The organism is Aliirhizobium smilacinae, from assembly GCF_006335145.1.
Classification (GTDB): Bacteria; Pseudomonadota; Alphaproteobacteria; order Rhizobiales; family Rhizobiaceae; genus Neorhizobium; species Neorhizobium smilacinae.
In genome coordinates, this window is the sequence record NZ_VDMN01000001.1 from 567,008 (window position 1) to 623,082 (window position 56,075).

At 56.2% G+C, this 56,075-nt stretch carries 58 protein-coding genes and 1 pseudogene (2 of these 59 running past the window's edge); 41 read left to right on the top strand and 18 right to left on the bottom strand.

Annotation, left to right across the window (positions count from 1 at the left end):
- The 7 genes from arsK to FHP24_RS02850 all read left to right on the top strand — a co-directional run.
- A protein-coding gene (gene arsK, locus FHP24_RS02815) for an arsenite efflux MFS transporter ArsK (protein WP_139672547.1) crosses the window boundary here: on the top strand, positions 1-1,030 show its 3' portion. It extends 158 nt beyond the left edge of the window; 1,030 of the gene's 1,188 nt are visible here — the last part of the coding sequence; its start codon lies beyond the left edge, outside the window; it ends in the stop codon at positions 1,028-1,030.
- Between the two features lie 160 nt (positions 1,031-1,190).
- The gene (locus FHP24_RS02820) at positions 1,191-1,409 is read left to right on the top strand and encodes a hypothetical protein (protein ID WP_139672550.1); all 219 of its coding nucleotides are present in this window, start codon (positions 1,191-1,193) and stop codon (positions 1,407-1,409) included.
- Positions 1,410-2,295: 886 nt separating this feature from the next.
- Positions 2,296-2,682 (top strand): MarR family winged helix-turn-helix transcriptional regulator, encoded by a 387-nt coding sequence (locus FHP24_RS02830; protein WP_210237803.1) that lies wholly within the window; start codon positions 2,296-2,298, stop codon positions 2,680-2,682.
- Positions 2,679-3,494, top strand: a complete 816-nt coding sequence (locus FHP24_RS02835) for an NAD-dependent epimerase/dehydratase family protein (protein ID WP_139672556.1) — start codon at positions 2,679-2,681, stop codon at positions 3,492-3,494. Before FHP24_RS02830 ends, FHP24_RS02835 begins: the two co-directional genes overlap by 4 nt.
- A gap of 438 nt (positions 3,495-3,932) precedes the next feature.
- Complete coding sequence (locus FHP24_RS02840; protein ID WP_139672559.1) at positions 3,933-4,220, top strand: hypothetical protein; 288 nt, start codon at positions 3,933-3,935, stop codon at positions 4,218-4,220.
- On the top strand, positions 4,213-5,097 hold the full coding sequence (locus FHP24_RS02845; RefSeq protein ID WP_139672562.1) for a hypothetical protein: 885 nt from the start codon (positions 4,213-4,215) through the stop codon (positions 5,095-5,097). The genes FHP24_RS02840 and FHP24_RS02845 overlap by 8 nt, the downstream gene beginning before the upstream one ends.
- Positions 5,098-5,264: 167 nt before the next feature.
- Positions 5,265-6,908, top strand: coding sequence for a dihydroxyacetone kinase subunit DhaK (locus FHP24_RS02850; protein ID WP_139672565.1), 1,644 nt, complete (start codon positions 5,265-5,267; stop codon positions 6,906-6,908).
- A gap of 212 nt (positions 6,909-7,120) precedes the next feature.
- Here the strand turns inward: FHP24_RS02850 and FHP24_RS02855 are convergent, their stop codons facing one another.
- Together FHP24_RS02855 and FHP24_RS02860 are read right to left on the bottom strand one after the other, a co-directional pair.
- Positions 7,121-7,426 carry a hypothetical protein gene (locus FHP24_RS02855; protein ID WP_139672568.1) on the bottom strand — a complete coding sequence of 102 codons (306 nt, stop codon included), beginning with the start codon at positions 7,424-7,426 and terminating at the stop codon, positions 7,121-7,123.
- Between the two features lie 354 nt (positions 7,427-7,780).
- Positions 7,781-8,434: a hypothetical protein gene (locus FHP24_RS02860; RefSeq protein ID WP_139672570.1), complete on the bottom strand. Its 654-nt coding sequence runs from the start codon at positions 8,432-8,434 to the stop codon at positions 7,781-7,783.
- 330 nt (positions 8,435-8,764) lie between these two features.
- Here FHP24_RS02860 and FHP24_RS02865 point away from each other — a divergent pair, with 330 nt between their 5' ends.
- From FHP24_RS02865 to FHP24_RS02875, 3 genes are all read left to right on the top strand, one after another.
- Complete coding sequence (locus tag FHP24_RS02865) at positions 8,765-9,583, top strand: DUF1206 domain-containing protein (RefSeq protein WP_139672572.1); 819 nt, start codon at positions 8,765-8,767, stop codon at positions 9,581-9,583.
- A gap of 52 nt (positions 9,584-9,635) precedes the next feature.
- Positions 9,636-9,887 carry a hypothetical protein gene (locus FHP24_RS02870; protein WP_139672575.1) on the top strand — a complete coding sequence of 84 codons (252 nt, stop codon included), beginning with the start codon at positions 9,636-9,638 and terminating at the stop codon, positions 9,885-9,887.
- Positions 9,888-10,400: 513 nt separating this feature from the next.
- Positions 10,401-10,634, top strand: coding sequence for a hypothetical protein (locus tag FHP24_RS02875; RefSeq protein WP_139672578.1), 234 nt, complete (start codon positions 10,401-10,403; stop codon positions 10,632-10,634).
- 631 nt (positions 10,635-11,265) lie between these two features.
- Here FHP24_RS02875 and FHP24_RS29320 read toward each other — a convergent pair.
- Positions 11,266-11,397, bottom strand: coding sequence for a hypothetical protein (locus tag FHP24_RS29320; protein ID WP_342782281.1), 132 nt, complete (start codon positions 11,395-11,397; stop codon positions 11,266-11,268).
- A gap of 182 nt (positions 11,398-11,579) precedes the next feature.
- Between FHP24_RS29320 and FHP24_RS02885 the strand changes: the two genes are divergently transcribed.
- On the top strand, positions 11,580-12,368 hold the full coding sequence (locus tag FHP24_RS02885) for an alpha/beta fold hydrolase (protein WP_139672581.1): 789 nt from the start codon (positions 11,580-11,582) through the stop codon (positions 12,366-12,368).
- Positions 12,369-12,374: 6 nt separating this feature from the next.
- Positions 12,375-13,496, top strand: coding sequence for a PAS domain-containing sensor histidine kinase (locus FHP24_RS02890; protein ID WP_139672584.1), 1,122 nt, complete (start codon positions 12,375-12,377; stop codon positions 13,494-13,496).
- A 5-nt stretch (positions 13,497-13,501) separates the two neighbouring features.
- Here FHP24_RS02890 and FHP24_RS02895 read toward each other — a convergent pair whose 3' ends face one another.
- Together FHP24_RS02895 and FHP24_RS02900 are read right to left on the bottom strand one after the other, a co-directional pair.
- Positions 13,502-14,932 carry a sensor histidine kinase gene (locus tag FHP24_RS02895; protein WP_139672588.1) on the bottom strand — a complete coding sequence of 477 codons (1,431 nt, stop codon included), beginning with the start codon at positions 14,930-14,932 and terminating at the stop codon, positions 13,502-13,504.
- Between the two features lie 337 nt (positions 14,933-15,269).
- Complete coding sequence (locus FHP24_RS02900) at positions 15,270-15,695, bottom strand: GNAT family N-acetyltransferase (RefSeq protein WP_139672591.1); 426 nt, start codon at positions 15,693-15,695, stop codon at positions 15,270-15,272.
- Between the two features lie 246 nt (positions 15,696-15,941).
- Here FHP24_RS02900 and FHP24_RS02905 point away from each other — a divergent pair, with 246 nt between their 5' ends.
- The 3 genes from FHP24_RS02905 to FHP24_RS02915 are packed head-to-tail and all read left to right on the top strand — an operon-like array spanning position 15,942 to position 17,647.
- Positions 15,942-16,571 carry a hypothetical protein gene (locus FHP24_RS02905; protein WP_139672593.1) on the top strand — a complete coding sequence of 210 codons (630 nt, stop codon included), beginning with the start codon at positions 15,942-15,944 and terminating at the stop codon, positions 16,569-16,571.
- 52 nt (positions 16,572-16,623) lie between these two features.
- Positions 16,624-17,358 carry an SDR family NAD(P)-dependent oxidoreductase gene (locus tag FHP24_RS02910; RefSeq protein WP_246091575.1) on the top strand — a complete coding sequence of 245 codons (735 nt, stop codon included), beginning with the start codon at positions 16,624-16,626 and terminating at the stop codon, positions 17,356-17,358.
- 7 nt (positions 17,359-17,365) lie between these two features.
- Positions 17,366-17,647, top strand: a complete 282-nt coding sequence (locus FHP24_RS02915) for a hypothetical protein (RefSeq protein ID WP_139672596.1) — start codon at positions 17,366-17,368, stop codon at positions 17,645-17,647.
- 207 nt (positions 17,648-17,854) lie between these two features.
- Here the strand turns inward: FHP24_RS02915 and FHP24_RS02920 are convergent, their stop codons facing one another.
- Complete coding sequence (locus FHP24_RS02920; protein WP_139672599.1) at positions 17,855-18,544, bottom strand: hypothetical protein; 690 nt, start codon at positions 18,542-18,544, stop codon at positions 17,855-17,857.
- Between the two features lie 52 nt (positions 18,545-18,596).
- Here FHP24_RS02920 and FHP24_RS02925 point away from each other — a divergent pair, with 52 nt between their 5' ends.
- The 11 genes from FHP24_RS02925 (at position 18,597) to FHP24_RS02970 (ending at position 32,547) form a co-directional block, all read left to right on the top strand.
- The gene (locus tag FHP24_RS02925) at positions 18,597-18,914 is read left to right on the top strand and encodes an ArsR/SmtB family transcription factor (protein WP_139672602.1); all 318 of its coding nucleotides are present in this window, start codon (positions 18,597-18,599) and stop codon (positions 18,912-18,914) included.
- A 77-nt stretch (positions 18,915-18,991) separates the two neighbouring features.
- Positions 18,992-22,342 carry a chemotaxis protein CheB gene (locus FHP24_RS02930; RefSeq protein ID WP_246091576.1) on the top strand — a complete coding sequence of 1,117 codons (3,351 nt, stop codon included), beginning with the start codon at positions 18,992-18,994 and terminating at the stop codon, positions 22,340-22,342.
- 292 nt (positions 22,343-22,634) lie between these two features.
- Complete coding sequence (locus FHP24_RS02935) at positions 22,635-22,904, top strand: DUF1488 family protein (RefSeq protein ID WP_246091577.1); 270 nt, start codon at positions 22,635-22,637, stop codon at positions 22,902-22,904.
- Positions 22,905-23,084: 180 nt separating this feature from the next.
- A complete protein-coding gene (locus FHP24_RS02940) occupies positions 23,085-24,038 on the top strand; it encodes a class I mannose-6-phosphate isomerase (RefSeq protein ID WP_139672605.1) in 954 nt (317 codons plus the stop codon).
- The gene (locus FHP24_RS02945) at positions 24,035-26,314 is read left to right on the top strand and encodes a glycosyltransferase family 4 protein (protein WP_139672608.1); all 2,280 of its coding nucleotides are present in this window, start codon (positions 24,035-24,037) and stop codon (positions 26,312-26,314) included. The genes FHP24_RS02940 and FHP24_RS02945 overlap by 4 nt, the downstream gene beginning before the upstream one ends.
- Before the next feature lie 34 nt (positions 26,315-26,348).
- Entirely contained in the window at positions 26,349-27,647 is a 1,299-nt protein-coding gene (locus tag FHP24_RS02950) for a glycoside hydrolase family 130 protein (protein ID WP_139672611.1), read from the top strand.
- Positions 27,648-28,290: 643 nt separating this feature from the next.
- Positions 28,291-28,458: a hypothetical protein gene (locus FHP24_RS28615; protein ID WP_180355861.1), complete on the top strand. Its 168-nt coding sequence runs from the start codon at positions 28,291-28,293 to the stop codon at positions 28,456-28,458.
- Positions 28,459-28,461: 3 nt separating this feature from the next.
- The gene (gene kaiC / locus FHP24_RS02955; RefSeq protein ID WP_139672615.1) at positions 28,462-30,171 is read left to right on the top strand and encodes a circadian clock protein KaiC; all 1,710 of its coding nucleotides are present in this window, start codon (positions 28,462-28,464) and stop codon (positions 30,169-30,171) included.
- Entirely contained in the window at positions 30,168-30,515 is a 348-nt protein-coding gene (locus FHP24_RS02960; RefSeq protein WP_139672618.1) for a circadian clock KaiB family protein, read from the top strand. Before kaiC ends, FHP24_RS02960 begins: the two co-directional genes overlap by 4 nt.
- Before the next feature lie 5 nt (positions 30,516-30,520).
- Positions 30,521-30,865, top strand: a complete 345-nt coding sequence (locus FHP24_RS02965; protein ID WP_139672621.1) for a circadian clock KaiB family protein — start codon at positions 30,521-30,523, stop codon at positions 30,863-30,865.
- Positions 30,862-32,547: a PAS domain-containing hybrid sensor histidine kinase/response regulator gene (locus tag FHP24_RS02970; RefSeq protein ID WP_139672624.1), complete on the top strand. Its 1,686-nt coding sequence runs from the start codon at positions 30,862-30,864 to the stop codon at positions 32,545-32,547. The genes FHP24_RS02965 and FHP24_RS02970 overlap by 4 nt, the downstream gene beginning before the upstream one ends.
- A gap of 511 nt (positions 32,548-33,058) precedes the next feature.
- Here FHP24_RS02970 and FHP24_RS02975 read toward each other — a convergent pair.
- Positions 33,059-33,259 carry a hypothetical protein gene (locus FHP24_RS02975; protein WP_139672627.1) on the bottom strand — a complete coding sequence of 67 codons (201 nt, stop codon included), beginning with the start codon at positions 33,257-33,259 and terminating at the stop codon, positions 33,059-33,061.
- An 86-nt stretch (positions 33,260-33,345) separates the two neighbouring features.
- On the opposite strand from FHP24_RS02975, the gene FHP24_RS02980 reads away from it, so the two are divergent.
- From FHP24_RS02980 to FHP24_RS03000, 3 genes are all read left to right on the top strand, one after another.
- On the top strand, positions 33,346-33,645 hold the full coding sequence (locus FHP24_RS02980) for a hypothetical protein (protein ID WP_139672633.1): 300 nt from the start codon (positions 33,346-33,348) through the stop codon (positions 33,643-33,645).
- A gap of 848 nt (positions 33,646-34,493) precedes the next feature.
- Positions 34,494-34,766 (top strand): BON domain-containing protein, encoded by a 273-nt coding sequence (locus FHP24_RS02990; protein WP_139672640.1) that lies wholly within the window; start codon positions 34,494-34,496, stop codon positions 34,764-34,766.
- A 790-nt stretch (positions 34,767-35,556) separates the two neighbouring features.
- Positions 35,557-35,826 (top strand): hypothetical protein, encoded by a 270-nt coding sequence (locus tag FHP24_RS03000; protein ID WP_180355862.1) that lies wholly within the window; start codon positions 35,557-35,559, stop codon positions 35,824-35,826.
- Positions 35,827-36,542: 716 nt separating this feature from the next.
- On the opposite strand, the gene FHP24_RS03005 is transcribed toward FHP24_RS03000, so the two are convergent.
- The 3 genes from FHP24_RS03005 to msrA all read right to left on the bottom strand — a co-directional run bounded on the left by FHP24_RS03005 (position 36,543) and on the right by msrA (position 38,467).
- A complete protein-coding gene (locus tag FHP24_RS03005) occupies positions 36,543-36,794 on the bottom strand; it encodes a hypothetical protein (RefSeq protein WP_139672646.1) in 252 nt (83 codons plus the stop codon).
- 238 nt (positions 36,795-37,032) lie between these two features.
- Positions 37,033-37,248 (bottom strand): hypothetical protein, encoded by a 216-nt coding sequence (locus FHP24_RS03010; RefSeq protein WP_139672649.1) that lies wholly within the window; start codon positions 37,246-37,248, stop codon positions 37,033-37,035.
- A 703-nt stretch (positions 37,249-37,951) separates the two neighbouring features.
- A complete protein-coding gene (gene msrA, locus FHP24_RS03015) occupies positions 37,952-38,467 on the bottom strand; it encodes a peptide-methionine (S)-S-oxide reductase MsrA (RefSeq protein ID WP_139676089.1) in 516 nt (171 codons plus the stop codon).
- 145 nt (positions 38,468-38,612) lie between these two features.
- On the opposite strand from msrA, the gene FHP24_RS03020 reads away from it, so the two are divergent.
- Positions 38,613-38,909: a PRC-barrel domain-containing protein gene (locus FHP24_RS03020; protein WP_139672652.1), complete on the top strand. Its 297-nt coding sequence runs from the start codon at positions 38,613-38,615 to the stop codon at positions 38,907-38,909.
- A gap of 236 nt (positions 38,910-39,145) precedes the next feature.
- On the opposite strand, the gene FHP24_RS03025 is transcribed toward FHP24_RS03020, so the two are convergent.
- Positions 39,146-40,804, bottom strand: a complete 1,659-nt coding sequence (locus tag FHP24_RS03025) for an OFA family MFS transporter (protein ID WP_139672655.1) — start codon at positions 40,802-40,804, stop codon at positions 39,146-39,148.
- A 656-nt stretch (positions 40,805-41,460) separates the two neighbouring features.
- On the opposite strand from FHP24_RS03025, the gene FHP24_RS03030 reads away from it, so the two are divergent.
- Positions 41,461-41,907, top strand: coding sequence for a hypothetical protein (locus tag FHP24_RS03030; RefSeq protein ID WP_139672659.1), 447 nt, complete (start codon positions 41,461-41,463; stop codon positions 41,905-41,907).
- A gap of 389 nt (positions 41,908-42,296) precedes the next feature.
- The gene (locus tag FHP24_RS03035; protein WP_139672662.1) at positions 42,297-43,190 is read left to right on the top strand and encodes a helix-turn-helix domain-containing protein; all 894 of its coding nucleotides are present in this window, start codon (positions 42,297-42,299) and stop codon (positions 43,188-43,190) included.
- A 97-nt stretch (positions 43,191-43,287) separates the two neighbouring features.
- Here the strand turns inward: FHP24_RS03035 and FHP24_RS03040 are convergent, their stop codons facing one another.
- Positions 43,288-45,402 carry a TonB-dependent siderophore receptor gene (locus FHP24_RS03040; protein WP_139672666.1) on the bottom strand — a complete coding sequence of 705 codons (2,115 nt, stop codon included), beginning with the start codon at positions 45,400-45,402 and terminating at the stop codon, positions 43,288-43,290.
- 315 nt (positions 45,403-45,717) lie between these two features.
- Here FHP24_RS03040 and FHP24_RS03045 point away from each other — a divergent pair, with 315 nt between their 5' ends.
- A complete protein-coding gene (locus FHP24_RS03045) occupies positions 45,718-47,523 on the top strand; it encodes a hypothetical protein (protein ID WP_139672669.1) in 1,806 nt (601 codons plus the stop codon).
- A 306-nt stretch (positions 47,524-47,829) separates the two neighbouring features.
- Here FHP24_RS03045 and FHP24_RS29375 read toward each other — a convergent pair whose 3' ends face one another.
- Together FHP24_RS29375 and FHP24_RS28620 are read right to left on the bottom strand one after the other, a co-directional pair.
- Positions 47,830-48,099: a DUF982 domain-containing protein gene (locus tag FHP24_RS29375; protein ID WP_139672672.1), complete on the bottom strand. Its 270-nt coding sequence runs from the start codon at positions 48,097-48,099 to the stop codon at positions 47,830-47,832.
- A gap of 470 nt (positions 48,100-48,569) precedes the next feature.
- Positions 48,570-48,707 (bottom strand): hypothetical protein, encoded by a 138-nt coding sequence (locus FHP24_RS28620; protein WP_180355863.1) that lies wholly within the window; start codon positions 48,705-48,707, stop codon positions 48,570-48,572.
- Positions 48,708-48,974: 267 nt separating this feature from the next.
- Here FHP24_RS28620 and FHP24_RS03055 point away from each other — a divergent pair, with 267 nt between their 5' ends.
- Together FHP24_RS03055 and FHP24_RS28965 are read left to right on the top strand one after the other, a co-directional pair.
- Positions 48,975-49,412 (top strand): GFA family protein, encoded by a 438-nt coding sequence (locus tag FHP24_RS03055; RefSeq protein ID WP_139672675.1) that lies wholly within the window; start codon positions 48,975-48,977, stop codon positions 49,410-49,412.
- Between the two features lie 51 nt (positions 49,413-49,463).
- Positions 49,464-49,733 (top strand): annotated as a pseudogene (locus tag FHP24_RS28965) (IS5/IS1182 family transposase); the annotation flags it as partial.
- Positions 49,734-50,008: 275 nt separating this feature from the next.
- On the opposite strand, the gene FHP24_RS03065 reads toward FHP24_RS28965, so the two are convergent.
- The gene (locus FHP24_RS03065; RefSeq protein WP_139672680.1) at positions 50,009-50,572 is read right to left on the bottom strand and encodes a TetR/AcrR family transcriptional regulator; all 564 of its coding nucleotides are present in this window, start codon (positions 50,570-50,572) and stop codon (positions 50,009-50,011) included.
- 133 nt (positions 50,573-50,705) lie between these two features.
- Between FHP24_RS03065 and FHP24_RS03070 the strand changes: the two genes are divergently transcribed.
- A complete protein-coding gene (locus FHP24_RS03070) occupies positions 50,706-51,053 on the top strand; it encodes a DoxX family protein (protein ID WP_139672683.1) in 348 nt (115 codons plus the stop codon).
- A gap of 102 nt (positions 51,054-51,155) precedes the next feature.
- Entirely contained in the window at positions 51,156-51,731 is a 576-nt protein-coding gene (locus FHP24_RS03075; protein ID WP_139672686.1) for a flavodoxin family protein, read from the top strand.
- Positions 51,732-51,863: 132 nt separating this feature from the next.
- Here the strand turns inward: FHP24_RS03075 and FHP24_RS03080 are convergent, their stop codons facing one another.
- On the bottom strand, positions 51,864-52,133 hold the full coding sequence (locus tag FHP24_RS03080; protein WP_139672689.1) for a hypothetical protein: 270 nt from the start codon (positions 52,131-52,133) through the stop codon (positions 51,864-51,866).
- A gap of 1,297 nt (positions 52,134-53,430) precedes the next feature.
- Here FHP24_RS03080 and FHP24_RS03085 point away from each other — a divergent pair.
- Positions 53,431-53,652, top strand: coding sequence for a hypothetical protein (locus FHP24_RS03085; protein WP_180355864.1), 222 nt, complete (start codon positions 53,431-53,433; stop codon positions 53,650-53,652).
- Between the two features lie 512 nt (positions 53,653-54,164).
- The gene (locus tag FHP24_RS03090; protein WP_139672695.1) at positions 54,165-54,704 is read left to right on the top strand and encodes a hypothetical protein; all 540 of its coding nucleotides are present in this window, start codon (positions 54,165-54,167) and stop codon (positions 54,702-54,704) included.
- A 182-nt stretch (positions 54,705-54,886) separates the two neighbouring features.
- Here FHP24_RS03090 and FHP24_RS03095 read toward each other — a convergent pair whose 3' ends face one another.
- Both FHP24_RS03095 and FHP24_RS03100 read right to left on the bottom strand, forming a co-directional pair.
- The gene (locus FHP24_RS03095; protein ID WP_139672698.1) at positions 54,887-55,213 is read right to left on the bottom strand and encodes a hypothetical protein; all 327 of its coding nucleotides are present in this window, start codon (positions 55,211-55,213) and stop codon (positions 54,887-54,889) included.
- A gap of 26 nt (positions 55,214-55,239) precedes the next feature.
- Positions 55,240-55,446 carry a hypothetical protein gene (locus FHP24_RS03100; RefSeq protein WP_139672700.1) on the bottom strand — a complete coding sequence of 69 codons (207 nt, stop codon included), beginning with the start codon at positions 55,444-55,446 and terminating at the stop codon, positions 55,240-55,242.
- Between the two features lie 27 nt (positions 55,447-55,473).
- Here FHP24_RS03100 and FHP24_RS03105 point away from each other — a divergent pair, with 27 nt between their 5' ends.
- Positions 55,474-55,854 carry a hypothetical protein gene (locus FHP24_RS03105; protein WP_139672703.1) on the top strand — a complete coding sequence of 127 codons (381 nt, stop codon included), beginning with the start codon at positions 55,474-55,476 and terminating at the stop codon, positions 55,852-55,854.
- Between the two features lie 86 nt (positions 55,855-55,940).
- On the top strand, positions 55,941-56,075 hold the 5' portion of the coding sequence (locus FHP24_RS03110) for a sensor domain-containing protein (protein ID WP_180355865.1). 2,991 nt of this gene lie beyond the right edge of the window; the window shows 135 of its 3,126 coding nt (coding positions 1-135); the start codon lies at positions 55,941-55,943; its stop codon lies off the right edge, out of view.

The following is a 56,075-nucleotide window of genomic DNA, read 5'->3' on the forward strand; positions in this document are numbered from 1 at the left end:
GGCGCTCCTGATCGGCGGCCTTGTATCGCCGTCGCTGGGACAATGGATTGACCAGATAGGCGCAGGTCGGGTCATGACGGTCGGGTCGCTCGTATCGGCGATGGCGCTCGTCGCCTGCGCCCTATCGCCCAACAGGCCTTCGTTCGTTGTGTCGCTGATCGTTGTCGAGGTGGCCGCCAACTTCGTTCAGTATGGCGCTGCCTTCGCGCTTCTTGTCCAGATAGCGGCGAATGTCGCCCAACGAAGCATAACCTACCTGACTCTGATCGCCGGCTTTGCCTCGACGATCTTCTGGCCCTTTACGACGGCACTCCATGGCTGGCTCTCATGGCAGCAGGTCTTTCTCGTATTCGCGGCGATGAATGCGCTCGTCTGCATGCCAATCCATCTTTGCCTTGCTATTTCGATGAGGCAGCCGTTGATCGCCACAGTCAGTTCGGTGGCGAAGGCGGTCGCCGGGTCGATTCCTCCGGAACGCAGACGGCTCGGCTTCGCGCTCATGGTCTTCGGTTTTTCCCTTCAAGCGCTTGTCGGTTCGGCTGTTCTTGTTCACATGGTGCCGTTGCTATCTGCGCTCGGGTTAGGCGCGGCAGCGGCGCTGGTCGGAACATTTTTCGGTCCTGCGCAGGTCGGCGGCCGTCTTGTCAATATGCTCCTCGGCCGCGACATGCCGCCACCGATGCTGGCTCTGATCTCCGCTGGCCTTATGACCATGTCGGTCGTCGTCCTTGCCACAAGTGCGCCATCGATGATCGGAGCCATGACATTTGCCGTGTTGTTCGGATGCGGAAACGGCCTGTTCAGTATCGTCTCAGGGACACTGCCACTCTTTCTGTTCGGTAGCGACGGATACGGACGCCTGCAAGGCAAGGTGATGGCGACACGGCTGATCGTGTCCGCTATCGCGCCGGTCGCGTTTGCGCTGGCAATGGGTAGCGTCGGCGCGGAAGTTTCATTGATGCTGATCGCCACATGCGGCGGTTTCGGTGTGGTGATGTTTTGCACTGTCATAAGCGTCGGACGACGATAGAGAAGGCAGACACGGCGGTGAAGGTTCATCGCACACGCCGAAAGCGACTTACAGCGTAGCTGTGAACGCGGCCCGCGCGCAATGGTCGACGATGTCAGTGCGGAGAGGAACCGAATCCTGTCGTCAGCGTTGTGGAGCCGCAAATCAAAAGGGTACCTGCATGAAAAATCTACTTATCGCATCCGCTTTGGCCGTGGCTTCTATTCTGCCGTTCACGTCTCAATCACAGGCTGCTTCGGTTACGGTCACCACCACCGAACGGACTGCCCCACGCCATCATGTCCGTGAACGGGACCATCGTTCGCACTGCACCGTCAAGAAAGTAAAAACCCGTCATCACGGCAAGGTTGTCATTGAAACAACCCGCGTCTGCCGCTGATAGAAGAAAGGCGGCAAGAGACTGCCGCCTTTTATTTTTATGCAAACATCGCCCGGGGCGTCAAATTGATGCCAGGGCGGAGGATGCGGAAATGGCGAATTCGAAATCGCTCAATCCAGCATTTCCGCACAGCTAGACATGCCCTAGGTTCGAGAGCGAAAGGCATGCAGCCTGGAGCAATCGACCGCGCAAGGATGCGAATGCCTTTCCCCGAATGCCTTCCCCCGAACTTCGGGCCAGTGGGGGCGTATGCTGGATTGCATGTCAGGCCCGGGTGCTCCGGAGGCAGAGAAACCGTTGTATTCTAGGCATCGACGTTTTCGGATATTGGCATAATGGCGGATGATCAATCGCAACTCTGAGCGCGCCATCCTCGTGTCTTTGTCCGTCGGACAACCATCCATTCAAGTATGCTCTTGCGGACAAGCCCCCTACCCGCCCTATGTGGCCCGAACGGTTGCGCATTTCAGCACTCAACGATGATCTGTGTGCAGCGCTGGAATTCGGGGCTACCGAACGAGCCGCCCCTCAAAGGGGGACACGGCTGCACCAAGCGACTTAAATACCCCTCTTAAAATTCGCCAAATTTATTCGCCGACACGCAGTTGCTCGTCGGTAGGAGCTTGCGCTTCATCTTTCATAGAGTGTGCATAGATGATGGCCTGGTCGTCCATTTTCGGCCCAAACCGTTCATTCGACGATAGCATTTTCAGGCTTGCCAGCCTTTCTGTATCGACGGTGTTGCGATTGAAAAAATTCACCGCTTGACATATAGTTCGCTACCGAACATATTTGGTTCGGTAGCGAACTATATAGGGGCTACATGAGCGATAACCATAACTCTGCGGGAGCTTGGGCAAAAAAATATCATTTGGCCAGCCGGACTATGATCGAGCGCATCCTGCGCCCGTATGATCTCGGCTCGACCCAATGGTACGTTCTTTATCAGCTGGCACATCAGGGACCGACGCCGCAACGGGACTTCCTCGCTCTGCTGCAGATCGAGAAGCCGACGTTGAGCGATGTGGTCAGCGCTCTTGTACGGAAGGGATTTGTCGAGCAAACGCCTGACCCTAAGGATCAGCGCCAGCGCATTCTTGCACTGACCGAAACAGGGCGAGGCTTGTGGGAGACATTGCCCGATCCGATTGCCCTCATTCTATCCATCGCATTCGATGGCGTCGACAGCGATACGCTCGATCTCGTCGCCACCGTGCTCCGGAACGCTACCGAACGCCTCAACAACTATGCTCCGGAAGGAAATGAAACATGACTATTCTTGTCACGGGTGGAACCGGCCTCGTCGGCACCCGGCTTCTCAAACGAATGGTGGCCGCGGGCCTTGATTGCCGAGCGATTGTGCGCGCCGGCAAGGAGCTTGCAGCCGGCGTTGCTGCGGTCGAGGCTGACCTGAACGACCCGGCCTCGCTCGAAGGGGCCGTGCAAGGCGTTTCCGCTGTTGTCCACCTTGCCGCCGTTCTTCGCACGCAAAACGAGGCGGACATCTGGAAAGCCAATGTCGATGGAACGCGGAACCTGGTCGAGGCCGTGAAATCCCATGCTCCCAATGCGCGATTCATCATGGCAAGCACGGGCCTCGTCTACAATTCCGACAGCCCCTACCCCGCCAGGGAAGATGATGCTGTTGCACCGAACATGGCTTATCCGGCGAGCAAGGTGGCAGCTGAGCAAGTTTTGCGGCAGAGCGGCCTTATCTGGTCAATCCTGCGCCTTGGCTTTGTGTATGGTGATGATGACGGCCACCTACAAATGCTTCCGAAGCTGGTCGATATGTTCAAATGGCACCCCGCCACAAAGCTGAGCCTGGTCCATCATCGTGACATCGAGACGGCGGTGAACCTGGCGCTTACAGGGGCTGCGGATAGCCGTATCCTCAACATCGTCGACGAGGCCCCGACCTCGCTCTACGAGCTGACATCCCTCGTTGGCACGCCAATTGCGCCGTCCGCGGAACCCTTGACGAACCCCTGGTTCGGCCAAATCGACGGTGCGCTTGCAGCGTCGCTGGGGTTTGTCGCCAAGGTCCCAACCGTCCTCCAGTCTCGCCGCGATCGATCCCTGTAAGAACGGGGAGCCTTGGGCGCTGAAACCGCCCAAGGCAGCCGACTGTCCGGGCGATCGCGGCACGGTGATCGGGAATTGCCGGAGAAATCACTGGATCTGACCTTGCTCTCACATGTGATTTATTGGCGTTTAAGCGGGTACGCCGGAAATGAAGGTCAACCGGTCCGGTGGATGAGCGTGGGTGTAAATCTCGCAGGGGATGAGAAGAAGCTCGCCACCAGCTGCAAGGTTTGCAGATCGCAGGCACCGGAAGGGGCTGGTTTTTGAGCAATCGTCAGCAAGAGCGATCTGCGCTCGACAACCTGTTGATCGACGCTCGGACCTCGACGATCTGGGTCACGCGAGCTCTCAACGCCTATAGTGAAGGCGTTGGAGCGATGATCTTAGCTGTTTTGAAACCGGCTATTGCCTAGTTTGGTGCAATAACGGGAGAAAAACATGGCCGACATTATCGCCGAGGTAAAAAGTGTCACCGCTGCAAATGGATGGTTTTTTGGAAAGAGTTATCTAAGGACCGAGCCGTTATCTGCCTATGATGCGGTGGTTGTCTTTGCGCAGGTCATCGTTTTCGACGACCAGTATCCCACCCTTGGCACCAAGCAGCGTCTGGTACCGCTCAATGCCGAGAACTATTCCAATCTCGGCGATATTGTCGGCAACACGGTGACCGACGAAGAAACCGAAATCTTCTACGTGACGCAGTTCCTGCCGCCTGAAGATGACTGAGGTCGCCATCGGGCCAAAGTCCCGGTTCTTTGTTTCCAGTCGCTTCCCTGATGGCGTCGACAGATTGATCGAAGGGATCGAGACCGAATTCGGCGGCTCGACCATCGGCAATATTTGGCGGACCGCCGAGGTTATCGTACGCTCTGGCATCGACTGGACAGGCTGGGTCAACTACCATGACGGCCTGCGAAGCGCCTATTTGTCGGCACTCGGTGACATGCCTGAATATCGGCACGGCACCTGGGGATCGGATAAAGAGCGCAAAGCCGATATGTGGTCGCATAACCAACTGGCTTTTTCTCTCAAGCAAAGGCTGTACGTACCCGACGACGTCCCGATGCCGACATTTTTGGAAGGCAAGGCCGCCAAGCCTTCGGTCTTGCGCTCGATGTCCGAGTGCCGCGGTGTCTCTATGGACGTCATCCATGAGTATTTCCTCAAGTCATTCGACAGTCAGCAATTTCTGCAAGGCCATGACGGCTACGAAGTCCAGGCCTGGCAGTCACTGATTGATGTCGGGATGATCGTCAGTGGTGACGACATTCCCGTTGCCGCAGCGATAACAGACTTATCGATGGCTGAAGCGCGTTCGGCACTCAGGGCATTATCCGAAAAACCAGAGCGGTCGCTGTCGTCGAACCTTTCCCTGATCAAGACATGCCACGCAGCAGACGAAGGCCGGGTCCAAGATGCGCTGGCATCCGTGAGGGACTGGACCACCACCTACTACGTCTTGCCGCCACCGGCGATGACCTGGTCGGATTTCCAGAGCATGCGGCAACAGGTGAAGGGAATGGCAGTCGCGCTTGGCGATCTTTACGTCGATGTCATCCGACGAAAATATCCTTTGGATCATATGACGCTGACCAGTCCATAGCGGCGACCTCGGACGGGGCGATGTTCAGGCCTAAACTGGGCTGGCTTAGCCTTGCGCCCCACGACCGGTCTGTATGAAAGTGCGGGCGTGGATCGCCGCATCAGACTTTTTACATCGGGAAACAGGCCCTGCGGCCGCCAGCCATGGATACATTCAGGGAGGATGATATGAACCATTTTATCACCGAAAAATCAAAGCTTGTCGAAGCGGCATTGCTGGGCGTTGTTGCGACTGCCAAAGGCCGAAACCTGGCGCTTCTGGACGGCTATCCCGATATCAAAGTGGTCGTTGACAGGGATGCTGACAAAGGCAGGGTGGCAGTTATTTCGGGCGGAGGATCCGGGCATGAGCCTGCCCATGCGGGTTTTGTCGGCAAGGGGCTTTTGACCGCGGCGGTGTGTGGCGAAGTGTTTGCCTCGCCGAGTGTCGATGCCGTGCTCAGTGCAATCCTTGCCGTCACGGGTTCGGCTGGATGTCTTTTGATTGTCAAAAACTACACCGGCGACCGCCTCAACTTTGGCCTGGCTGCAGAAAAGGCGCGGGCTCTCGGTTACGCGGTCGAGACGGTGGTTGTCTCGGACGATGTCGCCATCCCCGACACGAACCAGCCGCGCGGACTGGCTGGAACACTTTTCGTCCATAAGGTCGCCGGACATCTGGCTGCCCGTGGTGCGTCTCTGGCAGAGGTTACAGCGGGTGCCCGCAAAGCGGCCTCAAGGCTTGGCACGCTTGGCCTTGCCGTCGACACCTGCACCCTCCCCGGCTCGGAGAAAACCAGTCGTATCGCCGATGGGCATGCTGAGCTCGGACTTGGCATTCACGGCGAACCGGGTATCGAGCTGGTAGAAAATCGTCCGATTGCAGACCTTGTCGAACTCGTTGCCAGCCATCTGGCAAGACAGCTGCCGGCAGAAGGTCGTATCGCGCTGTTGATCAACAATCTCGGGGGCATGACAGAACTTGAAATGGCCTCTGTTGCCAATGCCCTGTCCTCCACGACACTGTATCGACGGGCAGATTATCTCGTCGGCCCCAAGACGCTGATGACATCTCTCGACATGAAAGGTTTTTCGCTTACCTTTCTTGTGCTCGATACGGACCTGGAAGACGCACTTACATCAGACGTTGAGCCTTTGGCCTGGCAGGCTGTGGTGCGTCCGTCGCAACCGGAATTTGTGCGGATCAAGTCAGGCGATGAGGTGCGAACGTTCGCTGCGTCCGAAAATGCCACAGCAAGGCGTATCGTTACCTCTGCGACGACTGTCTTTGTCGAAAAGGAAGCCTATCTCAACGAACTCGACAGCCGGGTCGGAGATGGTGATACCGGCTCCACATTCGCCACAGCTGCCCGCTCCATATCTGAGGAACTTGACCGACTTCCCTACAATGTCGGTTCGGACCTTCTTGCTCGTCTGAGCGACATACTTTCACGTAAGATGGGTGGATCGAGCGGAATTCTGCTCGCCATCTTCTTTGCCGCGGCCTCGGATGTTTATGGGCGCTCAGCTGACTGGCCTGAAGCGCTGAAGGCAGGTCTCGACAAAATGAAATCCTACGGCGGGGCGGACATTGGCGATCGAACGATGATCGATGCGCTGCAGCCAGCGATTGAAAGTCTTTTGAAAGGTGGCTCGCTCAAGGATGCGGCAGGCATGGCGCGAGCGGGCGCGAATGCGACCGGCCAGATGCAATCCGCCAAGGCCGGGCGATCCGCCCACGTGGCTGCGAGAAACCTCGACGGCAATATTGATCCGGGCGCAGAAGCCGTCGCACTTCTCTTCGAACAGCTTGCGCTTGCAGATCGTCCCTGACAGACGATCTTGAAATTTTGCTCGCCGGCCTTGTGACCTGAGGCCACCACCAGAGAACGATGTCGCATGCAAACGGCGATGTCTACTTGTGGTGCGTTCCAGAGGAGGTGTGGCGGCTGCGAGTGCTAAAAAAACGGCCAGCGCTCTGACCGGTGCGGCAGAGCGTCCCCGCGCCGGAAGGAAGCGCATGACGCACCAATGTTTCTGACCGATTAAATTCCCGACCCGCCAAGTTCGCCATCGTCTTCCCCCTCCCAGGCGGAAGGCATCGTCATGCGATCGAAATCAGCGGCCGGCATAGGCATCCAGCACTTCAGTTCCGGCTCGGCATATTGGATAATCAAACCCGGCGTCGAGTCCGACGAGCGCCACCCTCCCTCTCCGTACTGATCCGCCTTCGACCAGTAGGCGAGATCAACCGCTCCCGGGCCCTGTTCGGACGAACGGATCGTAACCAGGATACGGCTTCCGTCTCGCGGGGCGGTTTGCATGTCCCTCCAGCGAACTGTTTCTCCCATTTTCGCCTCCTTCATACCAGACGGGGGAATGTCGCCGCCTTCCGACAGATTGAACGATCTACCAGTCGCATGACAAGGGGTTAACTCAGCCGCCTCGTCGGAGACGTATTGGCCTCCCGGTCGCCGAGAAACATTTGCAAGGGTGGCTGCTGCCAAGTGGAGTGCGAAGCCGGATGATCTCGATGAAGCGGAACAACATCCGGATGAGGCGCTAACAGAGGATGCACCACCTTCCACGCTCGCGCTCAGCGAACCGAAAAAAGCCGTGGTTGTCATGAGCGGCGAGCGCCGTCGAGCGATAGTCTTCACCTCAACGGCGGCACCCTTAACCGCCCACGCGCTCGCCGGTTCTACCTACGACGTTCTTGGAAACAGCGGCGTGACATTGGCGCTTCCCGGCTTGTTTCTAACAGCTTCCGTTTTACGTGCCGTAGCGCTCTCTACGTCACGAAGGATCCGCGACAGTCCTTCCGCCTGCCGATAGAAGTCCGGTTTGTCCGGCATGGTAAGGTCAAACTCGTCGCTGACGCGCGCGATCAGATCCATCGCACGGGCTGCGAGGCGCGCATACCCTTCGACCCTGCGTTCGAAGAAGCCATCATGGTCGATTTTCGACAAGTCGAGGCTCTCCAGAGCGTTCTCCAGGTTCGCGACCCGGTTGGAGAACCACATAATCTCCTCACCAGTATCTGCGCCGAGCAACTGCCAGTTTGCGTCTTTGGGGAGGGAAAGGACCGGTTCAGGAAGGTGGAAGGCAAACTCGACCTGATCTGCAGGATTAAACTCCGGTCTGTCATGAACGGCCGCGTAGCAGGCTCCCACATAGTCATCGAGTGCCAGAACCGTCAGCATGGCAAGGCTGCGGGCGTCCTTTTGCTTGTGACCAGGGTTCAAAAATTTCACCAAATTGCCCGCTTTATGACTGGTCACACCGAGGGCGAAGCTTCCTGCGCCTATCAATGCGCCCAATGTCATGATGCCTTGTGTGGTGCTGAAAAAGTCCGTCACTGGATACCTCGTTGGGTAAAGCAAACTGCGGAATTGGCTGTTCATCGGACTGGCGACCGGAATCACCTGTCCAGCAGCAGAGTGAACCGGAAATCGTGAAAGACAAACCTCCACAGTTACCGGTCAACAAAATCCACAGCTTGAGAAAGATAGTTGTCACAAATAGATGTGATCTTCAGGGGGCGGGTTCAAGTGCGGATAGTGTTGCGACAGAACCGCTGGGTGCCAACGCGTCCTGGAGACAGACAGCTCCAGCTTCGCGTCAGATATTGAGCGACGCAACGAGATTCATTCCTAAGCGTTGTTGCCCTGGCAAAATCAGAGGTAACAATGTTCCGGAACATGCGCTTTGGACTTCTTGCAAAATTCGGTTACGCAGCTCGCGGCGCCGTCTTCCTGATGGTGGCTGGCCTGGCTGTTTTTTCGGGTTTCGCGGCTGGGCGACCGGAGGCAAAGTCCGCGCTGTCGGCACTGCTGGAACAGCCCTTTGGCCGCTTATGGGTTGGATCGATCGGCCTTGGACTTCTCGGCTTCGTCGCATGGCGGCTGGCGCAGTCGATTACGGATGCCGATGGGCATGGTGCCGACGGTAAGGCGATTGCCATAAGGGCGGCTCTTTTCGGCAGCGCTGTCACTTATCTCGGCCTTTCGAGCTTTGCGCTTGAACATGCCTTCACGGCGGGTGCGGGCGGTGGCGGTTCGGGCGAAAAGGACATGGCTGCATGGGTCATGTCGCAGCCATTCGGCTCCTATATGGCGATCGCGATCGGCATTGGTTTCATCGTCGGTGGCATCGTCACCGCGGCGAAAGGCGCCACGCGTGGCTTTGAGAAGTATGTTCGCGTTCCGGATAAAACAAGAATGCTCGGTTACGTCTGCATGTACGGACTGATTTCGAGAGGAATTGTCTTTGCCATCACCGGGATTTTATTCGCCTATGCTGGCTTCAGCGTCGATCCCGATCAGGCGGGAGGAATTGCCGAAGCACTGCAATGGCTCCGGCAACTTCCCTTTGGCTCGTTTCTCTACATAGTCATCGCCGTTGGCCTGGCCGCTTTTGGTATCTACAATCTGATTGCCGCAAGATATAGAATTGTGCGAGGTCCAACCATGGCTGACGTGAAGCAGGCTGCCCGATTGAAGCTTTAAGAACAGGACGCCGCTCATTGCCCAACCACCCTCAGCATTTTGGGACATTACGATGAATTCGTCAGGCATTTTCGACGTCGCTCAACTCAACTCGATCAGAGATGCACACCTGGCATGGTGCGCCGAAAACTCGGTCGATCCGAAAAGCCCACTGGGCGAACAGGCTGCTGCCTTTTTGCTGAAAGCTTTCTCCATCGAGTACAGCAGCGTTGATGATCTGGCCGCGGCGCTCGATCGTCATCTGCGCCAACGCGCGAGTGATGTCCAGATAGGATCACCGAGCATCCCGTCATCCGGCGACTAGCGTTTAGAAACACGTGCAACGACCGGACCAATGCCCCGAATGGGGAGCATATCCAGCCCCATCACGACCACCCGCGGCAAGCCGGGATCCGGCACCGTTAGCAGCACCTTGGGCCGCGTTATTCGGCCCTAGACGGCTCGACCCGCCAATTCTGGCTTTCGATTGCAGGTTGTCTCGCCCTCGTTTCGTTGCAGTGTTTTCCATCTGTCGTTCCCACGCTGCGGGCGAGATAAGGCCATTACCGAGAGCAACATTTCCGTGACACTAAAATCTATATTTTCCAAACACTTCCTTCAAAGTCCTAATCCTTTTTCGAATGCATTGACCGTTCCTCGCCGCAGCGCAAATTTTTCACTGAACTGTCCGATGATAACTTGGAGGGAAAGAAACATGCGCGTCAACTGGCGTGACAATGCGATGTTTTACCCAGAATAAAAGCGGATAATCGATCCGAGCTACTTCCCAAGGTCAATGAACTCCCCATGTCAAAGGGAACGGATGGGGAGATCGTGGATGCCAAAATATTTCCTGCATATAAAAGATGGGAAAGAAGCGGAAATTGATATCGAGGCTCAAAACGCCCACGATGCCATGAATACGGGACTGAACGCTTTGAGCAAATTTGCATGCAAGGCTTTTCCGCCTCCCGAGAATGTAGCGATCTCGATCAGTGATGCGGATCGCAAGCCGGTTGGTACTCTGGAGTTCGTGTTCAAGATTGATTACGCTCCAGGTGTTCGGATCTGAGCATCCAGAGGATCAAAAAGACGAACTGGGGTGTTTGCGCCAACCGATGAAAAATCGGTGAGACCGTCTCCGACCCTGTGGCTGGCGCAGTTGTCGCGGCTGGAAGTTTCACACCACGAGGTACCGTTGGATCAGGCGTCCTGCATGGTTTCTGCCTTGAGGCAGCCAACGACCGAATTCCAGATCACCTGGGTCTGCAGGCCGCCTCGAAATCACCTCGCCAGGCTCGACGCGAACGGTTCGATGAAATTTCCTGGCGCAGGATGAACACTCCGCCCGCAGGTCTTCTGATCAGGTTGCACAGCTGCCAGCTGCCAGCATCCCGGGCTGACGCGACCTGTCTTGATCCGGTGGTCCCTCCGCCCTCAGGCAGACAATTTCAGACAGGAGCCATCACGAGGCCAGGCGGTGGAGAAGCCTGGCCCGAGCCGGCTATTCGGCCGTCAAGATAGCGCAGCGCGTTCTGAAGACCTCTCATCGTCTCGATCGCGCCGATTGCTCCTGCGAAATCCTCGGAGATTTGCTTGAGGTTCCTGTGAGGAACACGAACGGGATGTCGCGAGAGGAGAGACGGCGACCGATATCGACCCCGGTCGGCCCGTCGAGAAGCTGGATGTCGACGAAAGGGAGATCAGGCGCGTCTGTTGTCGATGAGCTCATAGGCCGTCTTGCTGGACATAGCCTGCCCCGTCACTTCGTGGCCGGGCGCCTCTATCTCGCTCTCGAGTTCCAGCGCGAGCAGCGCCTCGTCTTCGACGATCATGATCCGCAATTTCGATCCTCGCTTCCTTCGCTCAGGGCCTTAATGTACCGGAGCAAGATCGACATCGTCTAACTGCCGATTACACAAGGGTTTTCTTGCAGTGGCGAGCGAGATAGACCAGCCTTTGAAACTCGCATAGGGTGCCCTCAAGCACCTATGCCCCTGCAGAAGAATATCGTGACATGTCAGCCGTCAGCAGAAACAACGCAAGAATATCCGGTTCGGGCGAACGCCAAATACTTTTTGCCCACGGTTTCGGATGTGATCAGGCGATGTGGAGGTTTGTAGCCCCCGCTTTTGAGGGCGATTTCAAGGTGGTTTTGATGGATCACGTCGGAGCGGGTGGTTCTGACATCTCTGCCTATGATAGCGCGAAATATGCTTCCCTTGATGGCTATGCCGACGACATTGTCGAACTCGGTCGCGAACTTGGCATACACGACGGGATATTGGTCGGGCATTCCGTGAGCGCAATGATCGGAGTGCTGGCATCGATAAAGGCACCTGAACTCTTCGACACGCTGATCCTTGTCGGCCCATCTCCCCGATATATCGACGATACCGACTACACTGGCGGCTTTGGCGCTTCGGATATCGAGGAGTTGCTCGCATCGTTTGCAGACAACCCTCTCGCGTGGTCTGCCGCCATGGCGCCTGCGATCATGGGTAACAGGGATCGCCCGGAACTGGGCCAGGAACTCACAGCGAGTTTCTGCCGCACTGACCCAAAGATCGCTCAGGAATTTGCGCGCGCGACGTTTACCAGCGATAATCGGGCCGACTTGCCAAAGGTCAAGGCACGGACCCTGATCCTCCAGTGCCGCGACGACATTATAGCAGGGCAGACTGTTGGCGAGTATGTTCGTGACAAGATTGGCGGCAGCAGGCTCGTCCTTCTTGATGCCACCGGCCACTGCCCCAATCTGAGCGCTCCCGACGAGGTCGTGCGAGCGATGCGGGCATTTGTTTGAACGCCGATGACAGAGCAAATATCGGAATACGACTACCAGGAACTTTTCGACAATGCCCCGTGCGGATACGTTTTGGTCAGAACCGACGGGATAATCCTCAGGGCAAATGGCTGGTTGACCACTCTGCTGGGATACCAGTGGGGAAGTCTTGATGGGACGCGGTTTCGCGACATTCTCAGCATGGCCAGTCGGATACTGTATGAGACAAACCTCGCGCCGCTTCTAACGCTCCAAGACCACATCGGTGAAGTGACACTCGATCTCAAGCGAAGAGACGGGTCCACCACGCCCGTCATCATGGGAGCATCGGCTGTTTCCGCGTCTTCTGATCAACCCGGTACGATACGCATCGCGTTCGTTCAGGCGGGAGAGCGTCGCCTATACGAGCGGGAGCTCGCCAGCGCCAGAGACGATGCCGAGCGTGGTCTGCAACGAGAGAAGCGAGACGGGAAACTTCGAGAGCAGTTTGTCGCGGTCCTCGGCCATGACCTTCGAAACCCGCTGGCGTCCATCGCTGCTGCGACACGCATTCTCGAAAAGGAAGCCCTGAGCGAGCGCGGCAGACAGGTGGTCGGTCTGATGAAGGGAAGCACGTCGAGGATGTCGGGACTGATCGACAATGTGCTGGATTTCGCCCGCACCCGTCTCGGCGGTGGCATTGGGATCGAACTTCGAGATGAACACGCGCTCGAACCGCTCATCGAGCAGGTCGTGGAAGAACTCAGAGCGGCCAACCCCGCGCGCGAGGTGCAGGCCACCTATTCCACAATCGGTCCTGTCCGATGCGACAGCGGCAGGATTGGGCAACTCGTATCAAACCTTCTCGGCAACGCCCTCAGCCATGGTGATGCGCTGAAGCCGGTTAGCCTGCGCGCTGAGACAGGCGACGACGGCACATTCCGCCTCTGGGTCGTGAACGGTGGATCGCCGATCCCGCTGGAGGTCATGGAGACGCTGTTCCATCCATTTGTGCGCGGTCAGGCCCACGGAACTGCTGAGGGCCTCGGACTTGGACTTTACATAGCCCAGGAGATCGCCAAGGCACATGGCGGAACACTGACGGTAACGTCAACGGAGACCGAAACCCGGTTCACCTGTGAGATACCCGGAAAAGCGGCAAGTATCTGACGGCTTCAATGCGCCCATCGATTACCCTGGCGGCTCACCTGATGGGTTTCGATGCTCGATAGCGACGCTTGGAAACCCAATCTCAGGCCACTGTGGGCATAATCAAGCTCCACGGTGCCAAGACTGCCGAGTGTTGAACGGATTAGCTTTGACCCGAAACCTACCCGCTCCGGCGCAATGACGGGCGGACCACCATTTTCCTGCCAGGTGAACGAGAACTCGTTTTCGCCGCTGGCTGATCTGGATACCTGCCAGTGGACGGTGACATGGCCTGTCGGATCGGACAGCGCACCATATTTCACCGCGTTCGTGAGCAGTTCGTGGATCACCAGGCTGAACGACAGAGCTGCCTGAGGCGCCAGGGTAACGGTTGGGCCGGACAGGACGATGCGATCCCCCTCTTCCATCCCGACATTTCCAGCCGTCATCTGCACGATGTCGTGGACCGATGCGCTGACCCAATCCGATTGCATAAGCACATCATGAGCCTTCGACAAGGCGCCAAGCCGGGCCTGAAGCTTCCGCCCCGCGTCATCGAGGCTTGCCGCGTTGCGCATTGACTGGAAGGCGATGGACTGGACCACGGCCAATGTGTTTTTGACACGATGGGCCAGCTCGTGCATGAGCAGCCTTTGTGTCTCCTGCGCGGTCTTGGTTGCGGTGATGTCTCGGGATACGGAAAGAATGCGATCCGGCTTACCGTCGGGGCCGAGCATTGGGGACACCTGAACGTCCCACCATTTGCCAGTGCCCTTCAGGGTATTCGCGAAACCAACGAAGCGGGCGCTTTCCCCTGCCCTCGCGGCCGCCACGGCCGCTTTGGCAGCGGCGTTGCCTTCGAGCTGCCAGAAGTCTGGCCAGGGACACCCGGCAATCTTGTTGAAGTCGTCGACCTCCATGACACGCATCCCGCCTTCGGACATGAAGGTGAGATTTGCGTCGAGATCAAGAACCTTGATACAGTCGTCGGAGGAATAAAGGACCCGGCGCATAAACTCCGCGTCGGCGCGGTGCTTCTCTTCCTCCTGCCGTTGTCTTGTACGGTCACGCAGCACCTTGATGAAGCCGCGGACCTCGCCTGCTTCGTCGCGCAGCGTCATCATTTCGCCAGATGCCCAGAACCTCGTCCCGTCTTTTCTCAAGTGCCAGCGCTCGTCGTTGCCTCGGCCGTTTTCGAGTGCGGAAGCCATCTCTTTGGCGGGGACTTCTTTCGCTCTGTCTTGCGGGGTGAAAAAGATATCGGCAGGTTTGCCGTTCATCTCTTCCTCGCTCCAACCGAGGATAAGGCGAGCGCCCTCGTTCCACGTTACGACGACACCTTCGCGATCCATTGATATAATCGCGAAATCGATGGCGCTATCGACGATGGCGGCGAGCAATTGCTCCTTGGACATTCCCACAGAATTCAGCGTCATCGCGGCTTTCCTGGCGGCCATGGTCTTTCGAAAAAGCGAACTGTGAAAATTTCATTACTGTCGCCGCGACCTGTAATACCGCTGTTCATCGTTCAACCCGTATCGGGTTTGTCCGCTCATACATAGAGGTGTCGCGCGTCGTTACCAGCCCGTCAGACCTGATCGACGCGCGGAAATACCAATGCACAAGATCGTCCTGTCCAAGGACCGTAGGGAAAAAGCCGCCATTCTACCGGGGACGATGGCAAACGGAAAACTCATGCTCATTGCCTGCGTCATACGCAGGACAACACAGCGGCTGGATCGCTAGCCTCAATAGCACCGATATCGATCGGGACACCCGCAAGATCCAGGCAGATCATCTCTTTACGAGAAAGGACATTCCGACAGATTTGGGCGCTGTGGGCTTGAATCCGAACTGTTCATAAAGCTTGTTCGCAGGAACATCAGCGATCAGACTGACGTAAGCGGTCGCTGGGAGTGTTCGCTCAACATAGCTCATGATCGAGGACATGATAGCCTTTCCAAGGCCCCGACCCTGATGGACCGGATCGACAGCGATATCTGTCACCTGAAAAAAGCAACCACCGTCGCCCACCAACCGACCCATTCCCACAGCTACTCCGCAGTGACGGACAATGACGGAATAAAGCGTGCCTTTCAGCCCTGTTTCGGCAGCCTCTCTCGCAAACGGGGTTAGCCCGGATATCGTGCGCAGCCGCAGATAGGTTTCGACGTCAGGGGTCTGGGATTCGATTGAATAGCTCTCATCGGTGAGTGTCATAGGGATCCTCTCTCCAATCCGCGTCGCCATAACCGCGGGCTTGGTACCACAAGCCGCATGCCTACTTTCCTTCATCCGGGCGATCGAACAAGTCAACGTGTTGAGGAGCGTAGACATCTGTCCGGGCTTGAGCGGACAATGAAGGATGCGTGGCGCTCGCGCTCTGTTCATTGAATGTCGGGCGATCTGGCATTTCCAGACAACGGGCAAGTTGATCTTTAAGGCTGCAGGGCCCATCTATCCGGAATGCCAAAAGCCGGACAGACAGACATCGAACTGCTTAAAACGTGGACGCTGTCGCCTGCGGCAACACTTGGATCGTCCGTCAGAGCCAAGGGGATTTTGCAAGAGATCCAGGCCAGGATGCCGACCGCTTCAAAGAAGTCGCTGGTACTGGACGGCAGCGATCTCATTCTTGCGATGCCCGCCAGCGAAAAGGCGTCTTTTGCCGCAGCCGTCGCGATTGCCTCCAAGGTGATGGATGAGGTCGAAACCCTCCCCGTCATTCCTCGTGAGATACAGGATATCCTCACCATCAAGACAAGCGAGCGTCATAGGTGGCTCGCGGATGGGCGTTTACCGAGTGCTGGGACGCGAACTGTCCGGTTGAACGGCCGCGCCCGCAGGATCACCTTCCACGTTTTTGATCCCAAAGTCGTGGAGGATCTTCTCGACCGGGGCATTGTCGACGAATGGCGGGAGGAAGACGCAGAGGCAAAAGCCGAAAAAAGGCGGCGAGCTGCCTACCAGGCAAAGCTGACGCGGTCTTTGAAGAAGGCGCAGAAGGCCTCGAAAAAGGCGAAACGTGATACCGAGGATGCAGCCCCGACCTTGCGAGGCTGGGACGAGTTCGACGTCGACGGGCTTCTTCGATAGCACCGCAATGAGAGGTGCCGCCCTGCTTTTAGACTTCAGTGACTGAACCTTTATGGACTCCAACTGGGCTAATCGGATGGACAGTTCGACTGATACTATCGTTCCGTCCTTGCCGACCGGGTTTCGGGCGGTTGTCATCGGCGCGAGCGGCGGGATTGGATCTGCAATTTGCGATCATCTAAGGACCGATCCGCACATCGGCGATCTTGTTGAACTGTCCCGAGATCGCAATGGTTTTGATCTTCTTGATGAGACGACGATCGCTGCAGCCGCCGGGCTGTTGTCGGCAAAGAGATTACATTTGCTTGTCTGCGCAACTGGCGTCCTTACTGTCGGCGACCACGGGCCAGAAAAGTCGCTTCGGGACATCGACCCCGCGACCATGCTGCTTCAGTTTCGCACGAACGCGGTCGGTCCTGCCCTCGTGGCAAAACATTTTCTCCCACTGCTCGACAGGCGGGACCGGTCCATTGCGCTCTTTCTTTCCGCTCGGGTTGGATCGATTGGAGATAATCGGCTCGGCGGGTGGATCTCCTACCGCTCATCCAAGGCTGCCCTCAACCAGATCGTAAAAACAGCGTCGATCGAGCTGTCGCGAACGCACCCTCAGGCGGTCATCGCCGCCGTTCATCCAGGAACCGTGCGAACCCGGCTGTCAGATCCCTACGCCGCCCGGCATCCGACGATCAGCTCGGAGCAGGCAGCAGCTTTTATCCTGCACGCGGCCGATGGCCTTGATAAGACGGGCAGCTTCATCGCCTACGATGGCCGCGAGATTGAATGGTGACGAAGGAATGGCGATGACCCTTGGAGACTTGATCGATCTCTACCGTCCCTGCCTGCTTGACGGGACGGTCGGAGTGCAGCGGAGCTGGGAGGATACAGTCAAATACACGCTGAAGATCTTTCCACGCGACACGCCTTTAAGGGCATTTGACCTCGATCGCCTTGCTGCCGAGATGGGAGCTTCCGGGATGAACCCAGCCTTCGTCAATGGCTACGTTGATCGCTGGCGACGCCTGATTGACCAGGCAGATGAGCTGATGGCGTCCCACAAAGCGGATTTCAAAGACTAGGATCTGGACCGCATAAGAAAAATTCCCTGCCCTTTATTTTGGGCAGACGCGCTCAGGCGACCTCAGATATTCACAGTGCTGAAATTTTCTCCACGACCGCCTCGTCTTTGCCGTCCAATGGGTGCCCAGCTCGTCCTGCGGCACCTGGAGTTGGCCAGCGGAATGGTGCGGCCCCGCTTACCTCGTTTTTGCAAAATATCGAGATGACTAACCCGAAACCAAATTCGATGCCGATTTGAGATACCGGATTGCGAGAAGGTTTCCCCGTTCCTGCGCCAGAGACAAGGCTGCATCGCAGTAAGCTTTGAATGGATCCGACCCGTCGAGAAAAAACGCTTCCTTCTTTTCGATGACAATGCCGCTAAAGAAGGAGGCAAGGCCGTCCTCGTTTCGCAGGCAGCAACCAATCAATGCGATATCGCGATGAATGCTGTCATGATGCGTGGCATATTCCAGCGAGCACCTTTCGCCTGTTGAGATAGCGTCACTCAAGCCCCGTGCGACGACGGGCTGATCTTTTGCGTCGATGCAAGACAGCACATTTTCGACACCAAGACCAGCAGACAGATCTTCAAGGCTCAAACCGTGAAGAGCTGCAAAAAGGCTATCGCCGTGAAACAGATTGCCTGACACGAACCAGGTGAAAAATCCCATTTCCGGGATCACCAGACGAACTTTTTCAGCTCGGACATTCGGACCGTTCGCGGGGATTTCCTCAAGCAAGCCTCGGCTGACGCCTAGGTTTGCCCTGACATCGACCAGCAGGCCGGCGATTTCGGAGACAAGAACCTTCGTGCGCTCCGCTTGCTGCATCTGACTGACCTTTCTCGGCGCCATTTGTAGACATTGGTAAATTAGTATAGCGTGCCTTGCGCACATTAAAAGAGCGTTGACCAAGCACGACTGCAACCATGCTGGTCCCGGTTCCATTTGATGCAAGGAGGGGCATATGGCGCGCGATTTCAAATTCGACGCCGACCAGGCCGCCGCTCTGTTAGGCCTTCTTGCCAATGCGCATCGCCTGGAGGTTCTGGGACGGATTACCAGGCAGGAATGGAGCGTTTCAGCGCTCGCAGAAGAGGTCAATCTGAGCCAGTCTGCCTTATCGCAGCATCTCAGCAAATTTCGACAGGCCGATGTCGTCGAGATACGCAGAGACGCTCAGACTATCTACTATTCCTGCTCTGCGGACGCCATCCTCAAGGTTTTGGCAACGCTCGATGAAATTTCCCACAAAAATTCTTCAGAGGCCAAGACGGTCGCCTAGCATCTCTCTGGTCACGCTTATACTCTCATCACGAGAACCGCATATTCGGTCGATTGTATGATGATGGCAGCAGCGAAATGACTGATTTCAGTGAGTTTGGATTATCCACCGCACAGAACTTCATACCGATATGCGCGATCGGTGCATCGGCGGGCGGCGTAGAGGTACTACAAAGTCTTTTCCGCCAGATCCCCCCTGATCTTGGCCTGGCCTATGTCGTCATTGTTCACCTTTCGCCCGACGAGCCGAGCGCACTTTCCGAAATCCTCTCGGTATGCACGTCCATGCCGGTCCATCAGGTGGACAGCCATCTGGAACTGTCGGCCAACTGCGTTTACGTCATTTCTCCTGATCATGAGCTTGTGATCGAGGGCGACAGCATCCTGGCGCGTCATTTTGCCGAGCCTCGGGGCAGACGCGCGCCGATCGACATGTTCTTTCGCTCCATCGCGTCCGCTCGTGGAGACGGGGTCGCCATCGTGCTATCGGGCGCCGGCTCGGACGGGGCACTTGGCGTGACCGCTGTCAAGGAAGCCGGCGGCGTTATCATGGTGCAGGACCCCTCTGAGGCCGGCTTTCCATCGATGCCGCAAAATGCGATTGCGACGGGCGCCGCGGACTTTGTCGCGCCGATCTCCCGGCTGGCCGGGTATCTTGCCGAGGTTGCACGCAGCAAGGATGCCGTTCGCTCCCTCGACATGGCAGGATCGGCCAATGATCTCAGGCGCATCGTCGCGCTTTTGCGCTCTCGCGTTGGTCATGATTTTTCCGCCTACAAGCGTGCCACCGTCATGCGCCGTGTTATCCGGCGCATGCAGGTCTGCAGGGCCAAAAGCCTGGCCGACTATGCCGATTATCTGACGACGACGCCGGAAGAAGCCCAGAACCTTTTTTCGGATCTGCTGATATCGGTTACGATGTTTTTTCGTGATGAACACGCCTTTGAGGCCCTGGCTCGCCAGGCCATACGACCGCTGATCACCGCCTTTGAGGCGGAGAGCGACGACAGCCTGCGTGTCTGGGTGGTCGGTTGCGCGACTGGCGAGGAGGCCTACAGCATTGCGATCCTGCTGCATGAGGAAATGGCACGGCAGGACGTCAAAATTCCACTGCAGATTTTCGCGACCGATCTCGACGAAGCAGCGCTGGCACTGGCAAGGGAAGGACGTTATCCGCGTGCCATCGATGCCGATGTATCACAGGAAAGGCTCGCCAGGTTCTTCATTGATGAGGGCACGCACTTCCGCGTCCGCAAGGAGCTTCGCGAGAGCGTGCTGTTTGCGAAACATAGCGTCCTGAAGGAGCCGCCGTTCATGCGGCTCGACCTGATTACCTGCCGCAATTTGCTGATCTATCTTGAGCGCGCCCTTCAGGCTCAGGTGTGTTCGCTGTTCCAATACGGGTTGCGCACCGGGCGATACCTTTTTTTGGGGTCGGCGGAAACTGTCGATGTGGCAACCGACCTGTTTGCGACTGTCGACAGGCAGGCCCGGATTTATACCTCCCGTCCCCAAAATGGCCATTTGCTGCCGATCCTGCCGCAGTTCGCCGCGCCAGAGCAGCCTGCGAACTACAGCCGGCCCGTTTCCATTGTCGCGGAACGCGCCGCGGTTCCGGCTGCTGTGCATGTAGCGGCGCTGGAGCAACATGCGCCAGCAAGCGCATTGGTCGATGATGGTCAAAACATCCTGCATCTGTCGCCGACCGCGGGTCGTTTCATCCTCCATTCCGCAGGACCCGTGTCGATGTCCCTGACATCGGTGGTGAGACCCGAATTGCGGCTTGATCTGGGAATTGCGCTTGCCCGCGCGCTTGAGATGGGGGAGCCGAGCGTTACACTTCCGACCGTAGTCACCTTCGACCAGGGCAGGAGGCGGGTTTCTCTTCAGGTTACACCATTGTCGAGCGACGGCGGCAAGGCATCGCAGGCGCTGGTGTTTTTCATGGACGGCGGGATCGTTGTGGAAAGCGATGAACCTGAGCAAGCGTCCGACACTCGTACAGGCGAGGTGCGACGCGTTTATGCCGAGTTGCGGGCTTCGCAAGAGGCGCTGCTGATGAGCCGCAACGGGCACGACGCCCTGGTGCAGGAACTTCGTGCTGCCAATGAGGAGCTGCAGTCGATGAATGAGGAGTATCGGTCAACGGCCGAGGAACTCGAGACATCGAAAGAAGAGCTGCAATCGATCAACGAGGAACTGCATACGGTCAATGCCGAGCTGAAAAGTAAGTTGGACAGCATTTCAGCGGCACATAGCGACCTTCAAAACCTGTCGGCCGCCACCGAGATCGGTACCCTGTTTCTCGACCCCGACCTGCGCATCCGCATGTTTACAGCCCCTGTTGCGGAACTATTTAACGTGACGCGCCATGACATTGGCCGCGCCATCACAGACTTCACCCATCAGCTTGACTACGACACGATTGATGATGACGCCCGCAAGGTTTTGAGGGAACTTGTTCCCATCGAGCGTGAAGTCACCAGCCGGCTGGGACGAGAATTTTCCATGCGACTGCGGCCATATCGAACCGTGGAAGACCGGATCGACGGCACAGTCGTCACCTTTGTGGACGTCTCCGAGAGGGCACGCGTCGAAGCCGCGTTGAGACAAACCCAGGACCGGCTGCGTCAGTTCGGTGAGGCATCCCAGGATATTCTCTGGATCAGGGACGCTGAGACGTTTCAGTGGTCTTACCTTACCCCCGCATTCGAGGAGATCTACGGACTTGATCGTGAAGCTGCACTACGGGGCGACAATATGATCGGCTGGCTTGAGCTGATTGTCCCGGAAGATCGGGACGTGGCTGCAGAAAATCTGCAACGTGTTCGAAACGGTGAGTGGGTGACCTTCGAGTACCGCATACAGCGGCCGGAGGATGGCGGGATTCGCTGGCTGAGGAATACGGATTTCCCGATTAAGAATGCTCAGGGCGACGTCGTGCATATCGGCGGCATCGGCCATGACATTACTGAGATCAAGCATGTTGAAGAAGAGCTTGCTAAGGCGGAAATTCGCCAGCGGGCTCTTCTGGAGGGGATCCCACAACTTGTGTGGCGCGCGGTCGAGGGTGGAAAACTGACATGGTCCGGTCCGCAATGGACGGCGTTTACCGGACAGGCCGAAACCGAAAGCCACGGGATGGGCTGGCTGGATCCGGTGCATCCCGAGGACCGCAATGCGGCGCTGATGAACTGGTCAAAGGCAGTCGAGACGGGTGGGTTCGAGGTCGAGTATCGCATCCGACAGGCAGTCACGAATGCGTATCGCTGGTTTCACACGCGCGCGACACCTGTGCGTGACGCGCGCGGCGTCATCATCGAATGGCTTGGGACCTCGACCGATGTCGAGGACCTTCGCAGTTTGCAGGCGCGGCAGGAAGCGCTCGTGAATGAGCTTCGACGAAAAGCCGGGGACCTGATCGAGTAAGCGACATGATGTCCGGCCTGGGCATTTATTCACAGTGTGTCGTTCGCCGAAAAACGAACCCAATGCACGACCTGAGCTTGCAATCTCAAAAAATGGCACGACTTATCGTTTTAAGGCAGCTCATCTTCAGGGCGTTGTCATAGGGACCCTCAATCCCTGCCCCAACAAAGGAGGACGACATGTCTTCCGATCGACACAGGCCATATTCTGGTTCCTGCGAGCTTATCCATATCGACTATTTGATGAGTGCGACTGCCAAACCCAGCGCCGTGACCAGTCACGACGGCGGGCAATGATGGGCATTTCCTTTCCCAACGTGAGCCGCAGCTTTGATGAGAAAAATCGTTGCGTCCGCTTTACCGGCTACGACGGGATGTTCGAGATCAAATTTTTCGTCGCCAGCGAAGTTCTTTCCAGCGAGACACCTCACCACACGGCAAACGAGGCGGATCTTCTGGCATCTTTCGACGCTTTGCGAGCGAGAATCCTGAAGGCGGCGGTTCTGGCTTACAAGAAGTCGAAAAGCAGCGCCATTACTCTGGACCTTGGCCACTTTCGCTAAGTGGTCATCATCGAAACTCCATGAGTGCCGGGGCTAAGCTACGATAGAATAGCCGCGGGTGCAGCGGCGTTCCCAGCCTTTTGAATTTCTTACAAAATCGTTTTTGACAGCACAGGAGCCAATACCAGTACACCGATCTCAGGTCACCTCGATCTTAGCGGCGAGATCAAGGAGACCACCATGACATTCGACCACGCCAGTGTGAGAACAACGCTCAAGCCATGGGGTCGTCGTGATCTCGGGCCATGGGCATCGAACGGCCGCCAGGATAGCCCGGTCGGCGAAATCTCGTTCGAGTATGATGAGCCCGAAGGACGAGAACGCCTGCTGCTTCTGAAGCTTTTGTTTACCAGGGAAAAACTGTCGATACAGGTTCATCCTGATGATACAGCTGCCAAATCGATGGGGATGGCGAGCGGCAAAAGCGAAGCCTGGTATGTGCTGGCTGCGGACGAAGGAGCGCAGGTCGCCGTCGGGCTCAAGCGGCCCCTGACACAGGTCGAATTCAGGAAGGCAGCGATTGACGGGTCCATAGACGAGCTCCTGGACTGGCAGGACGCTGCGGTCGGTGACATCTTTTATGTGCCGGCTGGCACAGTCCATGCCGTTGGTGCAGGTCTGGTTATTGCCGAGATCCAGCAGCGCAACGACACGACGTTTCGCATCTGGGATCATGGACGCTCGCGTGAACTCCATATCGACCAGGCCTTGGCAGTGGCCCGACTGGAGCCGGCGAGCAGCCGGAAAATGTCACGACACATCACGGTCGAGCGCGCCGAGCTGGTGGCCTGCCCATTCTTCACCCTCGAACGGCTGGATCTGTGCGCCGACACGCGGTGGGAATTGACTGCTGGCCGCGAAAGCTGGGCCATGATCGCTGCGGGAAGCGGAACAATAGGATCGCTGACAGCCCGGATCGGCGATGGATTTTTCGCGGAAGCCGATCGCGCCGACATCCGGGTTGGGCGCGATGGCATGAGCCTGCTGTTTGCCACCGCTGCGAGCGCACCCGCGGCCGACCTTTTGCGAGAGCTTCCGGCCAAAGACCGATTGAAACCAGATCTTGCTGACATCGACAGCCATCGAGAGCGGCACGACGTGATCCCCTTTCCTCTGTCGGGAGCTGCGTTATGATCCAGCTCAAGAATATTGCATTCATCGGCAATTCCCTGCCGCGCCGCTGCGGTATCGCTACGTTCACGACGGATCTGCAGCAGGCGGTTTCGAAATCTCCTGCCCATATTGCCACAGCGATCTTTGCCATGACGGATCATGGTCATGTCTACGACTACCCGCCGGAGGTCCGTCTCGCGATAGCCGACGACAACCGCGATGATTATGTTCGCGCTGCAGATGTTCTCAACGCCGGCAATTTCGACGTCGCCTGCCTGCAGCACGAGTTCGGAATTTTTGGTGGCGAAGACGGGGAGGATATTGTCGCGCTTTTGTCGCAATTGAAGATGCCGGTCGTCACCACGCTGCACACAGTGCTTGCCGAACCAAGTCCCGGCCAGCGCCGCGTCCTGAACAAAATCATCGATCGGTCCGCCAAACTGGTCGTTATGGCGGAAAAGGGCCGGACGTTGCTGGAGGAGATCTATCATGTGCCGGCTGACAGGATAGAGGTCGTTGCCCATGGAATTCCCGACATGCCGTTCTCCGAACCCGCTGTTTCCAAGAAAGGCTTGGGGTTCGACGGGCGCTCAGTCATCCTGACGTTCGGACTTCTGTCTCCCAATAAAGGCATCGAGGTGATGATCGATGCCATGCCCCTGATTTTGCAGAGCCGCCCGGATGCGGTCTACGTGATCCTCGGAGCAACCCATCCCAATCTCGTGCGCGACCAAGGAGAGGCCTATCGCGACAGCCTGATGACGCGGGTGAAGGACTTGGGCATCGAAGGCAGCGTGGTGTTTCTCGATCGCTTCGTCGACAAGGCAACGCTGCTGGATTTCATCTCCATGTGTGATGTCTACGCGACGCCTTATCTCAACGAGGCGCAGATGACATCGGGCACTCTGGCTTACAGCTTCGGTCTCGGTAAGGCCGTCGTCTCGACGCCTTACTGGCATGCGCGGGAACTGCTGGCCGATGGCCACGGTGTGCTCGTTCCTTTCGGTGACGCGACAGCCATCGGGCGTGAGATCGCGTCGCTTCTGACCGACGACGCAAGACGCGACGCGATGCGCCTGCGCGCTTATGAAACCAGCCGACCCATGACGTGGGAGAAAACCGCCGAGCGCTATCTGGCGATTTTTTCCGACATTCTTCTGCGCAATACGAGACAGCCTGTCCCTCCTGCCAACGTCGTGATGCACAGGGTCCCTGCCCCCCCGGAACCGCAGTTCGGCTATTTTCTGTCGATGTGCGACGACACGGGGCTATTCCAGCATGCCGTCCATTCGGTGCCAGACCGTTCGCATGGCTACTGTGTCGACGACAACGCCCGCGCGCTCCTGTTGTCGGTTGCGCTCAACCAGCCTGGCGAAAGGCTTTTGCCGGAAGTACTCACCTCTCGTTTCGCGTCCTTCGTGCAGCACGCTTGGAACCCTGACGAAAAGCATTTCCGAAACTTCATGGGCTTTGATCGGCGCTGGCTGGAGAACAGGGGATCGCAGGACAGTCATGGCCGGACACTTTGGGCTTTGGGAGAATGCGCACGCAGCGACGCAAACCCGTCGCGGCGCGCGTGGGCCACGGCCCTGTTCTCGCAGGCACTGCCGACCGCTGAAGGTTTTGGTTCGCCACGGGCCTGGGCGTTTACGCTGTTGGGACTGGACGGCTATTGCGCGGTTTCGCCTCACGATTTGCGCGCGCATCAGATCCGCTCGACCCTGGCGGACAGGCTGATGGATATCTTCCATCGTGTCGGTGGAACGGACTGGACCTGGTTCGAGGAAAGCCTGTCCTATGACAATGCCCGACTGTCTCAGGCGCTGATCACGACTGGACTGAGCGCCGAACGCCCCGATTATGTGGCGGCAGGCCTGAAGTCTTTGCGATGGCTAATGACGGTGCAGACGAACCCTGACGGATTATTCAGGCCTGTTGGCACGGATGGTTTTACAAATCAGACGAGAGAGGTGAGCATTTTTGATCAGCAGCCTCTGGAGGCGACGGCGACGATCGCTGCCTGCCATGCAGCGTGGCGGGCCAGTCACGACATCACGTGGAAAAGAGAGGCAGCAAAGGCATTCGCATGGTTCCTCGGCAGCAATGATCTTTCATTGGCGGTCGTGGATATCGAAACAGGCAGTTGCCGTGACGGTCTGCATCCGACGCGTCTCAATGAGAATAGAGGCGGCGAATCGGTGGTCTCCTACCTCCTCGGCCTGGTTGAGTTTCGCAAGCTTTCGCGTGCCAGCGGTTATCCTTCGACGTTTGTTCCCCTTCGCGCGCTTACCGCGTGAGCATTTTACAGCCTCCAGCCAGATAGAGATCATTTTGTCACAGACAGCATTTCTCAACCGCCAGGCGCTTTTTCTGCGGCCCGATTCCACGCGGGTCGTGGTGCGGCCGTTCAGGCCTGCGACGGAACCGCGGGACTTCAAACCGACGGACAAAACGCGCGCCAACCATATCGTGGATCGCGTGCTTGGTCTCGACGTTGAGATAGCGCAACAGCAGCTTTCCGAGGTGCTGGAAAATTTTGAGGGTCGGCACCGCAACCTGATGACCACGTTCGAAAAGCGGGCTCGGGAAATGGAAGACGCGTTTGCACCTCACATTGCGTTCACCACGCTACAACGGCAGCTCATCGGTGCCTATTTCATGCACGAATATTCGTTCGAGGCATCCGCTCTGTTCAACCCGAGCATTGTCTCCCACCCGGATCAGTCAGGTGTCGCAAGCGGCAGCACGCGCTTTATTCTGAGCCTTCGCGCAGTTGGCGAAGGACACGTCTCGTCTTTGACGTTTCGAACGGGAATTGTTGCCCAGAATGGCACTGTCGATATCGAGCCGACAGCGCGGCTTGCGTCCATGCCCGTGTTCGTCCCCCCCTCCTCCGCCTCTCCCGACGAGCCTCTGGATCTGACATTTTCCCCCGAGCAGCCAATTAGTGAACGGGTGATATTCCCGATCACTGCCGCGCAGTCGAATGGTATTGAGGATGCCCGCTTTGTCGAGTTCGAAGAAGCGGGGCGGAAAACCTATTACGCGACATATACGGCCTATGACGGAAGAGGCATTCGCTCCGAACTCCTGGAGACCAGAGACTTCCTGTCGTTTCGGATGACGCCTCTGGCGGGGACCGCATCGGGGAACAAGGGCATGGCCCTGTTTCCGCGAAAGATCGGCGACCAGTTTGCGATGATCGGTCGCCAGGACAATGAAAACCTCTATCTGATCCGTTCCGACGATCTCCACGTCTGGAATGGCGGCGAGATCATTCTGGGGCCAAAATATCCGTGGGAATTCGTGCAGATGGGCAATTGCGGATCGCCGATCGAACTGGACGAAGGCTGGCTGCTTTTGACCCATGGGGTTGGTCCCGTGCGAAAATACACGATCGGAGCAGCTCTTCTCGACAAAGCCGATCCGTCGAGGGTTCTGGCCCGATCGCGGGAGCCGCTGGTCCGTCCGGAGCCCTCCGAACGAGAGGGGTATGTACCCAATGTCGTCTACACGTGCGGCGCCATGCGCCATAACGACCAGATCGTGCTGCCCTACGCCATCTGCGACACGTTCTCAAACTTCGCCACTATCAGGATTTCCGACCTGCTGAATACGCTGACCGGGTAAATGTCAGTCCGGCAACCTGCGCCGCAACCCTGACGGCGTCACACAGTCGGTATCAGGCTTTGGCGGAACGGTTCGATGTCCGACGTCATTTTGTTCCGTTGCGGGTCGTTCCACGCATGCAACATGCCTGCCTGCGTGGAACGCGCGCAGATCGGGCCAGGGCAGCGGCAACTCAGGCTACGACAAGCGATCCGGGATACCGGCTTTCAACGCTGGGTCCGTCCGTATCGAGGCCTGAAACCGTCTGCAGGTCGGCGGTTACCGGCAGGCGGAATATCTGTTCGGTCTTTCGAGAATTTGACTGGTGGCATCGCGGATATCGCGCCGGTTTCGGGAAGGCGTCGAACCGAAGGCATTCGCGTGTCCCAGGCGCCGTCGCAGCATTCATTACCGTTCGGGTCGCTCAGCGATGCAGACAGCGACGAACCGAAGCGCTGCCAATGATCTAGCTTAGCCGGCCATACACTTCTGATCGCGAGACGTTTCATCTGGAGCAGCCAAATGAACTTAAAATCTCATGGCAATTGTCTCGATAAATCCGAGAGATGATCGGCTTCAGTCCGACGGGTCCTTTCTGGTGCGACTGTATTGCTATTCGCATCATTCACTCTAATTGTCTCCCTCACAAAGGGATTTGGCCTCTATGAAAAAAGCAATCACGGTGCGTCTGGATCCCGACCTTCTTCAAGAAGTCCGTATGAAGGCCGAAGACGAAAACCGGACCTTGACCAACTTCATCGCCACTGCCCTGAAAGAACGACTTCGCCCTGCGTCCCGCGGTGAGCGAGCACCTGCAAATGGACAACAATAATCTATGACTGACAGATTAGCCTTTCCCAGGGATCCTGCGACGAGCTCTGCGCTGGCGAAAGCGGCGACCGGAGTTTCGGGGTTTGACGAGATAACGCTGGGCGGCCTGCCAGCTGGTAGGCCGACGCTGGTCTGTGGTGGGCCGGGATGCGGCAAGACGCTTTTTGCGATGACCTTCCTTGTTAATGGCGCCACACAGTTCGATGAACCTGGCGTGTTCATGAGCTTCGAAGAGGCTAGCGAAGACCTGGTAAAGAATGTGGTCTCGCTGGGTTACGACGTTCAGACGCTGATTGATGAGAAACGCCTGGCGCTGGACTACGTCCGCGTCGAAAAGGGCGAAATCGAAGAAGCCGGAGATTATGACCTCGATGGTCTGTTTGTGCGGCTTGGCTACGCCATCGATCAGATCGGCGCCAAGCGTGTCGTGCTCGATACGCTGGAAGTGCTGTTTGCCGGCCTCGGTAACACCGATATCCTGCGTGCCGAATTGCGGCGACTGTTTGCGTGGCTGAAGGAAAAGGGTGTCACTGCCGTCATCACCGCGGAACGTGGTGAGGGATCGCTGACACGCTACGGGCTCGAGGAGTATATTTCCGACTGCGTGCTCTTCCTCGACAACCGTGTCGAACACCAGATCACAACACGACGTATCCGGGTGGTAAAATATCGCGGCTCCGCGCATGGCACCAACGAATATCCTTTCCTGATCGACGATCAGGGGATCTCCGTCCTGCCGATCACATCTGCGGGCCTTTCGCATTCAACCAACAATGATGCTGTCTCAACAGGTGTCACAAGCCTTGATGGCATGCTGGGCATCGGCGGGTTTTACCGCGGCTCAAGCATTTTGATCTCGGGAACGGCCGGAACCGGCAAGACAAGCCTCGCCAGTCATTTCGTTGAGGCAGCCTGTCGGCGCGGCGAAAAGTGCCTGTATTTCGCCTTTGAGGAATCGCCGGCGCAGATCGTCCGCAATATGCGCTCGATCGGCATCGATCTGGAACCATGGATTGCATCGGGTCTTCTTCGCTTTGAGGCGGCCCGGCCGAGCCTATTTGGCCTTGAGATGCATCTTGCCCGAATGCACCGGGAAATTGAGAATTTCAAACCTGACGTGGTTGTTCTCGACCCTATCTCTTCGCTGCGCGGCGAACAGGGCGAAGTCCATTCGGCGTTGCTGAGGGTCATCGACCTTCTCAAAAGCCGCGGTACGACGGCGCTCCTGACCAACCTCAACTCTGCCGGACAGATGGTTGAGGGCACCGACCTTGGCATGTCGTCGCTGATGGATACCTGGCTTTCGCTTGTGCATGTGGAATCGAACGGCGAACGCAACAGAGGTCTGTATATCCTCAAGTCCCGCGGAATGAGCCATTCCAACCAGGTTCGGGAATTCGAGATCACCAGCAGCGGCGTGCAGCTCGTGAGCACCTATCTCGGCTCCGGTGGTGTCCTGACCGGTTCCGCTCGCATCGCCCGTGAGGCCGCCGACGCTGCCGATGCGCTGCGGCGGACGCAGGAGAGCACGCGCAAGCGGCGTGATATGGAAAGACGGCGTGCTGCGGTGAACCGGCAGATTGCCGAGCTTCAGGCATCGCTCGATGCAGAAGAAGATGAGGTTGCCGAGTGGCTTGCCCAGGACGAGGCACGGGAGAATTCGTATCTGAATGAGAGAGATGCGATGGCGACCCGTCGGGGAGCTGCCGAATGACGAGCGAAGACTCCGACGCCTTTGATGCCGCACTCCTTGCCCAGGAAGACGATGAGGCTATTGACGACGGTCAATACAACCTCCGCCTCTATGTCGCGGGAAAGACGCCCAAATCTGTCGCCGCCTTAAGCAACCTCCAGAAAATCTGCGAGGAACATCTTGCAGGACGCTTCAGGATCGAGGTCGTTGACCTCCTCGAACACCCGCAGCTTGCTGCAGGCGATCAGATCCTCGCGGTTCCGACACTGGTCCGGCGCCTTCCGCCGCCACTCAAGCGTATCATCGGCAACCTCTCAGACTGGGAACGGGTTCTTGTCGGCCTTGATCTGCGAAGAGAGGAATAGAGGGCATGCCCGATAAAGTCCTGCCGATTGCCGATGCGGCAGCCGGACTCCCGAAGTCCCCCGAATTTGTGTTTCGCCTTTACGTCACTGGAGCAACATCGCGGTCTTCCCGGGCAATATCCAATGCACGACGTATTTTTGAAAGAGACCTGCAAGGCAGGTACGATCTTGAGATCATCGATATCTATCTGGAACCGCTGAAAGCTCGGGAGCATCAGATCGTCGCTGCGCCAACACTTGTGAAGCTTTCGCCCGGCCCGGCGCGTCGTGTCATTGGCGACCTGTCTGACGAAGCGAAAGTCAGGCAGGTCTTTGACATCGAAAACCCGGTGCAAGGGGCAAAGCGATGACGGAGGACGAGCTGAAGCACGACAATGCCGCCCTCAGGGAACGGCTCCGCGAGGCTGAAGAAACACTGGAGGCGATCCGCAGCGGTGACGTCGACGCGGTCGTCGTGTCGGGCATTGACGGAATCCCTCAGGTTTATGCGTTAGAGACTGCCGACCAGACCTATCGTGTTCTGGTGGAAGAGATGCAGGAAGGGGCGCTGACGATGTCGCTCCATGATCAGATCCTCTATTGCAACAGGCGTCTTGCCTCCATCGTTGACGACGATATGAGCCACGTTGTTGGCGGCTCACTTACTCGCTTCATCCTGCCTGCCGAGCGAGAGAAATTTGGGCGCACCATGCGCGGAGTGGGAAAATCGGAATTTACGATCTGCACCCGAAACGGCGTTCTCACCCCTGCACATTTTTCCTTTTCGAAGCTCAATGGCGCAGGCGGGGAAGCGGACACGCTGAGCTGTATCGTGACGGATCTAACGGACCAAAAGCGAGCCGGCAAGGCTCTTGAAGATGCCCATGCCCGGCTTCTGCAGGAGGTCCGTGAGCGCGAGCGGACTGAAGCCATGCTTCGCCAAAGTCAGAAGATGGAGGCTCTTGGTCAATTGACGGGTGGCGTCGCCCACGATTTCAACAACCTTCTGATGGCGATCTCTGGCGGCCTCAACATGCTCGACAGGCAGCCTGACGAAGCGCGGCTCAAGCGCCTAAAAGACGGAATGCGGCAGGCCGTCGAACGCGGAGCGGGGCTGACCAAGCAACTCCTGAGCTTTTCCCGGACCAAGGCCCTCGATGCAGAGGTGGTGAATATCAACCGGCAGGTCACCGGCATGCGCGAACTACTCGATCGATCCCTTGGTGGTAGTATCGTGGTTGAGACGGAATTCACCGAAGATGCATGGCCAGTCAGGATCGACGCTGGAGAGTTCGAGCTGGTCATCCTGAACCTGTGCGTCAATGCAAGGGATGCGATGGCAGACGGAGGGACGATCAGCATTTCCGCGCGCAATCTGGCGTCATTCACCGATGGCGATCTCTCCGGCGACTTCGTCTCGGTGACGGTCACGGATAGCGGTACCGGAATGTCGGAAGCGACGATTGCACGTGCATTTGAGCCATTTTTTACGACCAAGGACATCGGCAAGGGTTCCGGACTTGGGCTCGCCCAGGCCTACGGTTTTGCCCACTCGTCAGGGGGTACGCTCCGGATTGAAAGTAGGCTCGGACAGGGCACGACCATCGAGCTATTGCTACCACGATCGTTCGAATCCCTTCGCACGCCCGAGATTTTGGCCTCTCCCACATCGCCGGGAGCGGCGGGCCTACGGGCGCTGGGCCGTGTCCTGCTTGTCGAGGACGATGATACAGTTGCCGAGGTTACCGGCGAAATGCTGGGCGAAATCGGCTTTGAAGTCAGGCGCGTATCGAACGCGCAGCAGGCGCTGGCTGCACTCGATGGCACCGAGACGTTCACACTCGTCTTCTCCGATGTCATGATGCCAGGTGGGATGAACGGCATTCAACTCGTTGAAACGATCATGCAACGCAAGCACGACGCAGCCGTGCTGCTTACCAGCGGCTATGCGCCGAGGTTCGCCGAAAAGGCAGGCCTGTTGAACATCGAGATTTTGGCGAAACCCTTCGATCTGCAGCAGCTGGAGCATAGCGTTCTGGCGGCGATAAAGTGAAGTGGATGCCCTCAAGCGTGGCGGCGCGACAATGCAAACGGCCGTGCCTGTCGCAGACAACACGTTGAGGGAACCAATGTTGACAACCTGCGTTCTTCAGGCGCGCTTGCAATTGTCCCCTATCAAGCGTGATTTCTTTAACCCCGCCGCGCGTCCCCAACTTCGCGGCGGGGTTTTGTTTTGCGAGCAGGAACAGCTTAGAGGTTCGACAGTTCGGTAGGACCGGTCTCATTGCCCATTGGACCGGGCATGGATGGTGCCCCTGCCGCAACCCTCTCTCAGCAGCGCGGTGGGGGTTGCCGTCAATCACAGCGACATAACCATCCTCACCCGTTTGCCGGGAACCAGTTCAATCTTCTTTTTGGATTCAGGAACGAACAGCGTGCTCAGGATCTCATCCTGACCGTCTCTCTCCCGATCAGCGGAACACCAATCCTGAACAGGCTAATTGGCGTATTCCGCCGGGCATCGAGTAAGCGAAGCTATTCAAGAACGGCGTCGAGCGTTTTCATCACTCATCTCTTAAGAAACTCGGCTTCCAACCACGGGAGATACCAGCGCTCAGATAAAGGCTTGCGGTTTCTAGTTCGGAACAAAGGTGTTCGGCATCTGCAACTACGCTGCGCAATGCCGCTAGGGCATTTCCACCAAATGCATCCAGGACAAACTGAGCCTTATCGATTTCAGCTTCCTCGATGCGTTGAGTGGACATGACAACCTCCGTAAATAGGATTATTTTCCGTTCCCTTTATGTTCTTATTGTGTGAGCGAGTCAACAATCACCGTGGGATTAAATTTTTGCCGGTGCCACATCGTTGGTTTTTGGCATTTGCCGAGATCGATAGGATTGAGGCAAAAATGGAAGCCCGCCTATATTTCACGGCTTTTGACGCTCTCGAACCCGTCGATTTCGGTTTGCTTCAAAATGGTTCTGGAGAGGCCCGACTTCAGCGTGGCATAGATGCGCGTGCGCCTCGATCGGATAACATTGCCGACAGCTTCGTCAATCTCTGGCTGGCCGGTTGTTGGATCGATGACGAGCTGAAGGCGGTGATCAACCAGGTTTCCCCTGATGACGATGCGAAATCTTTAATTTGAAGCTATCTACCGCTTTGTGGCCTGCGGGCGTTCATCAATAATTCCTGTTTGGTAGCGAATTGCCCAAACAACTTAGTAAGCCTTTGTTCTTCCTCGATTGACAGTCGGTATCGGCGAGCAAAGTTCGCAACCGATAGAACTTCCCTTAGAGCCTTCCGATCGATTTCGTCTGTATCGATATGAGACGTCATGGCTAATCCTCCCAGATTACAACACGTAACGAATGAAATGCGCGACCGTTCCCCTGAAATTACCCAGGCAAACGAAGTAACCCTTGGACTTTATCGTCTGTTTAGATCAGCAAAATGCTCTCTGACCATTCCAAATTCCTGCCTAGATTTGGAACATGCGCGGGATATACAGAGAATATCCACAGAACGTACATTAGCGTACACAGGAGAATGTGAATAGAGAGGCCGGGACAAATATGCGCTTAGAAGGATGCGCAAATTCACTGGACTTCGCGGCGAGCTAGTCGCCGCTGCAGATAACGGTGATCACACGGGGCTTCGTCTAGATTGCGATGATTGGGACGGCCACGGGCCTGCGTTGGCAAGAAGACCTGCTCTACCCTATCCCGTTAGAAGGACAGAGGCACACGCAGACGAAGGGGCCGCATCCCATCAGACGCTCACAAGCCGGATCGATGCGGCCGAAATGCAGTTCGCTGACGTGTGGAGCGCAATCAATGCTCTCCACGTCAAATCCGACATTCGCGAGACGGCAGAGCATGAAGCCCGTGCAAACGATGCCTGTGTATAGTTCCAAGAAAATAGTCGCGCTCCGGCGGGAACATAAACCTCACACAACGGTTTGTTCATCGTGCATTCATGTTCAAGGACAAGCAAATGTTTCTGTCGACCCTTCAGCCTTCTGCTACTTTTGCCCTCACACCCGATCACGGCATCTCCATGGAAAAGACCGCGATCGAGACAGAACTGAGTTACATCCCGAACTTCGATGCAAGCGATCTTAGCGTCGATGTGACCGGCGATTACATCGTTGTCGAAGGTGTTGTGAAGAGCAATGTCGAGTTAGCTCGCGTTCTTCGTATCGCGCATGAGATCGTTGGCTATGACCGCGTACTTTCCCGGATCGTCGTCTGCTCCTTTTCCGAATAAAAACAGAAGACGAACGAAACCCCGCCGACATGCTCGAGCGGGGTTCTCTCTTGCCCGACATGCCGTGACAAATCAGTAGCGAGAGTGACCGTAACCACCGCGTGAATTCGTCGTTCCGTTGAAGTAGGGAGACGTAGTATCGCTTTTGTAACGACTGCCGCCACGGTCTCCAGTGTAGGGGTTTGAGTTGCCTTTGTACGAATAGTTGTCAGTGACGGTGCTATTACGGCTGCTCCGCTGATAGGGGGCAACATACGTGCCATTGCTACGGTAATATCCATTCACAGAGTCAGCATATGCCGTCGACGTTGCCGCTACCAAGCTCAAAGTCAAAAGGATCGTCTTCATCATACCCCCGAAAGAACGCCATGTTTTCCGCCGCAAGCTAAATCACGGTAAGTCGTCAGAGGCTTGGACATGGATCAATTGGTCAGGGCGACGACAGGTGTGATATGCGCCTGCCTCTGAGCTCTACCGGATTGAAGTGCTGCGATCCTTACGAGGTGGATTATCCGCGGTAACCCATGTTTTGACCGGCGACGATGAACGGGAAGTCTGACGGCAATGGGCCAAACATCCTGCCAATAGCAATTAGACGGCGAGTGAACATCATCATAAGCCGAACCTAGACCGACCGAAACGTCTGGCGCGTAGCGCCACTCTTGGCTTCGGCACAGATCAGCCAAGACCGATCATAAATCACTCAGATTGATGTTTCGGTATCGAGCGTCTCGATTAAATCCGGATAACCCCCTATTTCGCAGGCCATGTGGCGTTTGAAGGGGGCATGATGGCGACACTAAAATACGCATTCGGCATCACGCTTTTCCTGATGTCACTCGGCATATTCTACCTCACTTGGACAAACCAACTTCAGAGCAAGGAAGCCAACCGGCTTGGCGTGCCTGTAAGGGAGGGCAGCAAATGGTACTTCATTGATGTCAATCACCCGCGATGCTCGGAGGAACTCCGACATGCTTATAGGAAGACGAACCGCCTATTTTGGCTGACCGCCGCTGCCCTGGTCTTCATGATAGTCGTGCTGACTTGGCTGACGTGAGACTAAGGCGACTGTCAATCATGAAGAAAGAACAGTCGCCGATCAGGAAGTCGAGGGGGTAATAACTTCCGCCGCGCACATTAGAACGATTCTACGCGTCAATTAAGGCAAAGATGGTGGAGACGAGCAACCTACCCCTAAGCCGCTCAGCCTCCACCTGTCGAAGGTTTGCCTACCGTTCGACGGTACCGAAATAGAACATAAAAGACTAAAGGGAAGTTCAGCCTCCCACCTGAACCTCCCTTTTCTTGCGCTCGATTGCCACCAGCAAGAGCACGCGGAAGTATTGAGATGAGAATGACGCAAGAGCAAGTCTTTAACACTGTACGGTATCGTACATTTGTGTGTGCGTTGAAACGGCAGCGATCCGTCAACTACAGCCCGGACCGCTGCCTTTCCTCGTGCCAAATCAGGCGGCTCACATAACTCGAAGTCGGCTGGAACAACAAGCCCTTACGTCGGCCACAATTGACGCAGGTTAGAAAGGTGCGTTGAACTGGGTCGGGACTATGAGGGTTCGCGCGCCGCCGGCGGACAAGTAAAGGCAAAATGCTCGACGGACGTGAAAAGCATTTGTCACGATCTCGCTTACCATACTCACGACGACCGGACCTGACGTCGCCACTATCCGTTTCCGGCAGCGCACGCCCGCCCTCACCTCTTCGGGCGAAGATTTTAATCAGCTGGCGCCTAAGGTTTTGCGATTTTTCGAAACGTCAGGCTGCGATCGACGGTTCTTCTTCGTATGTGTTTTGCAAAACCACGACGAGCTTCGCGAATTTTTTGCTTGCCTTCGCCAGAACCTTGGCATCGGCGATCGGTAGTTCGATCACATCCGCAAGCGCCCGGACGACCTTTCGAGCCGCCTTGCGAAGTTCTGGGGGAGCCGCATCACTGCCGCAAATATCCAGTGCCAACGCGTACATGCGTCGGTGGCTGTGAGCCTCTTTAGAAGCCTCGAGCCACATGATTCGATCATCGCTCATGGCGCATTAAACGCCATTTCCGCAAAAAGGTGGCAGATATGCGCGTTTTGAAGTCAATATCGCATTAACCAATCGTTTACGACGAATTAGCGATTGATAATTCAACCTTCACAGCAATGGCGCCCGCTTGCTTCGGTCGAAAGCTCGTGCCAACGAGCCGTCCTTTTCTCTTTGCCTGACCCAATCGAGATATGCAGCCGAACAATTTGTTTCCGGCTTTTCACGCGTCAGAAATGAACTCTTCAATGAGATCGTCTTGTCCGACGCTCACCATCGAGCGACGACAGGAAATATGAATAACGCCAATAAGTTCGTGCGGTAGAACGCGGTAATGAACGTCCTTCGAGATAAAAAACACCTCGTCGTCAGCCATCATCACAGCCGTTGCCTTGAACGTGCGTTCTTTCCCGCCGTCGATTACTGACACGATATACATAGACGCTAATAAACCGCTGAAATATTATGTATTTATGAGCGTGATTCGTTAAAAAGACGCGTTGATCTGCGACAAGTGTCGCCGGAAATCCAGTATATCCAAACCATAAATGCGATATACTATCAGAATATAGATGGGTTCCGTGGCCGACGGTAGACAGTCAGCGTTGCGCCAGATCGGAACCGAACGAAGATGCCTTCGTTAAGTCACCATGACGTACTTAGAGAGACGCCCTATCATCGCGACCCTTCTTGTGTCCTTTGCCGTGATTGCTTCTGTATTCGCCGTCGAGAAATGGATGACCGATCGATTTGGTGTTGTGGACACAAAAGGCTTGGTCACCGCACCGCCGACCTGACCAGCCGCCTTGATGGCAGCAAAAAAGTTGCGCCTTGCGATGACAGAAATCCGATTGCTGGTGATCGTCGTCTTGGCTGTCTCCGCTTTTTAACAGACGATCGCCTATCAGATACTCTGGCACTACGCGGTGCACCCAGCGTTGTTTGAGAACATCCTCGGCGGCAACCGCCTTTGTCGAAACGGTGCAGGAGAGCCAAGCGGCCCCTGCCTGGATCTGGCGCAGTATTTTATGGTGTCGGCAGCTTCCCGTGAGCAGTCATGACGAGGCCGCGTGGCTGCCTTCAGTCCATGCGGCGTCGATCCCGGATAAGGCAGCAGGTGCAGCTCCCTTCGAAGCAGCAGACTATGCGCTCATGACAGCGGCACGTTTGGGCAGCTTCCAATTCGGACGCGGGAAATGGCAGGTATAGCCGTTCGGAATGCGTTCGAGATAATCCTGGTGTTCAGGTTCAGCCTCCCAGAACTCTGCGACGGACACGACCTCGGTCACCACCTTGCCTGGCCAGATCCCGGAGGCATCGACATCGGCGATGGTCTCGTCGGCGGTCTTTTTCTGCTCGTCGGTCGTGTAAAAAATCGCCGAGCGATAGCTTGAGCCAAGATCATTTCCCTGCCGATCCAAGGTGCTCGGGTCATGGATCTGGAAGAAAAACTCAAGCAGGTCGCGAAAGCTCGTCTTGCTGGGATCGAAATTGATTTCAATCGCCTCGGCGTGGCCTTCGTGGTTGCGATAGGTGGCGTTCTGGACGGTACCGCCCGTGTAACCGACACGGGTTGAGACAACACCGGGACGTTTCCTGATGAGATCCTGCATCCCCCAAAAGCAGCCACCGGCTAAAACAGCGCGTTCTGTCGTCATGTCAAATCTCCGAGTGAAAACCTTGGGGTGAATATGGGTTGTGCGGAGTGCGTCTGCCAGTGCCATGCGACCCTTCGAGCGTGCTCAGAGACGGGAACCATTTTTCGCGAGCGGCGGTTACCTCACTGTCAATCAGGAGACCCCAATGAAATTCACAGATCATGCCCGCCTTGCCACCACAGAACTCGTATCGTCCGTACTTGAAGGAGCGCCCGTCTATGGGGCCGACAACCACAAGGTCGGAAAGGTGGATCATGTCCACGGCGCTGGAGCAAACAGCACGGCGATTATCGACGTTGGCGGTTTCCTCGGGATCGGAGCCAAGCCGGTGGCAGTGCTCCTGACCGATCTGGATTTCATGCGAGATGAGGACGGTGAAGTCCACGCCGTCACGACCTGGACCAAGGACCAGCTGAAGGACATGCCCGAACATCTTCATTGAGGTGTGAGCGTTTCCCACCTTCGCTTTCATCGGAACTGTCTCCGATGAAAGCGAACCCGTAGGACACAAGGGGGCCGGAATTGCCTGACCGGTTATACGGTGCGCCTGCCCGACCTCAGCCCTCCGGCCCAGGTTTAAGCGAATTTGGCATCTATCCACAAAAGGGCTGCATGGCAGCCCTTTGGTCATCGGGGAAAGCCGGTCGACAACAAGAGACCGTCTGCTCTTGCTGCGGTTTAACCAAAAAGCGCTAGGCTGCTTTTTATTGTCACCCACACGCCCCACAGCAACGGGATGCCGACGGCGGCCCAGGCGAGCGCGGCCTTCAGGTCGAAACCGCCGGTGCCGATCCCGAACGAGCCGGTTGTACCTGCGGAGGCGGCTGCGGTTTTCGCCTGCAGCGACGCAACTTCCTCATCTGACATGAACCATTTATCCGATAGCGGGCGCACCAGTGCGTTGGCGATGAGGCCAAGCGCCAGCATGGCGGCGAGGATATACATGGTGCCGGTGTAAAGTGCCGGACCTGGCGCCACACCGGCATTGATCTGGGCCTCGCGGATATAGTTGACGACGACCGGGCCGAGTATGCCCGCTGTTGCCCAGGCTGTCAGAAGGCGACCATGAATGGCACCGACGAACTGGGTGCCGAAGATATCGGCCAGATAGGCCGGAATTGTCGCAAACCCACCGCCATACATGGACAGGATGATGCCGAACGCCAGAACGAACAGTGCCTTGTTGCCCATGTCGGCGAGTGTTGGGGCGAGTGCATAAAGGACGATGCCCAGGATGAAGAAGGTGTAGTAGGTGTTCTTGCGACCGAGCTTGTCGGAGAACGACGCCCAGAAAAAGCGGCCGCCGATATTAAAAAGGGACAAAAGCCCGGTAAAGCCGGCTGCGATTGCGGCAATCTGCGCTTTCTGGCCGCCGTCCAGTTGCGAAAATGTCAGATCGGGCAGGCCGACAAGCGCGCCGGCAAAGATTTCCTGCAGCATTGGCGATGCCATGCCGATCACGCCGATGCCGGCTGAAACGTTCAGGCAGAGAACCGCCCAGATCAGCCAGAACTGTGGCGTCCTGTGCGCGTCGCGCAAATGCACGTGCTTGTGGGTAATCATGGCTTTGCCGTTTTCGGTCGCAGGCGCCCAACCCTGCGGACGCCAGCCGGCTGGCGGGATCCGGTAACCGAACGCGCCGGCTGTCATGAAGCAGAAATAGATGATGGCCATGCAGACAAACGTCTGCCACACGCCGACCGATATGTCGGTTTTGAAATAGTTCATCAGCAGGTTGGCAAGTGGAGCGCCGATCATCGCGCCACCGCCGAACCCCATGATGGCCATCCCGGTCGCCATGCCGCGACGGTCCGGAAACCACTTGATCAGCGTCGAGACCGGCGAAATATAGCCAAGGCCCAGACCCACACCGCCGATCACGCCGGCGCCAAGCCACATGAGCCACAACTGGTGGGTCATGACGCCGAGGGCTGCGACCAGAATACCACCGCACCAGCACAATGCCGAGACGAAGCCAGCCTTTCGAGGTCCGACCTTTTCCAGCCATCCGCCCCACAGAGCGGCAGAGCAGCCTAAAAGGACGAAGAAGAGCGTGTAGATCCAGCCGAGATCGGCGACGCGCCAATTGCAGTTTGATGTAAACAAGGCGGTGACAAGCGACATGCTGGCACAGGACGGATCAGGTGTTGCTGATATTGCCTTGGTCAGCGGCAGCCAGAAGACGCTAAAGCCGTAAGCCATGCCGATACACAGGTGAATGGCAAGTGCTGCCGGCGGTACAAGCCACCGGTTAAAACCTGGCTTGGCGATAATATGTTCTTTGTCCAGAAAACCGGAGGCGGTCACGCCCGGTTCTGTTGCTTTTGTAAATGCCATATTGGAAGTCCTCTCCCTCGGTGATGACCTGACGGCAATGCCTGGCGCAGCCTCCAGGCTGTCAGCACCTGGATTTAGCCGGATGGACCGCGTCCCCCTCCTCCCCAACCTTCCCCCACCCCTCACCGAGGCACTGCCCGGCTTGGTGTGAGCGCAGGTGTTTTGTCGACACCACGAAGTGGGAAAAAAGCCCGGCAACCTTCAGGGTGTCTGCACACGTGTCGAACGATCTCGGCTTTTGCGTGGGCTTGAGACGTCGCCGATTTATTCCCGGTTTCCTGCGGATTATCAAGGGTGCGGCGTTTTATCCGGTTGCATTTGCTCTTGCGGACCCAATGGGACACCGCTCTGTGCAGGCAGGCATCATCACGGCGATTGCAGCCGATCGCACAAAGGCCTTGCCGGGATCAGTACCTATATTGAGAAATAACCCGCTTCGGACCCACAGGAAATCCGGGGCAAATCACAAACATATCTAACTTATCTATTTTAGAATTAACTATTATCTTATGTATATTTGACAATCTCACATATTTCTACTTCGATGCAGTGCGAAATAGCGACGTACTGGAACCATGATGACACTTAAACCCGGAGCAAGCAGGCACGATTTACACCCCGGCCTTACTGACATTGGCACCTCGTCTGGCGATCGAGTGATTGACAGGCGAGAGGGTACAATCACCTCGCCTTTCGGCACGCTTCACACGGCCGACACGACGTCGAGCGTCGTCAAACTGGTTGACGGTGACTATGTCATCGAGTTTTCAGCGCATGGTTTTGCCAGCAACTGGTCGTCCGCCTATAGCCGCCTTTTTTCCTACACGAGAGCCGGCGAATATCTCGGGGTTCTTGTGATGGACTATGCCGACAATTTGGATGCAGGCTGCATTGCTGCAGACAGCAAAACCTGTTTCAGGGTCACGGACGCGGGTGACAGGATTTTTGTCTGGGATTCAGGTGCAACGGCACAAGGCGGGACAGTGTCCTATTCGGCCAGGCTGAGCCGTGTTGACCTCTCGGTTGGTGTGGATGGTCATCAAAGCAATCATCTGGTTTTTCTAAAGGCGATCGGGCCATTTCGATTGCGGCGAGCCACCTGATTAGGTGGCGTTCCAGCCTTGAAGTTTTCGGTTAAGGGCAGCGGTTTGGTTGCTGACATCGAGACCTCAAAACTGAAAGAACAGTCGTCTTGCAGTGACACTCTCCACATTTCGTCGACATGCCCGGCAATCAGAATTTTCGACATCGAACCACACGCAACCGCGTCGTTGACGGCAATCAAAACGCTTTCTGCCGGTCGGCGCTTCCACCTCGGGTGAGACGTATTCGGGTATCTCTCGGGAATTGATTGCTGTACCAGAGCGGTTTCTCAAACGCATAGACAACGCTCACCAAGACTGCCCGCCCTTCGACGTCTCTTGTCCCTGCATTGTTAATATGATAGCGAAAGTCATCTTAAATACAGAGCTGCCTACGATCGAGTTTCTAGGTGACCTATCTCTTTGCAATGACTGCTGCGACTGATGGTATTGAGGCTACCGCTCCTGCCAAGTGGCGATCCCTGAATGGCGCCATGGGAGTATTCTGGGAAGCCCGTTGCATGGCCGGAGCCAGGGGATATTACGTCTCATCCGACCCGCGGATGATGATTTTCTTCAACGACATATCCGCCCAATTCCAGATGACAAATCTTGGCGAGGGTTCTAAATACGATCTTCGCTCAATGAGCCGCGCGATTTACGTGCCCGCTGGCACGCCGATGTGGACATATGCGAGTGCGGACCATCGCTTCTCTCATCTGGACGTTCATATTCATCGCGAACGACTGCTTAAAATCATCGCCCCCGCAATCGGGACGTCGACTGCGAGACGTGCGCTTGAGCGACCGGTCGAAACGCACGATGTCGGTGCGATCGAGGCGCTTGCAGCCCTCCTGGTCGACGAGATCGCTCACCCGACAAAGCATCCGATTTACGCCGAGAGCCTTATAGACAGTCTCGTCACAGCCTTTCTGGACATCCCAGCGGCGCAAGAGCGCGATTGGAAACGCAAGCTTTCTCAGACCGAAGTAAGCAAGCTTCTGGCACATCCGATAGAAGACGGCGAGCTACGGCTGACTGTCGCAGAAATGGCTGCGACAGTTGGTCTGTCGGAACGGCAGTTCAACTCCGCTTTCAAGAACACCACGGGTCAGACGCCGCTGCAATGGCAGCTGGGCCGTCGCGTCGACCTGGCTCAACAGATTATGCTGGAAAGCGACACGACAATGACTGACATTGCGGCCAAGCTCGGTTTTACCGATCAAGCCCATCTGACCAACGTGTTCCGGCGTATCGTCGGCGACACGCCGGCCGCATGGCGACGCATGCACAAGACACGGTGACGGCTTTACCTAACCCGCTGCGATGGTGACGACCGGGCGTCGAGGATTGCTCGTATGCCTATCAGCCCCGTCCAGACATCTGGACGGGGCTGATTTATTACCAGCTCTGGCGTAGCGTCGCCATCACTGTCCGGCCGGCATTGTAGAATTTGGTGCCGTTTGCGTCGTCGCGCTGGGCGATATGCTTCTCGTCGAACAGGTTGCTGATGTTGAGCTGGAAGGCTGTATTTTCTCGTATGTTGTAGGTGAAAGCGGCGTCGAACAGGATAGCTTCTTCACCGTATGCGGTATTTTGGATGTTGGTGAAATACTCGCCCATATATCTGGCGCCTAGACCAAATGTCATATCGCCGCGTTTGCCATTGCCTTCGAGGGTGTAAGTGCCCCAGACGGATGCCATATGCTTTGGAACACGCATCAGGCGGTGGCCATCATAGTCTCCGCCCGGTTCGTCGATCTTGGAATTGATATAGGTATAGGCGGCGATCAGGTCGATATTGTCGGTCACCTCTGCCTTGGCTTCAAGTTCGATGCCGCGATTGCGCACCTTGTCTACGGTTGCAGGGATATAGATGACGCCGTCGTCGACGGTGATATTTCCCTTGGTCAGATCGAAGAATGACGCCGTGAACAATGCAGGGAATGCATCGGGCTTGTATTTGAAACCGATTTCGTACTGCTTGCCAGTGGTCGGTTCGGCTCCGGTTGCCGGTGGAGCGACCGATTCACCATAGCTTGCGAAGGCCGCGAATTCAGGCGTGATCTTGTAGCTTACACCAATGCGCTTGGTGAACTCGCTGTAACTGTCTGCCACGGTTGTGCCGAATGAGGTTTCACTCAGGTCCAGCCAGTCATTACGCAGGCCGAGGCTGACGGTGAGCCTGTCGGCGAATGTCAATTCCTCCTGCAGGTACAAAGCCTTTGTCTTCTGATCGTTACTCGTCAGATAGATCGGCGTTCCTGCGGCCGGTCCGCCGGAAAACACCGGGTTCAGCCAATTGATCGGACCAGCGGATGTGTATAGCCAATTATCGTCCGAGCTATATTTATTGTATTCGGCGCCGACCAGAGTGCGGCTATCGGCATTGTCGAAATTGGCCTCGTAGGTAAAATTGGCGTCGATGATGAACTGATCGAAGGACCTGTCGCTGCCGTAGAAATACCGTGTCGCCTCCTGGGTCGCATTATTGGTTGTTTCCAGATAGGCGCTGGCGGCATTCACGACCGAATTGCTATAACGAGCCTTGGACCCGAAACTCAGCCCGTTGCCAAAGTCGTGGTCGAGCATCAGGCTGTAGCTGTTGCGGTTGACGTCGTTGAAATAATAGTCCGGCTCGCCAAAAAATGCGGAGCGGTCAAAATCGCCTTCAAGCGGGTATCCGCCGCTACCCGGTACACCCTTCTTGTCCAGGTGATCAAAAACGAACGTCATCGTGGTTGCGTCGGTGGGACGCCACGTCAGGCCGCCCATGATGAAGTTTTCGTCATCCTGCGAATAGTCGTATTCGGCATTGGCCCTCTGAAGCTTGCCTGTCAGGCGATAGGAGAGCGTATCGTCCTTAGTGATGTTGTCACCAAAATCGAAACCGACTTCTTTGTGGGCGTAGGAGCCAGCGGTGGTATAGACTTCGCCGAAACGCTCGTTTTTCGGTATCTTGGTGACGTAATTGATCGAGCCGCCCGGTTCGGCAACGCCGAAACCTGCCGAGCTCACACCCTTTAAGACTTCAAGGCGTTCGAAAGCGTATGGCTCCTCCTTGATGCCGGCAAAAGTCCTGCCGATGCCAAGGCCGTCCCGATAAGTGTAAGGCGTAAAACCACGGATATCGACATAATCGAAGCGGTCATCAGCGCCATAAAAATCCGTGATCACCCCGGCCGTGTACTGGACGACTTGTTCGACGCTGGTTGCGCCGCGTTCCTGAATTTCTTTGGCGGTAACGACGGATACGGACGCGGGCGTGGTCAGCACTTCGCTGGGAAGCTTTCCGGCACCGGTGGTCTGATTGGCCACGATCGATTTAGAATCGTCATCGCGGCCATTTCCCGTCAGCGTTATTGTTTGGAGAACCGTGGATTCGTCAGAATTTGCCTCCTGGGCAAGGGCCAGCACCGGCGCAAGCGCAATCACCGCGGTGCAGCTCAGGAGAGCGGCTTTTGCTCGACGTGAGAAGGATTTCCACCTGATACGATCGATCTTACGAGTTGGCATTTTCCAGGTTCCACAAAGTTAAAAATATCGCGGGATAGCCGCTAGAATGGGAGCATCGATTTGTCAGGGCCTCGCATGAGACCGGTGCAAGCGCATCCGTTCCAGGAATGGAGCGCGCCGGTAACGTCGAGTTGATAGCCCGCGATTTCGATAACCTGAGGGGTGATATCAAGTATTGTAATTTTTGGCTGATTTGTAAAAAGCAGAGATGCGGGGCTCGAAATTTCTCCACCGCGGAATGCTTTCGCTGGTGGTGTTGCCAATCTGCAAAGACCCCGCGCCCGAAATCAGGGCGGTGGGGTGCCCGCCGCCAGCATGACGCTCGATTTCGTAAGCGAGCAGTATTCTGGCGGCGCAATCGCTGTGGCTCGCTCTACATCGGCGATGCGCCAGACGGTTTCCGGTTTGGTTGTTGCCAACCAGAACACGCCGCGTATCAATTATGATGAGATATTGCAGCGTGCTGATGGGCTTCTCATCGAAGAGGCGCGCCTTAACCGCGCAATCAGCCCAAACTTTGCCGGCGCGATCGCTGGTCAGGTTGGGTCTGGCGGCAGCTTGCCTACATCTTGGTCACGCACGAGCATAAACGGGCTTCCCGTTGTCATCACAGCTGTAGGCGCTGATTACATTGAAGCGGAGTACGTTGCCACGCCCACAGCCAGTGGCGTCATAATGATTTTCCCGTGCGGAACAGGCCTAAGCGGACTTGCGGCTGTGGCGGGAGAAAGCTGGATTACGTCATCGTCTCTGAAAATTACGGACGCTATCGGGGTTACCGCGCCATTCGTCGGAATGCGCAGCTATGATGCTGCCGGTACACAGATTGACTCCGTCACAAGCGCCATTAAAGCGCGCAGCGATGCGCCTTTCCCTCATCGGTTCAGGCGTACTACTGTCGCAAACACTGCTTTTGTCGCCCCTGCCATCATCGGCGGCACGGTTACAAACGGCACACCTGTCGTATTCCGTTTTCGTATCGAACGACCTCAGGCGGAGAAGGCAGCAAACTACAAGACTAGTTTTCAGCCTGCAGCAAATCGAGCGGCAGATGACGCCACCGTCACTGGATGGTCGATCGCGGGACTGAATTCTTGGTCTGCAAGGGTGCTCGCGACTCCCTTGCATGTAGCAAGCACAGGGTCTCTTTTGGAGGCTTCTGACGGGACGGTGAACAACAGAGTTGAAGTCTATATCTCAAACTTTGATCTAAAGCTCCGCGTCGTTTCAGGCGGTATTACGCTGACAGATACGCGCATAGGCGGTGTTCCCGGCGTTTCTCGTAGCGCCGTCGTTTTGGGAGTTTCCCCTACTGGCATAGTGGTGAGTGTCAACGGCAAGCCAGCCAAGACGGTATCGCTCACGCCTCCAACAGGATTATCGACAATCAAGGTTGGCTCTGGCGTTGCAGGTTACTGGAATTCGACAATCCAGAGACTTGATGGCTGGGTGTCTTCTCTCTCAGCAAGTCAGGTCGTCGCTGCCAGCTTGCTAGGTCAGGTGTTCTTTGACGATTATGATCGGTCTGATGGCGCTCTGGGTATTTCGCCAACGGGTCATTCCTACTATCAGGCAACTACGACCAATGGCGTTGGATCGTCCGCGCCAGCACTTACCGCCATTTCTGGCGGAATGATGAAAACTCCTGCGGGCAGCGGCATTAGTGCAAGTTACACATCCGTCGATCCGGGTTCGGCAAAGATGGTTCAGTCGTCCGTCATGACTTTCCCGAGCGGGATAACGGATAGCCTTCTCCTGCTTCTCAGTAACAGCCTTGGTTGGCAGGACGTGGAAACGACCGTCAAGAGTGGATCTACCCACACAAGCTTCGGTGCGGGCGCGATAACTTATGGGTACTTCCCGATCCCTAAGGGATCGCTGATTAACTACGCGACTAGCATTTATCAGCTCCCGAACGCTCTTAGGGATGGGGCTAGCCGCTATTGCGCGGCATACGCGTTGCTAGGCTCCGATGTAATCGCCTATTCGCCCGATGGTAATGTTGAGCGGGTAACCCCGCCAGTCTCACAGCAAACGGTTGCGGGTCGGTGGCACATGTTGGAACAGATCATATCCGAAGCCGGTCAGCCGGTTATGACGAACTCATGGGCGGTGCAGTAGACCCCACCGCCCTGACATCGGCCCCTCGCGTGTTCCACTTCGCGAGGGGCGCACCCGCATTCCCCGTAAGCGGGTTGAGGCAAGTGAGGAAGCCTCGTGCAGATTTCAGCGCCATCCAAGAATGGTGTCAATACACCCGGAAGGCGTAGCCTTTATACCCGACACAAAAAGCCCCTCGGGTGGTTCCGAGGGGCAAGCGCACAAACAACAAGATGGAGAGGCGCGCCAAATCGCCTCACAGATATTTAGCCATATCTAATCTGATTTTTCAATATTGGCCGAGCAGCCACTCGGAAAACTAGAGCCTCAGGCGAGAACTAGCGCTTCAATAGCCGCGGCAATGAAGGCTTCTCGGGCCACCTCAGCGCTCTCTCGACGCTCCACAGCATTTGCGCAAGCGACACAGGCCAGCGTGTACTTTTTTCCACGCTCGGTCGGCCAACGAACGTTTAGGTAGTGAAGTGCCTCGTCTGCGCCGTTTATCGATTCGGACGCTCCGTGTCCTATTCTCACGTAGACAGGAACTCTCCACGGAACCCCTAGTGTAGTTCGCCGATCGTGCATTTTTTCCTCCATACGATCTTCCGTCGCTGTAGAGAAAGTTAGCAAATTTTCCGAGTTTGAAAAGGCATTGACGCGTTCGGATCTCTAATCCAACCGCGCCGGCATCGTTAACCTCGCCATCCTCTGGATCGACAAAAGTCCTCAGCCAGTGTCTGCATTGATGACTGGTCTTTCAACAGGTCTTCGGTTTGGAAGAGCAGGCCGCGAAACGCGATCATTGCAATGCATGAGTCACGATCATAAGTGATCGACATGCCCGATTCATAAGTCTTGAGGTTGGCTATTGTCATGCGCGATGAACGGCTTGATCGGTAAGCCGTTCCGAATTAGCTTTGTAACTGGTTAACCCGCCGCCCTGACATCATGGGGCGTTACTCGGCGCGGATGCGCAGAAGCGCCGCAGTTAGAGAGTCGCTCTCAAACGGTTCCTCTAGTGCTCCGTCCACGTTGCGTTCATCGGCTACGTTCTCTCTTAGTCGCCATTAGATCTCAGCGACCTCCATTTCATCCAGATCACTCGGATCGAGAGGTAACCAGCAGGCCCGGGCCACGGGATTTTTTGCCAGCACCGGTGCAAGCTTCGCTCGGTCGAGATGAAACGCACGAGTGATGTCGTCCATGTCATGTTCAACGCTGTGATAACGAAGTGTGCCTTCATCGAAAAATTCGGCTGATGTCAAAGACTGAAGCGTGGCGATTGTCGAGCCTAGGCGTTGTCGCCAGTCATTTCATCCATTTCGTATCTCTCAAAGCTTTTCGCTATACGATGAGTTCGACTTCGGAAACGACAAGGGTACGGGACGAGCCGCGGCCCGCCGCCCTGACATCTTGCTTCGTAAGCGCGATATTGCATATGTCAAATACGCCAAGAGGCGAGGTTAACGACTATGAGCGACCGTCAAGCAAGCAATACGAAGCGAAAGCTTCGAGGCGCATGTCAGTGTGGCAGTGTGACGTATGAAGTCGATGACGAGTTTGCCTTCGCGGTGAACTGTCACTGCTCGATTTGTCGCCGGGCAACCGGGGCGGCATTTAAACCGCTGGCTGGCATTGAGATTGGAAAGCTCCGTGTCTCAACTGGGCGTGACGATATAAAGACGATCGGCGCTAATGGCTGGCAAGACCAACGGTGCAACTCATGCGGATCGTTTTTGTTCGCAGTGGTGCGGGATGGAACTTTCGCTCATATAGCGATGGGAACATTGCTTGATGATCCAACGATCCGCCCGCAAGCGCATATTTTCGTAGGGTCAAAAGCACCGTGGTTCACAATTACCGACACCTTGCCGCAATACGATCAACACATCGTGGCGGATAGTGTCTAGGGTTCATACCGGCTCCACCGTCCTGACATCCACTCCATTTGCCAAGTTATGCGCAAGGTGCCGCGTGTTATTGAGGAGGATGCGCGCGATCTTGCCGGAGCGATTGCGGCCACACCAGAATATGAACTGTCGCGTCACCCCTGGAACAAAGTCGAGATGCTCTTCGCGCATTTTTAACGCATTTTACGGATGGCGCGTTTTCTTCTTCGGGGACCGTGTGGTGCACGAGACGAATTCCTGCTTGCAGCGACCGCACAAAATCTAAAAAAGTTGGCCAAGCTCAGGCCACAAACGACGCCATATTGCGTCGTTGCCGCATGAGAGCGGCATGAATTGAGACCCATGCGCCGAGAAGCGGGGCGCAAACGCATAGGTACTCCGCCAGGAAAGACTGACATAGGCGGATGACCAGCCAATCAAGCGAGTGCCTCAACGAAATCCGCCACGAGCGGGCAACCGGCTGCGATCATTCTGATGGGCGGGTGCGCCAAGCTTAACGACGATTTTTTTGCAAAATATCCGCGACAAAACATTTTCGCCTGCAACGGTCGGCATGCCTCAGCTGGTCCATCACGCCTTGGTGGCAGGAGAAAAGGTCAGCCAAACATTGCAACTATATGCCTTACACGCTCGTCGCGGTGCGTCGACCTGATCCGGCCATGGCGCTCGAGTTCCGCCAGTCCGTGTAACGCAGCCCAAAACGACTCTGTCGCTATCTCATAGTCAGCGCAAAACGGCTCAACGACCACCATCATGGCCCCAAAAGTATCGCGCAGAACTTGAGGCGTATCGGACTTGGCGAACCGAAGGCCGCTCGGAAGAACGAACATGGCTTCATACAGAGCTGGCCTTTCGAATGCGAACTGAAGGTAAGCCGTTGCAACGTCTTGAATTGCCTCAGTCGGAGTTGCCCCTCGGCGCACTGACGTCCGCAACATCGGCCCCAATTCTCCAAACCCCTCAAGCGCCACCGCCCCGACGATTGCGTCGCGGTTTACGAAATGGGCATACAGGACCGGCTGACTGTATTCGATCTCCTGCGCAAGCCGTCGGACGGTGACCGAAGCCCATCCATCCCGTTCGGCAAGCAGTCTTGCCGCTGCGATGATCCGCTGCTCCCGCTCGGTTCTTTCCCGCTCTTTGCGCTCGCTGATACCCATTTTCTCACTTTCGATCCGTCGATGGAGACTTTAGCGATCCAAATTAATTATGGCAACGGTTGACAATCTAGCAATGCTTTATTTATGTTTGCCGCTATCGTCACGACGACGATTTCACCGTCAAGGTTTATCAATGAACAACTTCGTATCGTTTTCGCTTGGTGATGCCGCGACGCTCGTGGCCGCTGCGGCGTTTCTCTTAGGCAGCGTTGTTAACGCGAGTGCTCGCAAGTCAATCCGCGAAGAATTCGTCCGTTACGGATTTCCATGGTGGTGGTGCTGGGTCACCGCATTACTTGAACTCATGACGGCCGTTCTTCTTGTCGTGCGCCCGACATTCGCGATCGGTGCAGCGCTTGGTGTGTGCATTATGATCGCCGCGATCGTCGCCGTCGTGCGAGTGCGCGACTTTCGTCACATCCTGCCGCCAGCAGCATTCCTAATGCTGCTGCTGATCGCGGTCATCGTCCAGCTCTCATAGCCTAGGCGGCAAGCCCGTCACTCTCAGCCAGCAACACAGCAAAACTTTAAACCGCGCCGAGTTCCGTCAGCGAGGCGCAAGACCACGGCCAAGGAGCCAGTTATGACCACCAACTCAATCTCAAACACCGTCGTCGTTTATCATTCCGGCTACGGCCACACCCACCGTATGGCAGAGGCCGTCGCCGAAGGCGCCGGAGCCACGCTTCATGCTATCGACGCTGAAGGCAATCTTTCCGAGGGCGGATGGGCGGCACTCGGTGCGGCCGACGCCATCATCTTCGGCGCACCGACCTACATGGGCGGACCGAGCTGGCAGTTTAAGAAGTTCGCGGATGCGTCTTCGAAGCCATGGTTTTCCGCGAAATGGCAGGACAAGGTTTTCGGCGGCTTTACCAACAGCGCCAGTCTTAACGGCGACAAATTGAACACGCTGCAATACTTTGTTCTTCTGGCGGGGCAGCATGGTGGCCTATGGGTAAGCTTGGGCATCAAGCCATCGAACACCAAGTCGTCGCTGAGAGATGATGCAAACCGGATGGGATCATATGTCGGACCGATGGCGCAGTCGGATGCCGACGCAGCACCAGAGGAAATGTCTGTCGGCGATCTCGAAACCGCTCGCCTCTACGGGGCCCGTGTTGCTGGCGTTGCCCGCCAGCATAAGTCAACGGAATAGGCATGGTGGATTAAAAACCACGCCGACCAGGCCTTCTGCGTGAAGACGCGGAAGGCTTGGGCTGACGGCTTTAAAGTCCGCTTCGGGTCGAAAGAAAGCCCCATCTCCCTCACCACATTGGCACTCACGTCGTCACCGAGGCAATCGAATGAGCCACCCGTCCATTTGGGTAACAACTTGCTCAATGACTGGAGTGGCAAAACCTTCATCGTCACCGCTCCAAGTCGCGATCTCCAAATCCGCTGTCATTGCGTGTAGTTCCTGGAGATCGACATCGGAAAGCGCTTCAAGAGCAAGACCGTGTAGAAGGATCGCGGCTGCTGCAGTTGAGAGAGAAATTTCCCGGCGCCGCATTTGGGAAAGCGATTGTTCAATTCGCTGAACTATCGAGCCATTTGACATGGTTCATCCACCACCTGACAACAATTTCCCGGTGACAGTTTTTGCGATTCTCGGGAGACTTAGCAATGCCCCGCCTGCTTGAGGCTTATGCACCCCCTTGGCTGATGCAAGCAACGGAGGCGCATGAAATGTGATGGAGCGTTAAGGTCGCGACCCCATCCCTGCAATTTTGTCGGGGTATCCTAGATCGATGTTTCCTCGCGAAAATCTTGCTCTTCTGCCTGCGTCATTGCGCGGTAGATCGCGCTTCCATTCATCATTCGCATCATCAGCTCGCCGGAAGCGAATGTTCCGTCGACCAGCCGCCGCTTGCGAAAAAATACTGATGGCGACCATTCAGTTGTGTTTTTGGTGATCGATAATGGAAATGTGAGGAAATATTTAAATGTGCTTATCATTGATAGAATCTCAAATGTATTTGGCAAACGATTACATTTGAGTTTGCGATTTTGGTAGTGGGCATATTTTGAAAACGATGTCTTAGACCGATCCACACAGACATCTTTAGATCAGGGCGATAGGGACAAAAAAGCCACCGGGTGTGGCCTTCTTCGTGAAGCTGCGAGAGCGGGAAGCTTCAGCAGCTGGAGCTTTCTCATTACTGCGGCGCTTTGCCCAATAAACAACGCCAAGCATTGCATGAGTGCCCAAACCTGAGCCAGCGTCATGACCGCGGACGGCGGTCACCGAGCAGTGTCAGGCACACGCTGAGAGAGGTCAGATCTGGTAGCCCCTCCCCCGATCAAGAGCCACGTCGCGGGCTTTAGCGTTCCGGCCCATCTTGACGGAACAGAGCCGGTAGGTTCGGGCGGGGCGCCACCTGCGGACGCCCAAGTGTCCTACGGAGGCCTCAACACGACCAGCCTGCACTCGTCCCGCGCTTATGGAACGGATCGCCTGCCAGGACGACGCACAATGCGGGCTCAACTGATCTGCATGAGCCCGGCCGCTTATCGGTTTTGACCGAAGTTTGGCGGCTAGACGTCAGTCTCCGGCCCATCAATCGGCGCCTGACCGGAGTTTTGATTTCGGGGTCGAGCAAAACAGTGGCAATGCCCCGACGCATATCATTTCTGTATTTCCTTCAGCTCCACGGAAATAATTGAGCCCATTCATGTTTCCTCGACAGAGGACGATCGCAGCAAGAAATACATAACAAGCAATCATCAAATATTTTCACCCTCTATTCTCAGCACGCCCATTAATATTCTGTAGACAACATCTTTCCTAACTTGCTGACAGACGCGAATCACCGGCATTATGCGGTTTATAGTTGCGTAAATTCACAGCATGCTGGGTGTACCTGATCAGCGATAACGGGGAAATCAGAATGGACTATAATGTGAACACCGCAGCAAAGGAGATGGCCGAAGGTCATCATAATTGCCGCAAAGCAGCCGAAGCCGCCCTGACCAAGATGGTAAGAATGCTGGAAGCATCCGGGTTTGACCCCAGAGAAATTGCACTCAGCCTTGCAGATGCCTGCGACGAGCACATTCTTCGCATCGCCAGACATTAGTCACACCAAACTGACCGACGGGAGCCGGTTCGTGCCATGGCAACATGGCACGGGCGGTGGGCAAGGATTTTGCCTGACCTAACGCTGACGAAAAAACTGGATGGTCTTGAGATGCTGTCTTGTGTCGGCTGCGACACTTCGACCCCCGCTGCAGCGCGAAGCCTGACTGCCTGACCTTTGTAAGGCACGGGAGGTGGCGGTGGACACCCCACCCTCTCGCCGGCTGGCGCCACGTAACCCGAGCGGAGTGGAAGGCTGTTCATATTGCCTGGCGTCGACTGCGCCTAAAAGCCTTCGACCTGCAACCGGCATTCGTCTGCCCCCGTGTCGCACCATCGCCACGAGGCCCAGGTACAGCCGATCGCGAAAGGCCAAACAGTATTTAAGAAATACAAACTCACATTCGCGCATCAAATATAGAACACAAGGATAGTTTCATTATTTATCGATGGACGATACATGGTTTATTTGTTTAATTACAATTGCAACCCAATGTAATTATGAGGATTTACATGATGAACATTAAATACCTCGCATTAACAATCGCCATTGCACTGCCAACTTCCGCATTTTCTCAAACTCCTTCTGTCGTTGAGACCCGCTCTGCGACCGTTGTTTCCACTAGCAAGTCAACCTCTGCCAAGTCAGACCAGGGGATAATTTATCTGGCTAGCGGCACGTATGTGATTGATTTTATTGTCAACGGCACAACGACTGGAGCAGGAACGATTGGCGCGTACAGCCTGCTCAGGGAAGGCCTCAAGAGCACGAACCAGATGATCGACCTTGTGGCCAATTTCTTCAAGCCAAAAGCAGGCGGCAGCGCTTCGATCAACGATAGCCTGACCTTCACAGTCGAAAACGGTGACGAGAAATTCTTCCTTTGGGAGTCGAGCGTCTACGTGCAGTTCGGCCAGGCGTCCTATTCAACGACAATCAGCGCCATCCCGGTCCCAGGTCCGGAGGCCGGAGCCGGTCTTGGAGCAGCTGCCATCGGCGGCATTGCTCTGTTCCTGCAACGGCGCCGCGTTCAAAACGCAATGGCTGCGTAGGTCTTTTTCCGACGCAGCTTCAAGAAGAGGCTTCTTCTACCCCGGAAGCCTCTTCGTTTTTCCAGGTCGTCAGGAGCTCAGGCCGACAGTATGCGGGCTGTGCCGTTGATGGGGCTGAACTGATGATTTAGATCCTGAAGTGCCAAGCGCTCAGAATGTCCGTGCCAGCACTCGCCGCACCACTACGGGTGCTCTTCGAGCTCGGACATCCGAAGCGTCAAGGCGATACCGCTATCTGCGACGATCTTGAGTGTTCGGATCATGTCAGCCGCCTCCAGCAATGCGCCGCGCATCTGGTCGTCGGTGCTGGTTTCGGCATTTGAGGCAACATCCATCAATTTGATGACCGCATCTTGCGATGTCCCGCTGCCCGGGATGCCCACTTCCTCTCTCAGATCATGAATGGCAACAATCGATTTTTGCAGCAGGTCCCGCAGATCGGTGGCGGCGGTTGTTCGCCTATCGTTTGCGGCACGCAACAGGCGCGGAATGATTTCAGTCTGATCCATCGGCTTTAGAACTCAGGCGCGGCGGTTCAAACATCATCGCGATCGGTATTCGGCAACCAGCCTCTCGTCAGGCCACGACTGATACATCCTCGTGCAAGCAGGAGCTGCCCGCGCAGATAATCGCAATCCTTCATCAGGGTTTCGATTGTGGCGCGAGCGTCGCCTTCGTGCCAGGCGAGCGCCTGATCAACGGCGCTCAATGGGTCGCTGCTACGCTGCTGCGGGATGATCATCACGGGGGACCTTTCGGATGCGCCTGAATGCGCTGCTTTAAGGGCAAGGTTATCAACCGGAAGCAGGCCGATGGCACTTCATTGCGTCCGTCGTCGACGAGCGACACTGCCAGGGTAGGCAAGGAAACGAGTCGGGGCAACAGCCGACATGCCGGTTGCGATACCCCGCGATCAGGTCGCATCTGCCGCAGGTTCGAATTTCGTTTTCAGGTCTCTTTACAGCGATTGGCCGCAAATATGCGACCCAGCTTTCGCCATCCAATGTCGGTGGAACAATCTGCAGTGCTGTTTCAACTTCTGCTCAGTAGTCAAAGCATCTTTTTTGGCGAAAACAGTCGCGCGACCAATCGGTTACAAATTTCTGCAGCCAACGGCAATATTCACTCATTTTATATTTTGATGGCGTAATTTTTGCCAATCGGGCGCGCCGGTAATTTCCGAACTTTAGAATGACCGCACACAAAGATGTCGGTCACGTTCCACCAGGACAGCTCATGCTTCAGCAGATCACCGACAGCGACGCGACATCGAATGATTACGCGGTACTCGATCAATATCTGGCACGTGCGGCGTTCTCGCCAAGCGGCACGATCTTGAGAACGAATCCGCTGTTTCTCGCGATGTTCGAC

What these genes read in the sequence shown, in the direction of transcription:
- FHP24_RS02905 (WP_139672593.1), top strand. Translation starts at nt 15,942, where the DNA reads ATGCCAAAAGCCGGACAGACAGACATCGAACTGCTTAAAACGTGGACG.
- FHP24_RS03020 (WP_139672652.1), top strand. Translation starts at nt 38,613, where the DNA reads ATGAAATTCACAGATCATGCCCGCCTTGCCACCACAGAACTCGTATCG.
- FHP24_RS02865 (WP_139672572.1), top strand. Translation starts at nt 8,765, where the DNA reads ATGTTCCGGAACATGCGCTTTGGACTTCTTGCAAAATTCGGTTACGCA.
- FHP24_RS02830 (WP_210237803.1), top strand. Translation starts at nt 2,296, where the DNA reads ATGATCGAGCGCATCCTGCGCCCGTATGATCTCGGCTCGACCCAATGG.
- FHP24_RS03010 (WP_139672649.1), bottom strand. Translation starts at nt 37,248, where the DNA reads ATGTATATCGTGTCAGTAATCGACGGCGGGAAAGAACGCACGTTCAAG.
- FHP24_RS02990 (WP_139672640.1), top strand. Translation starts at nt 34,494, where the DNA reads ATGTTTCTGTCGACCCTTCAGCCTTCTGCTACTTTTGCCCTCACACCC.
- FHP24_RS03095 (WP_139672698.1), bottom strand. Translation starts at nt 55,213, where the DNA reads ATGGATCAGACTGAAATCATTCCGCGCCTGTTGCGTGCCGCAAACGAT.
- FHP24_RS02940 (WP_139672605.1), top strand. Translation starts at nt 23,085, where the DNA reads ATGACATTCGACCACGCCAGTGTGAGAACAACGCTCAAGCCATGGGGT.
- FHP24_RS03065 (WP_139672680.1), bottom strand. Translation starts at nt 50,572, where the DNA reads ATGGGTATCAGCGAGCGCAAAGAGCGGGAAAGAACCGAGCGGGAGCAG.
- FHP24_RS02820 (WP_139672550.1), top strand. Translation starts at nt 1,191, where the DNA reads ATGAAAAATCTACTTATCGCATCCGCTTTGGCCGTGGCTTCTATTCTG.
- FHP24_RS02965 (WP_139672621.1), top strand. Translation starts at nt 30,521, where the DNA reads ATGCCCGATAAAGTCCTGCCGATTGCCGATGCGGCAGCCGGACTCCCG.
- FHP24_RS02850 (WP_139672565.1), top strand. Translation starts at nt 5,265, where the DNA reads ATGAACCATTTTATCACCGAAAAATCAAAGCTTGTCGAAGCGGCATTG.
- msrA (WP_139676089.1), bottom strand. Translation starts at nt 38,467, where the DNA reads ATGACGACAGAACGCGCTGTTTTAGCCGGTGGCTGCTTTTGGGGGATG.
- FHP24_RS03025 (WP_139672655.1), bottom strand. Translation starts at nt 40,804, where the DNA reads ATGGCATTTACAAAAGCAACAGAACCGGGCGTGACCGCCTCCGGTTTT.
- FHP24_RS28615 (WP_180355861.1), top strand. Translation starts at nt 28,291, where the DNA reads ATGAAAAAAGCAATCACGGTGCGTCTGGATCCCGACCTTCTTCAAGAA.
- FHP24_RS03000 (WP_180355862.1), top strand. Translation starts at nt 35,557, where the DNA reads ATGGCGACACTAAAATACGCATTCGGCATCACGCTTTTCCTGATGTCA.
- FHP24_RS02875 (WP_139672578.1), top strand. Translation starts at nt 10,401, where the DNA reads ATGCCAAAATATTTCCTGCATATAAAAGATGGGAAAGAAGCGGAAATT.
- FHP24_RS02885 (WP_139672581.1), top strand. Translation starts at nt 11,580, where the DNA reads ATGTCAGCCGTCAGCAGAAACAACGCAAGAATATCCGGTTCGGGCGAA.
- FHP24_RS02945 (WP_139672608.1), top strand. Translation starts at nt 24,035, where the DNA reads ATGATCCAGCTCAAGAATATTGCATTCATCGGCAATTCCCTGCCGCGC.
- FHP24_RS02960 (WP_139672618.1), top strand. Translation starts at nt 30,168, where the DNA reads ATGACGAGCGAAGACTCCGACGCCTTTGATGCCGCACTCCTTGCCCAG.
- FHP24_RS02975 (WP_139672627.1), bottom strand. Translation starts at nt 33,259, where the DNA reads ATGTCCACTCAACGCATCGAGGAAGCTGAAATCGATAAGGCTCAGTTT.
- FHP24_RS03075 (WP_139672686.1), top strand. Translation starts at nt 51,156, where the DNA reads ATGACCACCAACTCAATCTCAAACACCGTCGTCGTTTATCATTCCGGC.
- FHP24_RS02840 (WP_139672559.1), top strand. Translation starts at nt 3,933, where the DNA reads ATGGCCGACATTATCGCCGAGGTAAAAAGTGTCACCGCTGCAAATGGA.
- FHP24_RS02890 (WP_139672584.1), top strand. Translation starts at nt 12,375, where the DNA reads ATGACAGAGCAAATATCGGAATACGACTACCAGGAACTTTTCGACAAT.
- kaiC (WP_139672615.1), top strand. Translation starts at nt 28,462, where the DNA reads ATGACTGACAGATTAGCCTTTCCCAGGGATCCTGCGACGAGCTCTGCG.
- FHP24_RS03005 (WP_139672646.1), bottom strand. Translation starts at nt 36,794, where the DNA reads ATGTGGCTCGAGGCTTCTAAAGAGGCTCACAGCCACCGACGCATGTAC.
- FHP24_RS02870 (WP_139672575.1), top strand. Translation starts at nt 9,636, where the DNA reads ATGAATTCGTCAGGCATTTTCGACGTCGCTCAACTCAACTCGATCAGA.
- FHP24_RS03045 (WP_139672669.1), top strand. Translation starts at nt 45,718, where the DNA reads ATGACGCTCGATTTCGTAAGCGAGCAGTATTCTGGCGGCGCAATCGCT.
- FHP24_RS02930 (WP_246091576.1), top strand. Translation starts at nt 18,992, where the DNA reads ATGACTGATTTCAGTGAGTTTGGATTATCCACCGCACAGAACTTCATA.
- FHP24_RS02895 (WP_139672588.1), bottom strand. Translation starts at nt 14,932, where the DNA reads ATGGCCGCCAGGAAAGCCGCGATGACGCTGAATTCTGTGGGAATGTCC.
- FHP24_RS28620 (WP_180355863.1), bottom strand. Translation starts at nt 48,707, where the DNA reads ATGGACGACATCACTCGTGCGTTTCATCTCGACCGAGCGAAGCTTGCA.
- FHP24_RS02900 (WP_139672591.1), bottom strand. Translation starts at nt 15,695, where the DNA reads ATGACACTCACCGATGAGAGCTATTCAATCGAATCCCAGACCCCTGAC.
- FHP24_RS03040 (WP_139672666.1), bottom strand. Translation starts at nt 45,402, where the DNA reads ATGCCAACTCGTAAGATCGATCGTATCAGGTGGAAATCCTTCTCACGT.
- FHP24_RS03105 (WP_139672703.1), top strand. Translation starts at nt 55,474, where the DNA reads ATGCGCTGCTTTAAGGGCAAGGTTATCAACCGGAAGCAGGCCGATGGC.
- FHP24_RS02845 (WP_139672562.1), top strand. Translation starts at nt 4,213, where the DNA reads ATGACTGAGGTCGCCATCGGGCCAAAGTCCCGGTTCTTTGTTTCCAGT.
- FHP24_RS29375 (WP_139672672.1), bottom strand. Translation starts at nt 48,099, where the DNA reads ATGGAGGAAAAAATGCACGATCGGCGAACTACACTAGGGGTTCCGTGG.
- FHP24_RS29320 (WP_342782281.1), bottom strand. Translation starts at nt 11,397, where the DNA reads ATGATCGTCGAAGACGAGGCGCTGCTCGCGCTGGAACTCGAGAGCGAG.
- FHP24_RS03080 (WP_139672689.1), bottom strand. Translation starts at nt 52,133, where the DNA reads ATGTCAAATGGCTCGATAGTTCAGCGAATTGAACAATCGCTTTCCCAA.
- FHP24_RS02915 (WP_139672596.1), top strand. Translation starts at nt 17,366, where the DNA reads ATGGCGATGACCCTTGGAGACTTGATCGATCTCTACCGTCCCTGCCTG.
- FHP24_RS02970 (WP_139672624.1), top strand. Translation starts at nt 30,862, where the DNA reads ATGACGGAGGACGAGCTGAAGCACGACAATGCCGCCCTCAGGGAACGG.
- FHP24_RS02835 (WP_139672556.1), top strand. Translation starts at nt 2,679, where the DNA reads ATGACTATTCTTGTCACGGGTGGAACCGGCCTCGTCGGCACCCGGCTT.
- FHP24_RS02925 (WP_139672602.1), top strand. Translation starts at nt 18,597, where the DNA reads ATGGCGCGCGATTTCAAATTCGACGCCGACCAGGCCGCCGCTCTGTTA.
- FHP24_RS03090 (WP_139672695.1), top strand. Translation starts at nt 54,165, where the DNA reads ATGATGAACATTAAATACCTCGCATTAACAATCGCCATTGCACTGCCA.
- FHP24_RS03100 (WP_139672700.1), bottom strand. Translation starts at nt 55,446, where the DNA reads ATGATCATCCCGCAGCAGCGTAGCAGCGACCCATTGAGCGCCGTTGAT.
- FHP24_RS02935 (WP_246091577.1), top strand. Translation starts at nt 22,635, where the DNA reads ATGATGGGCATTTCCTTTCCCAACGTGAGCCGCAGCTTTGATGAGAAA.
- FHP24_RS02910 (WP_246091575.1), top strand. Translation starts at nt 16,624, where the DNA reads ATGGACTCCAACTGGGCTAATCGGATGGACAGTTCGACTGATACTATC.
- FHP24_RS02855 (WP_139672568.1), bottom strand. Translation starts at nt 7,426, where the DNA reads ATGGGAGAAACAGTTCGCTGGAGGGACATGCAAACCGCCCCGCGAGAC.
- FHP24_RS03070 (WP_139672683.1), top strand. Translation starts at nt 50,706, where the DNA reads ATGAACAACTTCGTATCGTTTTCGCTTGGTGATGCCGCGACGCTCGTG.
- FHP24_RS03055 (WP_139672675.1), top strand. Translation starts at nt 48,975, where the DNA reads ATGAGCGACCGTCAAGCAAGCAATACGAAGCGAAAGCTTCGAGGCGCA.